The sequence below is a fragment of the Mycobacteriales bacterium genome (assembly GCA_035504215.1).
GTDB lineage: Bacteria > Actinomycetota > Actinomycetes > JAFAQI01 > JAFAQI01 > DATAUK01.
This window is the reverse complement of the sequence record DATJSI010000112.1, coordinates 1-55,854: the sequence shown is the minus strand read 5'-3', so window position 1 is coordinate 55,854 and position 55,854 is coordinate 1. Positions and strand designations below refer to the sequence as shown.

58 protein-coding genes and 2 pseudogenes (1 of these 60 only partly in view) are annotated in these 55,854 nt (G+C 70.0%); 24 read left to right on the top strand and 36 right to left on the bottom strand.

Annotated elements, in window-relative coordinates; all coding sequences use genetic code 11:
- Positions 1–734, top strand: the end of a protein-coding gene (locus tag VME70_13785) for an FAD-binding oxidoreductase (protein ID HTW21270.1). It extends 853 nt beyond the left edge of the window; 734 of the gene's 1,587 nt are visible here — the last part of the coding sequence; the start codon falls outside the window, past its left edge; it ends in the stop codon at positions 732–734.
- Positions 735–748: 14 nt separating this feature from the next.
- Here the strand turns inward: VME70_13785 and rlmB are convergent, their stop codons facing one another.
- The 6 genes from rlmB to VME70_13755 form a co-directional block, all read right to left on the bottom strand.
- The gene (gene rlmB, locus VME70_13780; protein HTW21269.1) at positions 749–1,684 is read right to left on the bottom strand and encodes a 23S rRNA (guanosine(2251)-2'-O)-methyltransferase RlmB; all 936 of its coding nucleotides are present in this window, start codon (positions 1,682–1,684) and stop codon (positions 749–751) included.
- Complete coding sequence (cysS, locus tag VME70_13775; protein HTW21268.1) at positions 1,684–3,060, bottom strand: cysteine--tRNA ligase; 1,377 nt, start codon at positions 3,058–3,060, stop codon at positions 1,684–1,686. The genes rlmB and cysS overlap by 1 nt, the downstream gene beginning before the upstream one ends.
- A gap of 34 nt (positions 3,061–3,094) precedes the next feature.
- Positions 3,095–4,291, bottom strand: a complete 1,197-nt coding sequence (locus VME70_13770) for a thiolase family protein (protein HTW21267.1) — start codon at positions 4,289–4,291, stop codon at positions 3,095–3,097.
- A gap of 14 nt (positions 4,292–4,305) precedes the next feature.
- Entirely contained in the window at positions 4,306–4,782 is a 477-nt protein-coding gene (gene ispF / locus VME70_13765; GenBank protein ID HTW21266.1) for a 2-C-methyl-D-erythritol 2,4-cyclodiphosphate synthase, read from the bottom strand.
- A 35-nt stretch (positions 4,783–4,817) separates the two neighbouring features.
- The gene (locus VME70_13760) at positions 4,818–5,903 is read right to left on the bottom strand and encodes a hypothetical protein (protein ID HTW21265.1); all 1,086 of its coding nucleotides are present in this window, start codon (positions 5,901–5,903) and stop codon (positions 4,818–4,820) included.
- 128 nt (positions 5,904–6,031) lie between these two features.
- Positions 6,032–6,514: a CarD family transcriptional regulator gene (locus tag VME70_13755; protein HTW21264.1), complete on the bottom strand. Its 483-nt coding sequence runs from the start codon at positions 6,512–6,514 to the stop codon at positions 6,032–6,034.
- 197 nt (positions 6,515–6,711) lie between these two features.
- On the opposite strand from VME70_13755, the gene VME70_13750 reads away from it, so the two are divergent.
- From VME70_13750 to VME70_13740, 3 genes are all read left to right on the top strand, one after another.
- Entirely contained in the window at positions 6,712–7,488 is a 777-nt protein-coding gene (locus VME70_13750; GenBank protein HTW21263.1) for a hypothetical protein, read from the top strand.
- A gap of 71 nt (positions 7,489–7,559) precedes the next feature.
- Complete coding sequence (locus tag VME70_13745; GenBank protein ID HTW21262.1) at positions 7,560–8,330, top strand: UbiA family prenyltransferase; 771 nt, start codon at positions 7,560–7,562, stop codon at positions 8,328–8,330.
- Between the two features lie 116 nt (positions 8,331–8,446).
- The gene (locus VME70_13740) at positions 8,447–9,025 is read left to right on the top strand and encodes a hypothetical protein (protein ID HTW21261.1); all 579 of its coding nucleotides are present in this window, start codon (positions 8,447–8,449) and stop codon (positions 9,023–9,025) included.
- Between the two features lie 22 nt (positions 9,026–9,047).
- On the opposite strand, the gene VME70_13735 is transcribed toward VME70_13740, so the two are convergent.
- From VME70_13735 to mshA, 3 genes and pseudogenes are all read right to left on the bottom strand, one after another.
- Complete coding sequence (locus VME70_13735) at positions 9,048–9,794, bottom strand: phosphoglyceromutase (protein ID HTW21260.1); 747 nt, start codon at positions 9,792–9,794, stop codon at positions 9,048–9,050.
- The gene (locus tag VME70_13730; GenBank protein HTW21259.1) at positions 9,791–10,348 is read right to left on the bottom strand and encodes a YbjN domain-containing protein; all 558 of its coding nucleotides are present in this window, start codon (positions 10,346–10,348) and stop codon (positions 9,791–9,793) included. The genes VME70_13735 and VME70_13730 overlap by 4 nt, the downstream gene beginning before the upstream one ends.
- Positions 10,349–10,365: 17 nt before the next feature.
- Positions 10,366–11,577 (bottom strand): annotated as a pseudogene (gene mshA / locus VME70_13725) (D-inositol-3-phosphate glycosyltransferase).
- Positions 11,578–11,658: 81 nt separating this feature from the next.
- On the opposite strand from mshA, the gene VME70_13720 reads away from it, so the two are divergent.
- Genes VME70_13720 through VME70_13710 form a run of 3 tightly spaced genes read left to right on the top strand, consistent with a single transcriptional unit; the run spans position 11,659 to position 13,561 of the window.
- On the top strand, positions 11,659–12,405 hold the full coding sequence (locus VME70_13720) for an SDR family NAD(P)-dependent oxidoreductase (GenBank protein ID HTW21258.1): 747 nt from the start codon (positions 11,659–11,661) through the stop codon (positions 12,403–12,405).
- Entirely contained in the window at positions 12,402–12,836 is a 435-nt protein-coding gene (locus tag VME70_13715) for a hypothetical protein (GenBank protein ID HTW21257.1), read from the top strand. Before VME70_13720 ends, VME70_13715 begins: the two co-directional genes overlap by 4 nt.
- Positions 12,833–13,561: a maleylpyruvate isomerase family mycothiol-dependent enzyme gene (locus VME70_13710; GenBank protein ID HTW21256.1), complete on the top strand. Its 729-nt coding sequence runs from the start codon at positions 12,833–12,835 to the stop codon at positions 13,559–13,561. Before VME70_13715 ends, VME70_13710 begins: the two co-directional genes overlap by 4 nt.
- A gap of 21 nt (positions 13,562–13,582) precedes the next feature.
- Here VME70_13710 and VME70_13705 read toward each other — a convergent pair whose 3' ends face one another.
- From VME70_13705 to VME70_13695, 3 genes are read right to left on the bottom strand one after another with little or no spacing between them, the layout of a single operon-like run.
- Positions 13,583–14,728 (bottom strand): alkaline phosphatase family protein, encoded by a 1,146-nt coding sequence (locus tag VME70_13705; GenBank protein ID HTW21255.1) that lies wholly within the window; start codon positions 14,726–14,728, stop codon positions 13,583–13,585.
- Positions 14,725–15,444, bottom strand: coding sequence for an alanyl-tRNA editing protein (locus VME70_13700; GenBank protein HTW21254.1), 720 nt, complete (start codon positions 15,442–15,444; stop codon positions 14,725–14,727). Before VME70_13700 ends, VME70_13705 begins: the two co-directional genes overlap by 4 nt.
- A gap of 46 nt (positions 15,445–15,490) precedes the next feature.
- The gene (locus VME70_13695; protein ID HTW21253.1) at positions 15,491–15,799 is read right to left on the bottom strand and encodes a DUF2516 family protein; all 309 of its coding nucleotides are present in this window, start codon (positions 15,797–15,799) and stop codon (positions 15,491–15,493) included.
- Between the two features lie 75 nt (positions 15,800–15,874).
- On the opposite strand from VME70_13695, the gene VME70_13690 reads away from it, so the two are divergent.
- Positions 15,875–16,810 carry a hypothetical protein gene (locus VME70_13690; protein ID HTW21252.1) on the top strand — a complete coding sequence of 312 codons (936 nt, stop codon included), beginning with the start codon at positions 15,875–15,877 and terminating at the stop codon, positions 16,808–16,810.
- Between the two features lie 15 nt (positions 16,811–16,825).
- On the top strand, positions 16,826–18,058 hold the full coding sequence (locus VME70_13685) for a hypothetical protein (protein HTW21251.1): 1,233 nt from the start codon (positions 16,826–16,828) through the stop codon (positions 18,056–18,058).
- A 145-nt stretch (positions 18,059–18,203) separates the two neighbouring features.
- On the opposite strand, the gene VME70_13680 is transcribed toward VME70_13685, so the two are convergent.
- Complete coding sequence (locus VME70_13680; protein ID HTW21250.1) at positions 18,204–19,403, bottom strand: DUF222 domain-containing protein; 1,200 nt, start codon at positions 19,401–19,403, stop codon at positions 18,204–18,206.
- 630 nt (positions 19,404–20,033) lie between these two features.
- Between VME70_13680 and VME70_13675 the strand changes: the two genes are divergently transcribed.
- On the top strand, positions 20,034–20,444 hold the full coding sequence (locus VME70_13675; GenBank protein ID HTW21249.1) for a hypothetical protein: 411 nt from the start codon (positions 20,034–20,036) through the stop codon (positions 20,442–20,444).
- Between the two features lies 1 nt (position 20,445).
- Here the strand turns inward: VME70_13675 and VME70_13670 are convergent, their stop codons facing one another.
- Entirely contained in the window at positions 20,446–21,237 is a 792-nt protein-coding gene (locus tag VME70_13670) for an ATP-binding cassette domain-containing protein (GenBank protein ID HTW21248.1), read from the bottom strand.
- Here VME70_13670 and VME70_13665 point away from each other — a divergent pair.
- Positions 21,236–21,757, top strand: a complete 522-nt coding sequence (locus tag VME70_13665) for a VOC family protein (GenBank protein HTW21247.1) — start codon at positions 21,236–21,238, stop codon at positions 21,755–21,757. The genes VME70_13670 and VME70_13665 overlap by 2 nt on opposite strands.
- Before the next feature lie 10 nt (positions 21,758–21,767).
- Here VME70_13665 and VME70_13660 read toward each other — a convergent pair whose 3' ends face one another.
- The 5 genes from VME70_13660 to VME70_13640 form a co-directional block, all read right to left on the bottom strand.
- Positions 21,768–22,643 (bottom strand): site-2 protease family protein, encoded by an 876-nt coding sequence (locus tag VME70_13660; protein ID HTW21246.1) that lies wholly within the window; start codon positions 22,641–22,643, stop codon positions 21,768–21,770.
- A 151-nt stretch (positions 22,644–22,794) separates the two neighbouring features.
- A complete protein-coding gene (locus VME70_13655; GenBank protein ID HTW21245.1) occupies positions 22,795–23,697 on the bottom strand; it encodes a hypothetical protein in 903 nt (300 codons plus the stop codon).
- 99 nt (positions 23,698–23,796) lie between these two features.
- On the bottom strand, positions 23,797–24,324 hold the full coding sequence (locus VME70_13650; GenBank protein HTW21244.1) for a helix-turn-helix transcriptional regulator: 528 nt from the start codon (positions 24,322–24,324) through the stop codon (positions 23,797–23,799).
- Positions 24,325–24,380: 56 nt separating this feature from the next.
- Positions 24,381–25,316, bottom strand: a complete 936-nt coding sequence (locus tag VME70_13645) for an asparaginase (protein HTW21243.1) — start codon at positions 25,314–25,316, stop codon at positions 24,381–24,383.
- 24 nt (positions 25,317–25,340) lie between these two features.
- Positions 25,341–25,892, bottom strand: a complete 552-nt coding sequence (locus tag VME70_13640) for an aerial mycelium formation protein (GenBank protein HTW21242.1) — start codon at positions 25,890–25,892, stop codon at positions 25,341–25,343.
- A gap of 197 nt (positions 25,893–26,089) precedes the next feature.
- Here VME70_13640 and VME70_13635 point away from each other — a divergent pair, with 197 nt between their 5' ends.
- Positions 26,090–28,915 carry a DUF4388 domain-containing protein gene (locus VME70_13635; GenBank protein ID HTW21241.1) on the top strand — a complete coding sequence of 942 codons (2,826 nt, stop codon included), beginning with the start codon at positions 26,090–26,092 and terminating at the stop codon, positions 28,913–28,915.
- Positions 28,916–28,942: 27 nt separating this feature from the next.
- Here VME70_13635 and VME70_13630 read toward each other — a convergent pair whose 3' ends face one another.
- Positions 28,943–29,854, bottom strand: a complete 912-nt coding sequence (locus VME70_13630) for a folate-binding protein (GenBank protein HTW21240.1) — start codon at positions 29,852–29,854, stop codon at positions 28,943–28,945.
- Between the two features lie 48 nt (positions 29,855–29,902).
- Positions 29,903–30,562 (bottom strand): hypothetical protein, encoded by a 660-nt coding sequence (locus VME70_13625; GenBank protein ID HTW21239.1) that lies wholly within the window; start codon positions 30,560–30,562, stop codon positions 29,903–29,905.
- A gap of 278 nt (positions 30,563–30,840) precedes the next feature.
- On the opposite strand from VME70_13625, the gene VME70_13620 reads away from it, so the two are divergent.
- Together VME70_13620 and VME70_13615 are read left to right on the top strand one after the other, a co-directional pair.
- Entirely contained in the window at positions 30,841–31,449 is a 609-nt protein-coding gene (locus tag VME70_13620; GenBank protein HTW21238.1) for a tetratricopeptide repeat protein, read from the top strand.
- Between the two features lie 11 nt (positions 31,450–31,460).
- Positions 31,461–32,711, top strand: coding sequence for a glycosyltransferase (locus VME70_13615; GenBank protein HTW21237.1), 1,251 nt, complete (start codon positions 31,461–31,463; stop codon positions 32,709–32,711).
- Positions 32,712–32,733: 22 nt separating this feature from the next.
- On the opposite strand, the gene VME70_13610 is transcribed toward VME70_13615, so the two are convergent.
- From VME70_13610 to rfbA, 3 genes are all read right to left on the bottom strand, one after another.
- The gene (locus tag VME70_13610) at positions 32,734–32,901 is read right to left on the bottom strand and encodes a hypothetical protein (GenBank protein ID HTW21236.1); all 168 of its coding nucleotides are present in this window, start codon (positions 32,899–32,901) and stop codon (positions 32,734–32,736) included.
- Positions 32,902–32,991: 90 nt separating this feature from the next.
- Positions 32,992–33,591 carry a dTDP-4-dehydrorhamnose 3,5-epimerase gene (gene rfbC, locus VME70_13605; GenBank protein ID HTW21235.1) on the bottom strand — a complete coding sequence of 200 codons (600 nt, stop codon included), beginning with the start codon at positions 33,589–33,591 and terminating at the stop codon, positions 32,992–32,994.
- Positions 33,588–34,469 (bottom strand): glucose-1-phosphate thymidylyltransferase RfbA, encoded by an 882-nt coding sequence (gene rfbA / locus VME70_13600; GenBank protein HTW21234.1) that lies wholly within the window; start codon positions 34,467–34,469, stop codon positions 33,588–33,590. Before rfbA ends, rfbC begins: the two co-directional genes overlap by 4 nt.
- Before the next feature lie 46 nt (positions 34,470–34,515).
- Between rfbA and rfbB the strand changes: the two genes are divergently transcribed.
- Positions 34,516–35,496, top strand: a complete 981-nt coding sequence (gene rfbB / locus VME70_13595; protein ID HTW21233.1) for a dTDP-glucose 4,6-dehydratase — start codon at positions 34,516–34,518, stop codon at positions 35,494–35,496.
- Positions 35,493–36,362 (top strand): dTDP-4-dehydrorhamnose reductase, encoded by an 870-nt coding sequence (rfbD, locus tag VME70_13590; protein HTW21232.1) that lies wholly within the window; start codon positions 35,493–35,495, stop codon positions 36,360–36,362. Before rfbB ends, rfbD begins: the two co-directional genes overlap by 4 nt.
- A 28-nt stretch (positions 36,363–36,390) precedes the next feature.
- On the opposite strand, the gene VME70_13585 is transcribed toward rfbD, so the two are convergent.
- Complete coding sequence (locus tag VME70_13585) at positions 36,391–37,890, bottom strand: sugar transferase (GenBank protein HTW21231.1); 1,500 nt, start codon at positions 37,888–37,890, stop codon at positions 36,391–36,393.
- Between the two features lie 399 nt (positions 37,891–38,289).
- Positions 38,290–39,552 carry a peptidoglycan-binding protein gene (locus VME70_13580; GenBank protein HTW21230.1) on the bottom strand — a complete coding sequence of 421 codons (1,263 nt, stop codon included), beginning with the start codon at positions 39,550–39,552 and terminating at the stop codon, positions 38,290–38,292.
- A 133-nt stretch (positions 39,553–39,685) separates the two neighbouring features.
- Here VME70_13580 and galE point away from each other — a divergent pair, with 133 nt between their 5' ends.
- Positions 39,686–40,681 carry a UDP-glucose 4-epimerase GalE gene (gene galE / locus VME70_13575; protein HTW21229.1) on the top strand — a complete coding sequence of 332 codons (996 nt, stop codon included), beginning with the start codon at positions 39,686–39,688 and terminating at the stop codon, positions 40,679–40,681.
- A 27-nt stretch (positions 40,682–40,708) separates the two neighbouring features.
- On the opposite strand, the gene VME70_13570 is transcribed toward galE, so the two are convergent.
- Both VME70_13570 and VME70_13565 read right to left on the bottom strand, forming a co-directional pair.
- Complete coding sequence (locus VME70_13570) at positions 40,709–41,215, bottom strand: FABP family protein (protein HTW21228.1); 507 nt, start codon at positions 41,213–41,215, stop codon at positions 40,709–40,711.
- Positions 41,212–42,387 (bottom strand): acyl-CoA dehydrogenase family protein, encoded by a 1,176-nt coding sequence (locus tag VME70_13565; protein ID HTW21227.1) that lies wholly within the window; start codon positions 42,385–42,387, stop codon positions 41,212–41,214. The genes VME70_13570 and VME70_13565 overlap by 4 nt, the downstream gene beginning before the upstream one ends.
- Positions 42,388–42,437: 50 nt before the next feature.
- Between VME70_13565 and cysC the strand changes: the two genes are divergently transcribed.
- A complete protein-coding gene (cysC, locus tag VME70_13560) occupies positions 42,438–43,430 on the top strand; it encodes an adenylyl-sulfate kinase (protein HTW21226.1) in 993 nt (330 codons plus the stop codon).
- On the opposite strand, the gene VME70_13555 is transcribed toward cysC, so the two are convergent.
- From VME70_13555 to cysD, 3 genes and pseudogenes are all read right to left on the bottom strand, one after another.
- A complete protein-coding gene (locus VME70_13555; GenBank protein ID HTW21225.1) occupies positions 43,427–44,191 on the bottom strand; it encodes a 3'(2'),5'-bisphosphate nucleotidase CysQ in 765 nt (254 codons plus the stop codon). The genes cysC and VME70_13555 overlap by 4 nt on opposite strands.
- Before the next feature lie 56 nt (positions 44,192–44,247).
- Positions 44,248–45,486, bottom strand: a pseudogene (locus VME70_13550) (GTP-binding protein).
- Between the two features lie 13 nt (positions 45,487–45,499).
- Positions 45,500–46,411, bottom strand: coding sequence for a sulfate adenylyltransferase subunit CysD (gene cysD / locus VME70_13545; GenBank protein HTW21224.1), 912 nt, complete (start codon positions 46,409–46,411; stop codon positions 45,500–45,502).
- 169 nt (positions 46,412–46,580) lie between these two features.
- Between cysD and VME70_13540 the strand changes: the two genes are divergently transcribed.
- Positions 46,581–47,357: an SDR family NAD(P)-dependent oxidoreductase gene (locus VME70_13540; GenBank protein HTW21223.1), complete on the top strand. Its 777-nt coding sequence runs from the start codon at positions 46,581–46,583 to the stop codon at positions 47,355–47,357.
- Between the two features lie 132 nt (positions 47,358–47,489).
- On the opposite strand, the gene VME70_13535 is transcribed toward VME70_13540, so the two are convergent.
- Both VME70_13535 and VME70_13530 read right to left on the bottom strand, forming a co-directional pair.
- The gene (locus VME70_13535) at positions 47,490–47,789 is read right to left on the bottom strand and encodes a DUF1416 domain-containing protein (GenBank protein ID HTW21222.1); all 300 of its coding nucleotides are present in this window, start codon (positions 47,787–47,789) and stop codon (positions 47,490–47,492) included.
- 2 nt (positions 47,790–47,791) lie between these two features.
- The gene (locus VME70_13530; GenBank protein HTW21221.1) at positions 47,792–48,625 is read right to left on the bottom strand and encodes a sulfurtransferase; all 834 of its coding nucleotides are present in this window, start codon (positions 48,623–48,625) and stop codon (positions 47,792–47,794) included.
- Between the two features lie 388 nt (positions 48,626–49,013).
- On the opposite strand from VME70_13530, the gene VME70_13525 reads away from it, so the two are divergent.
- The 3 genes from VME70_13525 (at position 49,014) to VME70_13515 (ending at position 52,051) form a co-directional block, all read left to right on the top strand.
- A complete protein-coding gene (locus tag VME70_13525) occupies positions 49,014–50,819 on the top strand; it encodes an MFS transporter (protein ID HTW21220.1) in 1,806 nt (601 codons plus the stop codon).
- A 144-nt stretch (positions 50,820–50,963) separates the two neighbouring features.
- The gene (locus VME70_13520; GenBank protein HTW21219.1) at positions 50,964–51,461 is read left to right on the top strand and encodes a SigE family RNA polymerase sigma factor; all 498 of its coding nucleotides are present in this window, start codon (positions 50,964–50,966) and stop codon (positions 51,459–51,461) included.
- The gene (locus tag VME70_13515) at positions 51,458–52,051 is read left to right on the top strand and encodes a hypothetical protein (GenBank protein ID HTW21218.1); all 594 of its coding nucleotides are present in this window, start codon (positions 51,458–51,460) and stop codon (positions 52,049–52,051) included. Before VME70_13520 ends, VME70_13515 begins: the two co-directional genes overlap by 4 nt.
- A 14-nt stretch (positions 52,052–52,065) precedes the next feature.
- Here VME70_13515 and VME70_13510 read toward each other — a convergent pair whose 3' ends face one another.
- The 3 genes from VME70_13510 to VME70_13500 are packed head-to-tail and all read right to left on the bottom strand — an operon-like array spanning position 52,066 to position 53,845.
- A complete protein-coding gene (locus tag VME70_13510) occupies positions 52,066–52,794 on the bottom strand; it encodes a DUF2993 domain-containing protein (GenBank protein ID HTW21217.1) in 729 nt (242 codons plus the stop codon).
- Between the two features lie 2 nt (positions 52,795–52,796).
- A complete protein-coding gene (locus VME70_13505; GenBank protein ID HTW21216.1) occupies positions 52,797–53,051 on the bottom strand; it encodes a MoaD/ThiS family protein in 255 nt (84 codons plus the stop codon).
- Entirely contained in the window at positions 53,042–53,845 is an 804-nt protein-coding gene (locus VME70_13500; GenBank protein ID HTW21215.1) for an alpha/beta fold hydrolase, read from the bottom strand. The genes VME70_13505 and VME70_13500 overlap by 10 nt, the downstream gene beginning before the upstream one ends.
- Before the next feature lie 142 nt (positions 53,846–53,987).
- Between VME70_13500 and VME70_13495 the strand changes: the two genes are divergently transcribed.
- Both VME70_13495 and mshD read left to right on the top strand, forming a co-directional pair.
- Positions 53,988–54,758: a response regulator transcription factor gene (locus VME70_13495; GenBank protein ID HTW21214.1), complete on the top strand. Its 771-nt coding sequence runs from the start codon at positions 53,988–53,990 to the stop codon at positions 54,756–54,758.
- 28 nt (positions 54,759–54,786) lie between these two features.
- Positions 54,787–55,665: a mycothiol synthase gene (mshD, locus tag VME70_13490; protein ID HTW21213.1), complete on the top strand. Its 879-nt coding sequence runs from the start codon at positions 54,787–54,789 to the stop codon at positions 55,663–55,665.
- Positions 55,666–55,854: the final 189 nt, after the last annotated feature.

Sequence of the window (55,854 nt, the reverse complement as noted above, 5' to 3'; positions counted from 1 at the left end):
TGGCCGCGCCGCGCTCGTTGTGGTCGACCGCCCACGTCCTCGCCACCGGAGCGGCTGGTGGCCCGACGGTTGCCGTCGCCGCCGTCATGGTCGGCAGCCAGCCGGCACTCCAACAACACATCGGCGCGCTGACCCAGTCCGTGCCGGTCGCTCCGCAGGCGAACGTGGTCGCGAGCGAGAGCTACGCGGCGACGATGATGCTCGAGGCAGGGTGCAGCAGCCTGACCGTCGAGGCCTGCCACATCGCCGCGGAGACTCCCGGCGGAACGCTCCCGCGCGATGCCTTCGTCGCCGGCTCGGACTTCTTCACGAGCCCGATCCCGGGAAGCGGCATCGCGGCGCTGGTCGCGGCGGTCGCAGCCCGGCAACGCGACCCTCGGCTCGGCGCGGGCGGGGCGTCGTTCGACGTCCTCGGCGGCGCGGTTTCGGCCGTCGCGCCGGACGCGACCGCGTGGGTGCATCGTGAGGCGCTGTTCAGCGCTCAATACACCGCCTCGTGGCAGGACCTGCCGGGCAACGGTCCGCTCGCCCGCAACCAGCACTCGCTCGCGACGATTCACAACGCGGTACGCCGTTACGCCTCCGGCCAGGCCTACCAGAACTACGCCGACGACTCGCTGCCGGATCCGCAGCAGGCCTACTACGGCGCGAACCTCGCGCGCCTGATCGACGTACGCCGGCGCTACGACCCGGACGGGGTGTTCAACCAGCCGCAGGGCGTGCCGCTGCGCTGATCGCTCGAGCCGGATCAGTCGGCGCGACGGCGGCGAGCGATCTCCGCGAGCGCGATGCCGGTCGCGACCGAGGCGTTCAGGGACTCGACGGCGCGGCGCAGCGGGATCCGCACCGTCAGGTCGCAGGTCTGCCCGACGAGGCGCGACAACCCGCGGCCCTCGGCACCGACGACCAGAACCAGCGGGCTGGTCGCGAGCTCGAGGTCGTCGAAGTCGATCTCCCCACGCCCGTCCAGCCCGGCGAGCATCAGCCCCGCGTCGGCGTACGACTTGAGCGTCCGCACCAGGTTGGTCACGCGAGCGACCGGCACGTGGGCGAGCGTCCCGGCGCTGGCGCGCCACGCGGCCGGCGTGACACCCACCGCGCGACGCTCGGGCAGCAGGATCCCCTGCGCGCCGAACGCCGCCGCGGAGCGGGCGATCGCGCCCAGGTTGTGCGGGTCGGTCACGCCGTCGAGCGCGACCACGAGCGGCGGCTCGGGTTCCTCGAGCACGCGCCGCAGCAGGTCGTCGGGATCGGCGTAGTCATACGGGCGCACGGCCAGGGCGACACCCTGATGCGGCGCCCCGGCGGTCAGCCGATCGAGGTCGGTGCGGGTGACTTCGAGCAACGCGACGCCGCGATCTGCCGCGAGCTTCTTCGACTCCGTGACGCGGTCGTCGCGCGCCAGGCCGGTGGCGACGTAGAGCGTGGTCGCGGGAACGGACGCTCGAAGGGCCTCGACCACAGCGTTCCGGCCGGCGACGAGGTCCTCGGCGCCCGGCCGGCGCCGCGCCTTCGGACCGGCGCTTGTCGCGCGCGCGGCGTCGGCACGCTTGGCGGCCGCCCGCGCCCTGCGTGCGGCCGGATGGCCGGTCCGCTCACGGGCCGGTGGAGTCGGGCCGCGGCCCTCGAGCCGCCGCCGGCCGTGCCCGCCGGTGCCCTTGCTCGGACCCTTCTTCGAGGCCATCAGCCGACGCGCCAGCGAGGACCCTGCGGCGTGTCCTCCACCGCGACCCCGGCCGCCGTGAGGGCGTCACGGATCCGGTCGCTCTCCGCGAAGTCCTTGCGGTCGCGCGCGGCCTGGCGCGCATCGAGCAGCGCGGGCACGATGCCCTCGACCGCCCGCCGCAGGGCCGCGTCGCTCGAGGAGTCGATGAAGTCACCCGGCCACAGCCCGAGCACCCGGGTCATCGCGGCGACGTCGGCGAGTGCCGCACGGGCGGCTTGCTCCTCGCCCTCCGCCAACGCGGTGTTGCCGTCCCGCACGCGCTCGTGCAGCACGCCCAGCGCCGCGGGCACCCCGAGGTCGTCGTCCATCGCAGCCGCGAACGCGGCCGGAACGGTGGCGCCCGCGGGCGGCTCGCCGAAGCGCTCGGCCGCGCGCTCCAGGAAGCCTTGGATCCGGGAGTACGCAGCATCCGCCTCGGCCAGAACTGCGTCGCTCCACTCGGTGTCCGAGCGGTAGTGCGGAGCGGCCAACGCGTAGCGCAGCGCGGCCGGCCGGGACATCGCCAGCAGGTCCGGCACGAACAGCGAGTTTCCGAGCGACTTGCTCATCTTCGCGCCGGCGGTGTTGAGCATGCCGTTGTGCAGCCAGAACCGCGCGAAGCCGTCACCGGCGGCATTCGACTGCGCGAGCTCGTTCTCGTGGTGCGGGAAGACCAGGTCGAGGCCGCCGCCGTGGATGTCGAAGACCGGGCCGAGGTACTTCGTCGCCATCGCCGAGCACTCGATGTGCCAGCCGGGTCGGCCCGGGCCCCACGGTGTCTCCCAGAACGGCTCGCCGGGCTTCATGCCCTTCCACAACGCGAAGTCGCGCGGATCGCGTTTCGCACCGGGGTCCTCCGACGGAAGCATCGCGTCCGGCTTCTGCCCGGACAGCTCGCCGTACCTCGGGTCCGACGCGACGTCGAAGTACACGTCGCCGCCGGACGGGTAGGCGTGCCCTGCTTCGATCAGCCGCTCGATCAAGGCGACGATCTCCGGCACGTGCCCGGTCGCTCGTGGCTCACCGGTCGGCTCGAGGCAGTTCATCGCGCGGTACGCCGCTTGGAACTGCCTGGTCATCTCGGTGCCGAGCGCCCACCACGGCACGCCGAGCGCCTCGGCGTTGACGAGCACCTTGTCGTCGATGTCGGTGATGTTGCGCAGGTGGATGACGTCGTACCCGCTCGCCAGCAGCCAGCGGCGGGCGATGTCGGAGGCGACCGCGGAACGCATGTGGCCGATGTGCGGCGGCGACTGAACGGTCGGGCCGCAGACGTACATCGTGACGACGCCGGGCAGCAGCGGTTCGAAATCGGCGGTCGCCCGCCGTCTCGTGTCATAAAGCCGCAGCGTCACGCCGAGCAGCCTAATGACGGCAGGAAGAACAGACCTACGGTCGTTCGACGAGCATCGCCAGGCCCTGCCCGACGCCGACGCACAAGGTGGCAAGACCGCGAGCGGCCTGCTCACGCTCCATCCGGCCGAGCAGCGTCACCGTGACCCGGGCGCCCGAGCAGCCGAGCGGGTGGCCGAGCGCGATCGCACCGCCGTCGAGGTTCACGGTGCCGGGATCGAGGCTCAGCCGCCGGACGCAGGCAAGCACCTGTACGGCGAATGCCTCGTTGAGCTCGACCGCACCGAGATCCGATGCCGACCACCCCGCCCGGTCCAACGCCTTCGTCGTCGCCACCACCGGACCGAGGCCCATGGTCGACGGCGGCACCGCGCCCGAAGCGGTAGCGACCACTCGCGCCCGAGGCGTGAGGTTGTGCCGGCGGACGGCGGCTTCGCTCGCAACGACGACCGCGGCAGCGCCGTCGGACAGCGGCGAGGACGAGCCGGCCGTGACGATCCCGCCCTCGCGGAACGCGGGCTTGAGCTTGGCGAGCTGCTCCAGGCTGGTGTCGGCGCGCGGCCCCTCGTCGACGGCGATCGTCCCCGCCTTGGTCTCGACCGCGCAGAGCTCGGCGTCGAACCGGCCGTCCTTGGCGGCAGCCACTGCACGTTCGTGCGATTGCAGCGCAAACGCATCGGAGTCCTCGCGGGTGATGCCGTCCAGCGCGGCAACCTCCTCCGCGGTCTCGCCCATCGAGATCGTTGCCTTGCCGCCGTCGAGCTCGCGCATCCGCGGATTGACGAACCGCCACCCGAGCGAGCTGTCGAACACCTCGCCCGGTCGCGCCCACGGGGTGCCGGGCTTCGCCATGACCCACGGTGCGCGGGTCATCGACTCCACACCGCCGGCGACAACGACATCCGCCTCGCCGGACCGGATTGCCTGCGCCGCCGCGACGATGGCCTGCAGCCCGCTCGCGCACAGCCGGTTGACGGTGTATCCGGGCGTCGAGTCCGGCAGGCCGGCGAGCAGCACAGCCATCCTCGCCACGTTGCGGTTGTCCTCGCCGGCCTGGTTCGCCGCGCCCAGCACGACCTCGTCGACGGCGTCATCCGGGACGCCGGCCCGGGTCAGTGCGGCCCTCACGACCAGCGCCGCGAGGTCGTCGGGGCGGACGCTCGCAAGCACTCCGCCGTACCGCCCGATCGGCGTCCGCACCCCGCCGACGAGATAGGCCGCAGTCTCGTTCATCGCTCCAGTGTTGCTCAGCGGGTCATGACGAGCGCGGTCGCGACGGCGGCCAGCCCTTCACCGCGGCCGGTCAGGCCCAGCCCGTCGGTTGTGGTGGCAGCGAGCGAGACCGAAGCACCGACCGCACGCGAGAGCGCGGTCTCCGCCTCGACCCGGCGTTCGCCGACCCGGGGTCGCTCGCCGATCAGCTGTACGGCGACGTTCCCGATCGCCCAGCCCTCGGCACCGAGGCGACGTGCGGTCTCGGCCAACAGGTCGGCGCCGGAGGCGTTCGCCCAACGTGGATCGCCGGTCCCGAACTGCGCGCCGAGATCTCCGAGCCCGGCCGCGGAGAACAGGCTGTCGCAGACCGCGTGCGCCACGACATCGCCGTCCGAGTGCCCGGTCAGGCCGTGCTCGCCGGGCCAGAGCAGGCAGGCCAGCATCAGGGTGCGGCCGGGCGAGAAGGGATGCACGTCGACACCCACCCCGATCCGCGGGATCGCGGGCAGCGCACTGCTCAGCGGTACGACGCCGTCGGCGGCCGTCATGCGGTGGCGGGGGCAGACGCAGCGCGCGAACTGCTGACGTGCGCGAAGACCAAGCGGCCGTTGGCCGTGATCACCACGCTGGTCACTCGCACGGTGACATCTTTACCTACCAGCGCCTTGGCGCGTTCGACCACGACCATCGTGCCGTCGTCGAGGTATCCCACTGCCTGCCCCGGCTCGCGGCCCGGCTTGATCAGCTGCACCACGACGTCCTCGCCGACGATGACCGGCGGGCGTAGCGCCAGCGAGAGCGCGTGCAGGTTGAGCACCTGCACACCGGTGAGCGTGGCCACCTTCGCGAGGTTGCTGTCGAGGGTCAGCAACGCCTGGTCGTTGTCGAGGCAGGTGCGCACGAGCTTCGCATCCACCTCGTCGACGTCCGGCTGGCTGTCATCCGCGACCACGAGATCGACGTGCGACTCGCGGCGTAGCGACTCGAGCACGTCGAGGCCGCGGCGACCGCGGGCGCGACGCAGCGGATCGGCCGAGTCGGCCAGCCGCTGGAGCTCGTCGAGCACGGGCTGGATCACGATCATGCGGCCGTGCAGGAAGCCGGCCCGGACCACGTCGAGGATCCGCGCGTCGATCGCCACCGAGGTGTCGATCACCTTGTCGGAGGCGCTCGCGGCCTGCCGTCGCGGCGCGACGCCGGTACGCGGCCCGATCACCGCGAGGACCTCGTCGCGCTTGCCGGCACCGATGCGGAAGCCGGTGTAGCTGACCAGGACGATGACGATGCCGAACAGCGCGATCGCGACCAGCGTCTGCGGGATGAAGAACAGCGGCCAGCCGAACGCGGCGCCGAGCGCTGCGCCGCCGAGCGCGCCGAAGCCGCCGGCGATGAGGGTGTCGGCCGAGACGTCGCGCAGGGCGGCCTCGGTCCGGTGCGCGGTCTGCGCGGCGCTTCGCCCGAAGACACCACCCACGACGTAGCCGACCCCGGAGCCGACGATGAGCCCGACACCGACCTCGCCGAAGGGCCCGAGGACGGCGCCGTGACCGTGGCTGGTCAGCAGGTGCCCGGCCTCATAGCCCAGGCCGGCGAAGAACACGACGGTGAGCAACCGAAGGATCTCGATCAAGCCCGACGGTGCCCGTCCTCGGGCACGCGGGGACCAACCTGGCTTCACACCTGTTTGTCTCGACCGGACCACCGGGAGACTTCACCCATTCGGCGGACCGGTATCAGGAGGGTCCGAACCCGGACGAATCAGCCGCTGAGGACCTCGTCGAGCAGGGCTTCTGCCTTGTCCTCGTTGGTGTGCTCCGCGAGCGCCAGCTCGCTCACCAGGATCTGGCGGGCCTTGGCCAGCATCCGCTTCTCACCGGCCGACAGCCCGCGCTCGCGATCGCGCCGCCACAGGTCGCGCACCACCTCGGCCACCTTGTTGACGTCGCCGGAGGCGATCTTCTCGACGTTCGCCTTGTACCGCCGGGACCAGTTGGTCGGCTCCTCGGTGTGCGGCGCCTTGAGGATCTCGAACACGCGCTCGAGGCCGTCGGCGCCGACGACGTCGCGCACGCCGACGTACTCGGCGTTCTCCGCGGGGACCCGAACGGTCAGATCGCCCTGGGCGACCTTCAGGACCAGGTAGATCTTGTCCTCACCTTTGATGGTCCGGGTCTCGATCGCTTCAATGAGGGCGGCCCCGTGATGGGGGTAGACAACCGTCTCACCGACCGTGAACGTCATACGCGCTGTTCCCCTTCCGCTGGGTCGAGGATAGCATGCGCGACCCCTCCCACGACCGGCCGGAAACCGGTGAAACCGCAGGTCAGAGCCATGATCGCGGTTGTCTCAGGGCTTGACAGAAGGCCCCTTGACGTGCTTGTTCGGAATATCTCGCAGTCCTCTTTCGCACGCGCGCACAACGGCGGATACTGAGCCACATGGGGGACGACGACGACCGTCCGCTCGACTTCTCGAGCGCCTCCGACCACGGCTGGCCGGACCCGGACGACCGCGACCCGGCGCTCGACGTCGAGGAGTGGGCGAACCTCATCGCCCCCGATGACATCAGCTCGCTGACCAAGGACATCAGCGCCTATCACCGGGAACTCTGGCTGGCCCGGCGGCGGGCGCAGCTGCGCCGGCTCGCCGCCCGCCCGGCCTTCGCCTCGATCCCGCTGGTGCTCGCCGCGGTCGCGGTCGCCGTCCTGGTCGCAACGCTGATCAACGCGATGGAGCCGCACCGCGACAGCCGGCCGCCCGCCGCGCTCCCGCTCGCGCACCCCACGATCGCCACCGGCCAGGCGGGCGGGCTGCTCCCGGACGTCGCGCTCCAGGACAGCACCGGGCCGTCGGTGTCCGCACGGTCGCTTCGCCCGGCGCTGCTCGCTTTGGTCCCCCTCAACTGCCATTGCGTGCCGCTGCTGGACGACCTCGCCGGGCAGGCCGGGAGCAAGAACCTCCCGCTCGTCGTGATCGCCCCGTCGGACGCCGAGGCCGGAGCGCTGGCCGGCCAGATCGATCAGGGCATGCCCACGGTCCTCTACGACAGCTCCGGCCGGCTCGCCACGGCGGTCGGGGCGCAGGGAATCTCCGTGGTCACCCTGGCCCGGGACGGCACGATCTACACGATTCTCCGCAAGATTCCGCCAGCTCGCCCGCCGCAGGTGAGCGGTGAGCTCACGAGCATGCTGGCCGACCAGCGAGCCTCCGGCTGAGCACCGCGCCTTCGGCGCTTTCCCGCCCGCTCGCGCTGATCCGCGCGACCCACCCGCTCCCGTGCGTCGCCGTGACCGTGCTGGCGACGGCGATGGCGATCGCTGCCGGCATCCATGCCCGCAGTGCGCTGCTCGCCGTCGCGGTGCTCTGCGGCCAGGTGTCGGTGGGCTGGTCCAACGACGCCATCGATGCCCCGCTCGACCGGCAAGCCGCCCGGCCGGACAAGCCGATCGCGGCCGGTGAGCTGTCCCGCCGCCTGGTGGCGGCCTGCGCGGTGAGCGCCCTTGCGGTCGACGTACCACTGTCGTTGGCGCTAGGGCGCCGCGCCGGGATCGCTCATCTCGGCGCCGTCGCGCTGGCCTGGAGCTACAACCTCGGGCTGAAGCGCACCGTGCTCAGCGTCCTGCCCTACGCGGTCGCGTTCGGGCTGGTCCCGGTCGTGGTCGCCTCGATGCTTCCCGGTACGCCGTTCCCGCACGTCGCGCTCGTGGTCGCGGGGGCCGGCTGCGGTGCGGCCGCGCATTTCGCGAACACGATCGGAGACGCGTCCGACGACGCCCTCACGGGCGTGCGCGGGCTGCCGCAACGGATCGGACCGGTCGCCTCGACGGTGGTCTCCGGCGGTTTCGTCGCCGTGGCAGTCGTCGCGATTCTGGTCGCCGCGGGACCTGGACCGCTCACGATCACCGCGGCCGCCATCGACATCGCCGTCGCGGCCGCCCTGCCGCTCGCGATCCGCTTCCCGCGCTCGCGCCGGCTCGCCTTCCACTCGGTAATCGCAGCGGTCGCCGTACTCGTGCTCGCCTTCGTCGTGAGCGGCGGCTCCCACCTGGCCCGCTGACCGGGCAGGTCCGCCGGGGGTGCCTCGGCTCGATGGCCCGGAAGGTCAGTACGCTGACCGAGCCGTCGACGCCGCACCACGTGGTGCCAGGCGGGCTTGCGCTCAAGGAGAGAGAGTTGATTGTGCGCCGCGCGGTGGTTGCCACCGTGTTCGTCGTGAGCGCCGCGACGCTTTCCGCGTGCGGGTTCGAGGCACCCGCCATCGAGACCACGGAGAAGCCGTCGATCCAGGCGGTCGACGTGAAGGTGGCCGCGGTCGACGTCGATGACACGGCGATCACCACGACCACGGTCAACGGCGTTCCGCACTACTGGCTGCAGGCCACCTTCGTGAACAACGGACGTACGTCGGACACGCTCACTCGGGTCACGACCACCAGCGGCACGATGACGATCAACCCGGCGGCGACCGCGGGAAGCACGGGAGCGAGCCAACCACCGGCCGCCGGCGTGGTCCTGCCGCCGGGGATTCCGGTCGAGATCGGCAGCCCGGTGCCCGGCGCCACCGGACCATCGGTCAGCGCGGCGCTCTCGCCCCCGCCGCAGGTCGGGGACTACGTCACGGTCGTCCTGACCTTCGCGCAGGCCGGCACCTCCGCCCGGATCCAGGTGCCGCTCATCCCGGCCGGCGAGACCACGAACCCCACCCAGCCGCTGCCCACCGGCACTGCGTCGGTGCCGCCCGCGATCAGCTAGCGCGCAGCGTCAGCGAGCTGCTTCAGCGGCCCTGGTTGGCCACGGCGGCCATGCCGGACTGCGCGGCCTCCGGGTCGAGGTAGGTCCCGCCGCCGTGCAGCGGGCGCAGCTGTTCGTCGAGGTCGTAGCGAAGCGGCACGCCGGTGGGGATGTTGAGCGCAGGGATCTCCTCGTCACTGATCCCGTCGAGGTGCTTCACCAGCGCCCGCAACGAGTTTCCGTGCGCCGCCACCAGCACGGTCGCGCCAGAGTGCAGATCCGGCACGATCGCGTCGTCCCAGTACGGAAGCAACCGCGCCACGACGTCCTTGAGGCACTCGCTGCGCGGTACGACCTCGGGCGGCAGATCGGCGTAGCGCGGGTCGCCGCTCTGCGAGTACTCGGCACCGGCCTCGATCGGCGGCGGGGGCGTGTCGTAGGAGCGCCGCCAGATCATGAACTGCTCGTCGCCGTACTGGTCGCGGATCTCCGCCTTGTTCTTGCCCTGCAGGTCGCCGTAGTGGCGCTCGTTCAGCCGCCAGCTGCGCCGGACGGGAATCCACCCACGATCACAGCCGTCCAGCGCGTCCTGGGCGGTGATGATCGCGCGGCGCAGCAACGAGGTGTGCAGCAGGTCGGGCAGCAGGTTGTGCTCGCGCAGCAGCTCGCCGGCGCGCAGCGACTCCGCACGCCCTCGGTCGGACAGCGCGACATCGACCCAGCCGGTGAAGCGGTTCTCCGCGTTCCACACACTCTCGCCGTGCCGCAGCAGCACGAGGGTTCCCGTCATGGCTGCACATCCTCGCGCACCTCGTCCGCAGCCGGGTCGGTGAGTCGTCGGCCACGTGACGGATCGGCGAACCGGGCGAAGGCGGCAAGGTTCGCGAGCGACTCGCCGCGCTTGACCCGCCAGTCCCACTCCCGCTCGATCGACGATCGGAAGCCGATCTCGAGAGCGGCGTCGAACCACTCGTCGGAGTACGTCATCACCGAGCCGAGCACGCGGTCGAGCTCGTCCGGGTCGATCGCCGACAACGGCAACCGTCCGACGATGTAGACGTCGCCGTGGTGGTCGACCGAGAAGGCGACGGCGTACATCTTCGCGTTGCGCTCCAGCAGCCAGCGGTAGAAGCGCTCCTGCGCCTCGTCCGGCCGCCGGCAGAAGAACGCCTCGACGTGCAGCGAGTGGTCGCCGACGACGAGCCAGGTGACGGTCGCAAGCTTGTGAGTGCCGGGAAGCCGTACGACGAACGCGCCCGGCTCCGGCTCTTCGAACTGCAGGTCACGTTCCCGCAAGGTGGCCCGGATGACGTCGGCCCGCGCCGACGCGTCGGGTGCGGTCATAAGGCGGAGTAGACCCCGAGCACCTGGTCGACGGTCGCCGACCAGCCGAACCGCGCGGCATGCTCGACCGCGCCTTCGGACAGCACCGACCGGTAGCCGTGCTCCCGGACCAGCCGGCCGACCGCTCGCGCGTAGTCCGCCGGATTGTGGCCGTCGATCAGCTCGCCGGACAGGCCGTCGGCGACGGCGGTCCGCAGCCCACCGACTTTCGCAGCGACGACCGGGGTGCCGCAGGCCTGCGACTCAACCGCCACCAAGCCGAAGGACTCGGTGTAGGACGGCACGACGGTCACGTCCGCCGCGCGGTAGTAGTCGGCGAGCACGGTCTGTGGCACCGGTCGCTCGAACCGGACCAGGTCCGCGATGCCGAGCGCTCCGGCGAGCTTGCTCAAGTGCTCCGGCGCGGTGAGCCCGCTGCCGGACGGGCCGCCGACGACGGCAACGACCAGCCGATCCCGCAGGTCCGGGTCGACCGCGAGCAGCTCGGCGGCGGCGCGCAGCACCACGTCCGGCGCTTTCAAAGGCTGGATCCGGCCGACGAACAACAGGACGACCGCGCCGAGCGGCAGGCCCAGCCGGGCCCGCGCGTCGTAGCGATCCCCCGGCGTGAAGACCCGAAGGTCGACGCCCGGAGCGACCGTGACCACGCGGGCCGGGTCGGCGTTGTAGAGCTCGACCAGCTGATCGGCCTCCTCGGCGGTCGATGCGAGCAACCGATCGGCCGCCGCGACGACCTGCAGCTCGCCGATCGCACGCAGTGCCGGCTCCGGATCATCACCCTCGGCGAGCGAGGCGTTCTTGACCTTCGCCATCGTGTGCATCGAGTGCACGAGCGGGACCCCCCAGCGCTCCTTGGCCAGCCAGCCGACCTGCCCGGACAGCCAGTAGTGCGAGTGGATGACGTCGTACCAACCGGGTTCGTGCAGCGCCTCTTCACGCATCACGCCGCTGGTGAACGCGCAGAGCTGAGCGGGAAGGTCGTTCTTGTCCAGGCCCTCGTACGGACCGGCGGTGATGTGCCGCACGGTGACGCCCGGCACCATCTCGACGACCGGCGGCAGGTCGCTGCTCGTCGAGCGCGTGAAGATGTCCATCGAGATGTCGCGATCCGCAAGCCGGCGAGCCACTTCGGTGACATAGACGTTCAGGCCGCCGGCGTCACCGCATCCGGGCTGGTCGAGCGGCGACGTGTGCACCGACAGCATCGCGACCCGCCGCGGCAGCGCCATGCTTCCATCCTGCCCGATCCGGCGACGACACCGAAATCCCCGCCGTACGGTCACTGATCGTTCACTCCGTAGTCTCGTCCCGTGAGCCGTAGAACCGCCGTCGTCACCGGTGCAAGCAGCGGGATCGGTGCGGCCACCTCGCGCCGGCTCGCCGCGGAGGGGTACGACGTCGTTGCCGCCGCCCGTCGGGTCGACCGGCTCGAGGCGCTGGCGCGCGAGTCAGGTGTCCGCCCGGTTGCGCTCGACGTCACCGATGAGAGCTCGGTGCAGGCCCTCGCCGCGACCATCGACACCTGCCACCTGCTGGTCAACAACGCGGGCGGCGCATTCGGTCTCGCACCGGTCGCCGCCGCCACCGACGACGATTGGCAGCAAATGTGGCAGGTCAACGTCATGGGGACGATGCGGATGACTCGCGCATTGCTGCCGAAGCTCGAAGCAAGCGGGGACGGCGTGATCGTCACGGTGACGTCGACGGCCGGACACGGCGCTTATGAGAACGGCGGCGGCTACATCGCGGCGAAGTTCGCCGAACGCGGGGTCAGCGAGACCCTGCGGCTCGAGCTCTGCGGCAAGCCGGTTCGCGTCGTCGAGGTCGCGCCGGGCATGGTGCGAACCGAGGAGTTCTCACTCAACCGCCTGGGCGGCGACCGGGCGGCGGCCGACGCCGTGTACTCGGGCGTCCCCGGACCACTCAGCGCCGACGACGTCGCCGACTGCATCGTCTGGGCGGCCACCCGTCCCTGGAACGTCAATATCGATCTGCTCGTCGTCCGGCCCAGAGCCCAGGCGGCAGCACACAAAGTCCACCGGGAGAACGTTCATTGAACGAGCACACTCACACCGTCAACAACGGCAAGCGCGATCTGACCATCGAAGAGCTCGCCATGATGCAGCCGGGCATGGACCGGTTGATGGCGGAGATCGGCCAGCGCGTGCACCGGCTGTTCTACGCCGCACAGGCCGGCAACTGGAAGCTGGCGGAGTACTTCTACAACTCGACGGTGAAGCAGCTCAAGCTCTGCGCCACGAGCCGGCCCAAGTACGCGACCGACATGGCCGCGTTCATCGACGAGGACTGCATTCCCGTGCGTGAGGCTCTGCGCAACCGGGACCACGCGGAGTTCGAGCGGGCATACGACGCCTTCATCGACCGGGCGAACCACTACCACGACGTCTGGAAGAAGCAGTGGCTGCACTGGGTCACGCCCGCGACCCCGCCGGAGGACCTCGACCTCAAGGCGGGAATCGAGGAATGACCGAGCCGTCGTACACCGAGCTCGTGGCAGCGGTACGCCGGGAGGGCGAGGGCCTCGTCGCCGCGGCGGGGATGGGGCTCGACGCCGCGGTGCCGGCCTGCGAGGGCTGGGCCGTGCGTGACCTGGTCGGGCATGTTGCCGGCATCTACAACCGGATTGCCAACCTGGTATCGAGCCGCGCGACCGAGTCGCCGGAGCGGATCCCGTTGCCGGACGGCGAACCGGTCGCCGTACTGAACGTTCTGCTCGACGACCTCGTCGCCGAGCTCGCCGACTGCGATCCGGACACGCCGATGTGGAACTGGTCCGAGGGTTCGCCGAAGGTCGCGAGGTTCTGGGCCCGCCGCATGGCCCACGAGTCGGCCGTTCACCGCTTCGATGCGCAGTCCGCGCACGGCGTGCTGCAGCCGGTCGACGCAGACCTGGCCGGTGACGGGATCGACGAGCTCATCGACGTGATCGCCAACCGCGTCTATGCGCGGGACGACGTCGACGGACCGACCGGCACGGTGCGCCTGGTCGCGACCGACAACGATCCGTGGTCGGTCGATCTGCTGCCCGACGGGATCCGCCGCAGCGATGGATCGCGGGCGGCAGATGTCACCGCGTCCGGGACGTCGAGCGCCTTGTTGCTCGCGGCTTATGCACGAGTGCCCTGGCAGTCCCTCGAGGTCGCCGGCGACGCCACGTTGCTCGCGGCCTGGACCGCTGCGCTCAACTTCTAACCGCTCGACCCAAAGCCGCCGTCACGGGATCCGGACCGAGAGCAGCGGAACGAGCAGCTCCCGGTCGGTGAGCGCGCCGTGATGACCGATCAGGGACGACGCCAGGGACTCGCGACGCCGCTGCACGACGCCGAGCCCATCGCGGGCGATGGCGAGCACGTCGCCGATCCGCGCAAGGGCGAGCGGGGTGACGACCGGTCCGAACAGCCCGGCGGCTACCGCCTCGTCGCGGCTGAGCACCCAGGCCCGCTCGCCGAGCACCGAACGCCAGGTCTCGCGCACGTCCCGCGCGGCGCCCGGCAGGGCATGAACGTGGCGCATGCGCGGCTCGCCGGCGAGCGCGAGGACACCGTCGCGCAGCGGCGACCCCTCCGCGTCGGCGTCGACGACTTCCTCCGGCGACAACGCGGTCATGCCATGGTCGGCCGTGACCAGCAGCATCGTGCCGCTCGGCAGCCGCGCGGACAGCAGCTCGACCTGCCGGTCCACGATCGACAGCTGCGCCGTCCACGCGTCGCTGTCCGGCCCGCGGACGTGCCCGATGAAGTCGAGCTCCGGGGTGTAGGCGTAGACCAACGAGCGGTGGCCGTGGTCGGCGGCGTCTGCGGCAGACGCGACCGCGTCGCCGACGGTCGTCACGCCGCGGTACGCACCGCCGCGGAAGACGGCGCGGGTGAGCCCGGAGCCCTCGAAGTCGCGCGAGCTGACGATCGTGACCGACACGCCGGCCGCGTCGGCACGTTGCCACATCGTCGGCTCGGGTTGCACGACCTCCGGCACCAACCGGTCACGAAGGTCGTCGCGCGAGCCGATCGGCCGCCAGGTGAGCCAGTTGACCGGCTCTGCGACTTCTTCGACGTACGTCGAGTACCCGGTCAGTGCGTGCTGGCCGGCCGGCACGCCCGTCGACAACGACGCGAGCGACGTGACCGTGGTGGACGGGAAGCCGGCAGTGAGCTCACGGCAGCTCATCGACGACAGGTACGGCGCAGCGTCGGCGTGGGTGCGCAGGCCCAGCAGACCCATGCCGTCCACGAGCATCACGACGACCCGCTGCGCGGGCGCGAAGCCGAGCCGGTTGTCGGTGCCGACCTCGAGCGCAGCGAGCACCGATGGCATCACGTCGGCGAGGGACGCCTCGCCGTACCGCGGGACCGCGAACGTCATTGCGGCAGTCGCACGCGCAGCCGACGGAAGCCCTTGCCCTTGTTCTCGATCTTGACGATCTCCATCCCGCCGATCTGCTTGGTCGAAGCGACATGGGTGCCGCCGTCGGCCTGAGTGTCGAGACCAACGATGTCGACGATCCGGACCTCGGTGAGGTCGGGCGGCAACAGGTTGGTTGCGGTCCGGATGATGTCGGGGATCGCGAACGCCTCGTCCCGCGGCAGGACCTTGACGTCGATCCGCCGGTCCGCGGCGATCTCCGCGGCGCACGCCGCCGCGACCGCGTCCCTGAAGCCTTCCGGGACCTCGGGCAGGTTGAAATCCATCCGCGCCTCGAGCGGCTCCATGTTGCCGCCGGTCACCAGCGCACCGAAGTCGCGGTAGACGACGCCGGACAACAGGTGCAGCCCGGAGTGCGTACGCATCAGCGCCGAGCGCCGTTCATCGTCGAGCGCGCCTCGGACCGCGGTGCCTGCCGTCGGCACCGGGTCGCCCTCCGCCGGGATCAGGTAGACGTCGTCGTGTCCCTTGCGGGCGCCCACGATCCGGGTCTGCACGCCACCCCACAGCAGAACTCCGGTGTCGGGAGGCTGCCCGCCGCCGCCGGGGTAGAAGGCCGACCGGTCGAGCACGATCCCGTCGTCCCCGACCGAGAGCACGGTCGCCTCCCAGTCGCGCAGGGTCGAGTCGGCGAGCTCGAGGCGATGGGTTGTCATCGCTGCAGATTAGTGGCCGGACCCGCCGCAGCAGGCCCGGCGTCGATCAGCGCCGGTAGGGGCCGTACGGGCCGTCCGAGGACGACCCCGAGGGCGGTCGACTGCCGCCCATGCCGCGGATCGCCGGCCGAACGTCGATGAAGTAGATCAGCGCGGCGATGATGCCGACGATCGAGATGAAGAAGCCGACCAGCAGGATCAGCACCCAGAAGATCTTGGTCTGCTTCCCCGCGGCGACATAGGCGGCGTCGCGGCGGATCACGGCGTCGATCAGCGCGACCAGCACGACGACGTGCACGACCAGATAGATGAGAAAGAACGCGCCGTGCAGCGGAAAGAGCAGCACCGAGGACATGATCACCAGGGTACGCGGGAACCGGCCTCGCAACCGGCCCGTCCAAGCAGTGTGACCGGTACGCCGAAACGCCTGGTGGTGTTGGCCGTTGCGCTGGCGGCGGCCGGCTGCGCGGCATCACCAGGGACGTCAGTAAGCGGCAACCGCTCCGGCGGGTCCGGGTCCGCGTCGGCGTCCCCCCGTGGGCTCGCCGACTCCCTACTCGCCCTGGCCGTGGTTCCCGACGGAGCGGTCCCGTCCGCACACGCGCCCAGCCATCTGCTGTCGAGCCCACCGGACGGCGTCTCATCAACCGACCGGATCATCAGGATGCGCTGGTGGCGCATCGACCGTTCCTGGCGTTCGACCTACGCCTGGCTCGACCACCATCAGTCGCGCACGCTCACGGCGACCGGCAGCGGCTCGTCCGGCGGCCCGGGCCCCAATGACTTCGAGCAGGCCGCCGACTTCAGGCCACGCACGATGCCGAAGACGGTCAACTCGGCCGAGCTTTCGGTTGCGGTGGCGCCGCTCGGGCCGGACGCGACCGCGATCGGCGCGTTCGTGACCGTCGTACCGCAGCCGTCGCGGCAGGCGGTCGAGGACGTTCCGCTCTCGGTCGACACCGTGACGGTCATCACCCGCCGCAACACCGGAGGCGACGGGGATGGTTCGGTGCTGGGCCGCAAAACACTCACCGGGGCTGCCGCTGCGCGTCTGGTCCGCGACTTCGACTCGCTGACCGTCCAGCCACCCGGCCAAGTCACTCCTTGCCCGCTCGCGCTCGTCACCCAGACCGCGATCTTCCGCTCAGGGAACCGGATCTGGGTCGCGACGGCCGGTGTCTGCATCGGCGTGCAGGTGACGCTGAACGGTCATCACCTGCCCACTCTCGACCAGAGCGCTGCGTTCGGCCGCGACCTGCGCGCCGCCTATGGCCACCGGTTCCCGGAACCGAACCTGCCTCAACCCATGACGAATCGCACGGCTTCGCCTACGGCGGTGCGCTCATCGACCACCACGTCCCGCTAGCGAAGGAGCCACTCGATGATCCGCCCGCTCGCCCTCGGTGCCGCCGCCCTCATGGCGGTCGGCTCCGGCGTCACCGCATCCGCAGCATCCGCGCACGCAGCGAACCCGACCGCGCTCGCGGAGGTGCGCGCGCTGCTCGCCGAAGCACCGGTGCTCACCGGCTCGGCACAGTCCTCGACTGCGCCCGTACGGATTCTCCGGCACGCGCCCGAGCAACCGCTCTACACCCAGATCGTTCAACGCGAGCGGTACTGGACGATCGACGAGTCATGGAAGACGGCGTACAAGCAGCTCGCCGCCACCGTGCCCGCCGGCCTGACCAACGCCGGCAGCGGTGCGGTCCACGGACCCAAGCTGCGCGATGACCTGAAGTTCACGGACGACGAGCCGAACACCTTGCCGAGCGGTCTGGCCGATGCCGAGCTCGTGATCGCTGTCGCACCCGACGGACACGGCAAGGCTGCGATCGGCGTGTTCGCACAGGCCGCACCACAGCCGAAGCGACCCGCATCCGAAATCGTGCCGACTTCGCAAGGCCACGCGCGCGTCTGGGTGCGGACTCCATCCGGACGCAGAATCCGCGTCAACACCGTGCACGGTGCAGCCGCCCGCCTGCTCGCCCAGGACTTTGATGCGTTGCAGGTGGCCCCGTCCGAGATCATGGCTTGCCCGTTGGACAGCGGCCGGCGCGAAGTGGTCCGCTTCACCGTCGGCAAGGCTCGGATCACCGCGACGCTCGGCTTCTGCGGACTGGTCGAGGTCACGCGCAACGGCCACCAGCTGCCCGCACTGTGGTCGAGTGGCGCCTTTGCCAACGATGTCGCTGCCGACCTCGGACCCCGACCGGGAAGTGACAATCACAAGCGACCGGCGACCGAGTTCGTCCCGGCAGCCGCGCAGCACGCCACGATCGTCCGCAGTGACCCCACTGATGGCGCCAAGCCGGTCACCGTTCGGCTCGGTGCGAAGCAGGCAAGCCGGCTCGCGAAGATCTTCGACCGCTTGCGGACCCAACCGCTCGACACCGTCCACTGCAATGTCGCCGGCGGCCCGCAGACCGCGGTGACCTTCCGTACGACGCAACACAAGTGGGTGGCGCGCGAAGGCGCATGCACGAACGTCGTCGTACACCGAGACGGCAAGCGGCTTCCCACCCTGCTGCCGAGCGCGACCTGGGAACGGGTCGTGAAGCACCTCCTCGGCCGCGCGCCCATGCGCGCTGAAGCAGCTGTCCGCAGCACGGGCTGACGGCTGCGAATCGCCGGTCGCAGCTTGCGCTCGTCGACCGAGTTCCGGCTGCGCTGCCACACCTGACCGGCTGCCACACCCGACTGGCCCGTGCCTGGCCGACCCGGTCATCGACATCGGCCGCGTCCCTCGTATCAGCGCGCCGTCACTCGCGCCAGATGTGGACCTTGTTGTGGTGGTCTTTGCGGATTCGCCATCGCGTGTGGTGGACGACCCAGTGGTGCAGCTCGCAAAGGTGGATGCCGTCGCGCTTGTCTGTGGATCCGCCGCGGGACCAGAAGATCTGGTGGTGGATCCGGCAGCGGAACAGCGCGGCTTGGCAGCGCGGCCATCGACAGCCTTGGTCCTCCAATCGGAGCGCGCGGCGTTGGGCGGGGCTCCAGGTCGGAGTTTTGCGGCCGAGGTCGAGCACTTCTCTGTTCCCGCCGAGCACGGCCGGAATGATCTGCGCGTCACAGGCGATCATCCGGGCGGTCGCCGGGGTGATCGGGGTGCCGTTGATCGTGACCGGGCCGGTCAGGTCGGCGGTGAGCCGATCGGCGTACGCATCCAGCTCGGCCTTGAGCTGGTCGTAGCTGATCGTGACGATGACCTGGGGTTTCTCCCCGCCGGTCTCGGGCAGCCCGCCGGCGGCGAGCGCGTGCTGCGCGATCGTGACCAGCGCGTCGGCGGTGCGTTGGGCGCCGGTCCGTTCGTCGTCCGGGCCGCTGCGGGACAGCAACGGCGTGAGGGCGGCCTGCAGCGTGGCGGCGCTGGCCGGGTCGAGCATCCCGTCGATCGCGTGCATCCCGTCGAAGGTCTGGCTGATCCGGACCCACCGGGACTCGTACTTGCGCTGGGCGGCGGCTTCCGCATCCTCGTCGGTCAGCCGGGCGATGAGCTCGCGGGTGAACGAGCCGAGCCGGGCCGGGTCGCAGACCTCGGATGCGGTGACGAGCTCCTTTTCGATCACGTCGCGAAGCTCGGCGGGTGCTTTCTGCACCGCTGTGGTGATCACCCGGGCGTGCTCGAGGGTCAACCGGCCCTGCGCGAGCCCGTCCGCAACCGCCGTATGGGTCGGCAGGCCTCGGGCGACACTGACGTACCGGTTCGCCTCGGCTGGGGCGAGCAGGAGCTCCTCGACCAGCCAGCCGCGGGTGGCTCGCCCGCAGTCCTCGATGGTCGCGTCTCGAACGTCGATCACCTGCAGCTGCCGGGTGAGGACCGCGTCGAGCTGGTGACGTAACTGCATGAGCAGCTCGGTGGAGTTGACCAGCTCAACGTCCGGCAGGACATGCGGGTCGCGGTCGAGCAACGCGGTCACCGCGACGCGCAGCTGCTCGACTTCCGGGCCCGGCGTGTACATGCCAGTAACGGTAGAGGTCAGGTGTGACACTCTCCGGCCCAAGAACCGTTGGTACACAATGGAAACTCAAGTTTTTCTTATCCACAGCTGTGGACCAGTTCACCGCTGTCCACAGCATGCCGGCGGCCCGTTGACAGCCCCCGCGAGACGCGCGCGACCGGCGGAGCCTGCTGTCATTGCAAGCCCTGACGCCAGCCTGCGTCGTAGCAGCGTCGCCTGGACCGGTGAGCAAAGGAAGGCCCTAACAGCTCGGTCAGTACCACGCCCTCAACGGCACCACGCCGCCGCGGTGGTCTTCGAGGCGCGCACCGACCTCAACCGCAGAGCGAGACCGATCGGAGTCGACGCCGCTCAGGACGATTCGCGGATGGCCGAGATGCCCAACGCGCACCACCGCGCGACCGGAAAGAACGGCCTGGACGATCTCCTGCAGGGCACTCATCTGTCGCTCGACACTCTGACGAGTGACAGCGTGACTACCTGGCTTGCCCTAGGCGTTGCCTCGGCGCTGCTCTGTGTCGGCGGGGTCGTGTTGGCGGTGCGCGCCCAGTATTTAGGCCTTCGCTGGTTCTACATCGCAATGAGTGCCGTGCGACATCGCCGGAGAGGATCGCCCTGGAAGACTGACGCATGCTCACGTTCACTCTCGAGGACTTCCGCCTGTTCCTGCACGTCCTCGCGGCGACCGTTTGGGTCGGGGGGCAGATCACCGTCGCCGGCCTTGTGCCAGTCGCCCGCAAGGCCGGAGCCGACGTACCGAAGGCGGTTGCGCGACAGTTCAACCGGATCGCCTGGCCGGCCTTCGCCGTGCTCATCCTCACCGGCATCTGGAACGTGGCTGCCGACCACGCGCAGGTCGATCACGACGCCCACTTTCGCAACACATTGATCGTCAAGCTCATCGTCGTCACGCTGTCCGGGCTCGCGGCGTACCTGCATATCCACGCCAAGACACGCGCCGGGCTCGCCATCTGGGGAGCAGCGACGGCGATCTTCGCACTCGCTGCGATGTTTCTCGGGCTCGTCCTTTCCAATGGCTGACTCAGCCGGCGACGGCGAACCACCGTCCGTCGATCGCCACCGTGCGCACCCGCCGGCCGAAGCACCGGCTGAGCGCTTCTTCGTCACCCAGCAGTCCGGTGTCGCCGACCGCCACCAGCCGTCCCCCGCGCAGCAAGGCGACGTGTGTCGTGGTGCTCGGTAGCTCCTCGAGGTGATGCGCGACGGTGATCGACGCGTGGTCGTTGCGGACCGTCGCGCGCGCCATCGCGTCGAGCAGATCCGCCCGGCCCGGGAGATCGAGCCCGGCGGCCGGCTCGTCCAGCAGCAGCAGTCGCGGCTCGGCGACAAGTGCCCGAGCGAGTCGCGCACGGGCCTGCTCACCCTGTGAGCACAGCGCGATCGAACGCCGAGCAACCCCACCCAGGTCCATCTGGTCGACCAGCTCCCCGACCCGAGCCTCCTGATCAGGAGTCGCCGTCCGTATCGACTGCACTGTCTGCGTGAAGCCGGTCGCGACGTAGTCGGCGACCGACAGCTCGCGTGGCAGCCGCAGCCGCTGGTCGACGACGCCCAGCTGCGCCCGAAGCTCGCGGACGTCAACCGACCCGAGCCTCCGGCCGAGCAGATCCACGGTTCCGCGCGAGGGGAACCGCTGAGCTCCCGCAACCGACAACAGGCTGGACTTGCCGGCGCCGTTCGGGCCCAACAGCGCCCAGTGCTCGCCGGCGCCGACCCGCAGGGAGACGTCATGGAGCACCTGCGGACCGTTCGCGAACCACAGATCGACACCGCGCAGATCGACGACGCACATGCTGAGGGAAACTAGCGGCATGACCCCTCCCGATGCGGAAGAGCTGGCCCGGCTGGAGCAGAAGCGGGCAGACCTGCGAGCCGCCCACGTGCGACCACCGGCCGATCGGCAGACCAACGGGCGCGGCATCCACCACGCCGCCCTGATCTGCAGCGACGTCGAGCAGACCATCGAGTTCTACCAAGGGCTGCTCGGGTTCCCGCTTGTCGAGCTGGTCGAGAACCGTGACTATCCGGGCTCGACCCATTTCTTCTTCGATCTCGGAAACGACACGCTGCTCGGCTTCTTCGACTTCCCCGGTCTCGGGCTCGAACCGTCGCCGGAAGGCTTCGGCGGAGTGCAGCACATCGCGATCTCCGTCCCACCCGACGCGCACGCGAAGCTGCGGGCGAAGCTCGATGAGCAGGGCATCCCGTACGACGGGCCGCAGCGCGGCATCCCGGAGTCGCTCTACCTGCGTGACCCGGACGGGATCGGGATCGAGCTGCTCTCCGACGAGCTGATGTGGTTCGGCGGCCAGTGGCTCGACGGCAGGGAGTGACGCGGGCGAGCTAGAAGTGCCGCGCCGAGTAGGTCAGGTGCATGCCGATCAGGATCACCACGACCAGCGATAGGTACGCCGTACCGATCTTTGCGCGCTGACCGGGTCGGAGCGACAGGTAGTCCTTCGACGCCATCGATCCTCGGCCGCGCCAGCGGTTGTAGAGCTCGAAGCCACCGAGGACGAGCAGGATGGGGATCACCGGGCTGGGCCGGTAGATCTCCACTCCGAGCAGCCCGAGCAGGCCGACCAGCCAGATCGCGGGGTGCAGCGCGCCCGCCACCCGGCCACCGTCGAGCGGCAGCGCGGGAAGCAGGTTGAACAGGTTCAGGAACAGCCCCACGAAGGCCAGGCTGCGCAACAGGCTCGAGCCGTCGACGTGCGCCAGGTATCCGACCGCGAGTGAGGCCGCGGTGCCGGCGAGCGGGCCGGCAAGCGCCGACTCCGCCTCCTGGTAGACCGACTGTGGCGCCGACTGCATCGAGACAAAGGCACCGAGGAACGGCAGGAAGACCGGCCACCCGGACCTGATCCCCCGAGCCCGCAGGACCACCATGTGCCCGAGCTCGTGCACGAGGATCAGTGCGACGAAGCCGACCGCGAACTTCCAGCCCCACAACCAGGCGTACGCCGCGATCGACACGGCCATCGAGCCGATGACCACCAGCACCTTGAGCTTGATGAGCACGGCGCCGAACTTCGCCAGCGCCGCTCCCACTGCCGCCAAGGGCGCGAGCGCGCGCTTGACGCGGCCGCGCCAGCTGTTCGGATCGGGCGGTGTGGTGCGTCGAGGCGGCGCGGTCGCCGCCCACGCCTCCGACGGCTCCGTGAAGTGTGCGGTCCACGGGTCGATCGGTGGCTGCGGCTGAAGCGGCTCGTCACTCATCGGCGTACCGCTTCCGGGCCGCGCGCGGCGCTGTCACCGAACGTGCTCACCCGTCCATGGTGCACGGGATTGCTGAAATAACGGGCCGGACAAGACGACGCCCCGACCGCGCGGGGCTGGTCGAGGCGTCGTCGGCAGTCGGCCGGACGAGTCAGCTCGTCGGGTGCTGGCCGTTCGTGCTCGAGGGGTGAGCGGTGTGCGGCTCGGTCACCGGCGCCGCCGCGGTCACGGTCGGGAGGTCGGCGACGACCGTCGGCGTCGCAGGCTCAGGAGTGACGGCCGAGGTGGTCGTCGGCACCGGACCGGTGTGCTCCGCCGCCGTAGCTGTCGCCTTCGCCGCACTCGCCTTCGTCGTGTGCTTCGCGGACGAGGTCTTCGCGGACGAGGTCTTCGCGGCGGACTTCTTCGCAGTCGACTTCTTCACGGTCGTCTTGCTGGGTGTCGACTTCTTCGCGGCGGCGCGCTTCTCGGCCGGCTTGCGGGTCACGGGCTTCGGTGCGGACTTCGCGGAGTGCTTGCTCGCGGGCTCGGCGGCGGCAGCGTCACCACGAAGCTCGGCGACGACCTTCTCGCCACGTGCGGCGAACTCGGAGTACGCCGCGATCGCCTTGGCGGTCAGGTCTTCGGTGTGCTTGCGCACCGCTGCGCCGAACTCCTCGGCCTGCTTGCGCAGGTCGCTCGGAAGGGCGTCAACCTGGCGGCGCCACTCGGTCGGCAGCTCGTCGAGCTGCTTGCGCCAGTCGGTCGGCAGCGAGCCGGCCTGCTTGCGAAGGTCGGCCGGCAGGGTGGCGACGTGCTTGCGCAGGGTGTGGGTCAGCTCCTCGGCCTGCTTGCGCACGTCGGCCGGAAGGGTCTCGGCCTGCTTGCGCAGCATCGCGGCCTGGCTCTTTGCCTGCTTGCGCAGCTCGGCCCGGCGGGCGGTGCTGAGTGCCGAGATGTCCTTGATTTGCAGCGGGTTCGTCGTGAGTCGGCTGCGCAGCCGCTCGACCGCGAGGTCACCGACCCCGGCAATCGCGTAGAGAGGCTTCGGATCGACTGTGGTCTTGGTAGGCATCTGATCCTCCTGGATCGGTAGCGTGCCGGTCGGCACGCAGTCGCGGATGAAGTTGTTGTCACGCGGGCGGGAGCAGCGGCGGCCGCACGCGTCGGGACTCTAGGGACGGGCGTCGGGTTTTGGGGTACGCGCCTTCTTCGTCGACGTCGCAGCATCCGACGTCTTGGTTGAGTGGCCGACTCGCCGCGCAGTCCGGGTCCGGGTGCCGGCGCCGGACGACGGCAGTTCGCCGTCGCCGGCGCGAGGCGGCGGGGTCCGGGCCGACTGGGTGTTGGCTGCGTCGCTTTCCCGGCGGTACGCCTCGTACAGCTCGAGCAGGACCTGCTTCTGCCGCTCGGCGAGATGACGGTCGGACAGGATCGCCGCCGGTACATCGCTGTCGTCGTACCGCTCCTCGAGAATCCCGGCCTGCACGTACAGCGCTTCCGCGGAGATCCGCAGCGCCTTGGCGATCTGCTGGAGGATCTCGGCACTCGGCTTGCGAAGGCCACGCTCGATCTGGCTGAGATACGGGTTCGACACACCGGCGAGGGTGGCCAGCTGGCGCAACGAGATCTGCGCCGACGAACGCTGCTCCCGGATGTAGTCACCCAGGTTGCGGACGTCGATTCTTGCCACGAACCCGATCGTACGCGGTTGCGCTAACTATTGCAAGCACCCAGCAAGCACCCGCGCGTCGCCACCTAGAAGGTCGCGCGCACCTCGCCGACCGGTTGGCCGTGACCGAGAACCGGATGGGTCGCGAGCTCGGCGAGCACGGGCGCGTCGACATCGACCTGGCGGAGCGCGGCGACGAGCACCGGCACCCGGGCGCGCTCGCCGCCGTCATCGATCTTCACCGCGACCGCGCAGCCGTCCGAGCGCCCTACGGCGTAGACCGCCTCCGCGCCGTCCTTGGCGAACAGCCCGGGAACGCCGGCAATCAGCCGCGAAACGTCGCGTCCGGTGCCACCGACCAACTCCGGGTGAGCACGCATCGCCGCGAAGCAGCGCTGCTCCGGCGTTGCCTCGGGGGCGGTGGCGATCCGAGCGAACGCACGGGCGAGCCCGGTCAGGGTGATGGCGAACAGCGCGGCACCGCAACCGTCGACGACGGTCGCGGTCACCGCGTCGCCGGCTAGCTCCTCGATCGCCGCCCGCAACGCGATCTGCAACGGATGGTCGGGATCGCGGTAACCCGACGTCGGCCAGCCCGCGGCGACGCAGGTCGCCAGCATGCCTGCGTGCTTGCCCGAGCAGTTCTGGGTGATCCGAGCCGGGCCTTCGCCCGCGCGGATCCGGTCCCGGCGAGCCGAGGCGTCGAGCGGCATGCCGGGAGTGTTGTCCAGGTCGGACTCGTCGAGCCCGACCGACGCGAGCAGGCCGCGAACCACCTCTAGGTGTCGTGGTTCGCCGGAGTGGCTGGCGCACACGACCGCCAGCTGCTCCTCACTGGCCACGAGGCCGGCCCGAAGCATGCCGACCGCCTGCAGCGGCTTGAGGCTGCTGCGCGGGAGCATCGGGGCGTCCGGCCGCCCGAGAGAGACCGCAACCGTGCCGTCCGCCGCGAGCGCAACGACGCTTCCGGTGTGCCTGGACTCGGCGAACCCACCCCGGACGACCTCAGCGACGACCGGCAGCTCAGTCGGGTGGCTCAGCGCAGCTCAGCTCGACTCGCTGGGCAGCAGGTCCGCGACATCGGCGTCGCCTTCGCGGTAGCGGCGAGCGATCTCCGCGGTGCACTGGTCCATGACGTGCTGGACGGCCCGGCGGTTGGCCGAGACCGTGGCCTCCTCGTGCTCGAACAGCTCGATCGCGCGCGACAGAGACTCGTCGGTGAGCCCGCCGGGGTCGGACATCGAGACGTCGGCGGCGAGCGCCTCGACGTAGCGCCGGTGCTGGTCGGCACGCGAGGGCTCGGCCGCGGTGTAGTGCCCGAGGCCGTGCGCCTCGTGCGGCCCGTCGTCGGCGAGGATGCCCGGCAGCAGGTCCACCCACGACGCCGATTCCTCACCGCCCGCGCGCCGCGCGGCCTCCGCCCGCAGGATGTCGAGCCGGCCCTGCAGCAGCCGGCGCAGGTAGGACAGGTCGGTCTCCTCCTGCTCGGCGTCCGCCCGCATGGTGCGCAGGTCTTCGAGCGAGGCGCTGGACAGCCCGTCCAGAAATCCCGGGGCCAGGAGCCGGTCGATGCGGCGGTTTCCACCCGGATGTGTCATGCCTGCGCCTTCGTCTGAATGTGGAGGGACCTTAGTCACCAATTCTGGCCCGTGGCGTCGCCACCGCGCCATGGTGCCACGACCGAGCGCAGTCGTGCGGGGTCGATTGCGCCAATTGGCTCAACACACCCGCCTGAACTGCCGAAGGAGTGAAGGTAGCCCGAAGCGTCACTGCCCGGCCGTAGAGGAGGTCGTCCATGCTCAAAGGCGACCTGACGTCTACGCCGCTGGCCCCCCTGCTGCGCGATCTGGCCGCCGACTCGGTCACCGGTTGCCTGCACGTGACGAATCCGGACAACGATGAAGCGCAGATCTACTTCAAGAGCGGGCTGATCTACTCCGTCTTCGTCCCGGGCACCCGGCCGCAGCTCGGCGCCAAGCTGGTCTCCTCCGGCGCGCTCGCGCCCGAGGCGCTGGCCGAGGCACTGGAGGCCCAGCGCAGCGAGCTGCAGGGCTGGCGGCTCGGCGAGCTGCTGGTCCACCTCGGGTACGTCGACCAGCCGGTGGTCGAGGCTTTCGTCGCCGAGCAGGTCACCGAGGCGCTCTGGGACCTCCTGCGCTGGACCGAAGGAACCTGGAAGTTCCGCAAGAACATCCGTGCCCGCGAAGACGTCGGCCCGCCGATGGTCGTGGTCGAGCTGCTCGAGACGCTGCGGAACCGTGGCTACGAGTGGGAGAACATCTCCGCCGTCGTCCACGGGCCGGCAGCGGTCCCGAAGCTGTCGACCCGGGGCGCCGGCAGCTCCGAGACGACACTGGACAACGACGCGTGGTCGATGCTGTGCAAGATCGACGGTGAGCGGTCGGTGGCCGATCTCGCCCGCGACTGCGGCTACACGCTGTTCGAAGCCGGTCTGGTCATCGTCCAGCTCGTGCAGGCCGGCCTGGTCGACATCGACGAGGACCTGGACCTGTCCGGCGACGCGTTGTACGGCGCAACCACGCTGAGCTCGGCCCTGTCCGGCGAGCTCGACGAGGAGTCCGACAACGACGCGTCCGGCGGGTCGGATGAAGACGTGCTCAGCCGGCTGGCGCGGCTGGTGAACGAAGTCGCCGGCGACCACAGCGGCAATGGCGACGGGAACGGCGACCTGCCCAGGATCGGGCTGGCGCCGCCGGAGACCGCGGGACCCTCGACGTTCGACAACCCGATGATCGTGCCGCTGCACCGCAGCACGAGCGAGTCGTTCGCGGCGTCGATCGCGCGGGTGTCGAATGCGCTTTCCGACGTTCTCGGCGAGACCCCCGACGCCTCGGAGCTCGACAGCGCCGCCAACCGTGCGGTTGCGCTGAAGCGCTCCAAGAGCTCGACCAGCGACCCCGAGTGGCAGCGTCGCAAGCGGCTGCGTTCGGCGGCCGCCGCAGAGCTCGCCAGTGCGCAGGCAATGGTGGAGACCCTGCGTGCCGAGCAGGCCGCCGCGGCCGAGGTCATCGAGTCCGACGCGGACCTGGACGTCGACGACCGGGTGGCGGACGGGCTGCCGCCGGCCGAGTTGATCGCCGAGCACTTCGCTGCCGACCAGGCCGAAGCCGAGGCAGCCCAGGCGGCCGCCGACGAGGCGGCAGAGATCGAGCGCCAGGCCGCCGAGCAGGCGGAAGCCGAGCGGATCGCCGCCGAGGAAGCGGCCGAAGCCGAGCGGCTCGCCGCCGAACAAGCCGAAGCCGAGCGGCTCGCCGCCGAGGAAGCCGCCGAAGCCGAGCGACTCGCCGCCGAACAAGCCGAAGCCGAGCGACTCGCCGCCGAACAAGCCGAAGCCGAGCGGATCGCGGCCGAACAAGCCGAAGCCGAGCGGATCGCGGCCGAACAAGCCGAAGCCGAGCGGATCGCCGCCGAGGAAGCCGCTGAGGCCGAGCGGATCGCGGCCGAACAAGCCGAGGCCGAGCGACTCGCGGCCGAACAAGCCGAGGCCGAGCGGATCGCCGCCGAACTCGCCGAACGCGCCGCCCTCGAAGAGCAAGCCTGGGCCGAATACTGGGAGCGCGAGGAAGCCGCCCGCCTCGCCGCCGAGCAAGCCGAGGCCGAGCGGGTCGCCGCCGAGCTCGCCGAGCGCGCTGCGCTCGAAGAGCAAGCCTGGGCCGAATACTGGGAACGCGAGGAAGCCGCCCGGCTCGCCGCCGAACAGGCCGAAGCCGAGCGGGTCGCCGCCGAACTCGCCGAACGCGCCGCCCTCGAAGAACTGGCCTGGGCCGAATACTGGGAACGCGAGGAAGCCGCCCGGCTCGCCGCCGAGCAGGCCGAAGCTGACCGGCTGGCCGCCGAGCTGGCCGAGGCCGAGCGGATCGCCCAGGAGGCGGCCGAGGCCGCCGAAGCGGCCCGGCTCGCCGCCGAGGAAGCCGAGCGGCTGGCGGAGGCGGAGGCCGAGGCCGAGCGGCTGTCCGAGCAGGTACGCGCCGAGCGCGTGGCATTCGAGGAGGCTGCGGCTCGGGCCGAAGCCGATCGGCTCGCCGCCGAGCAGGCAGAGGCCGTGCGCAGCGAAGCCGAAGCCGCCGAAGAGCTCACGGCCGAACACCTCGCCGAGCTTGCTGCCGCGAGCGGCGAGGACCTCGAATCGAGCGAAGACGCCGAGCCGGAGGCGCCGGCATCGGAGACGCGCGCCGAGCGCAACGCGCGCCGCAAGGCCGAGAAGCAGGCCGCCGAAGAAGCCGCGCGCCAAGCGGACGAGGCTGCGGCGGCGACCGCGCTGCTGGTCGAGCTGTCCTCTGCGCTGACCCCCGACGCAGAGGCTGAGCCCGAGGCAGTAGAGGAACCGGCTGACGCCGACCCCGAGACCGACACGGACAGTGCCGCTGCCACTGCGGAGGATGAGCCCGCACCGGGCGAGGACGACACCGACGACGACGTCGAGGAGTGGAACGAAGCAGCGCAGGCCGACACCGCGGCGTTGCTGCGTGAGCTGTCCTCGCTCGGCCTCGATGACGGTCCCGCGCCGGTTCCGGCGGCAACGGCGCCGGCGCACAAGCCACGCCCGGCGCCTGCACCCGAGAAGAAGCAGAAGAAGAAGATCGGGCTGTTCGGCCTCTAAGAACCGGCCGCCATCTGCGACCGTCGCCTAAGCGTCGACCACTCGTTCGGCCTTCATCGCCATTCCCGCGACCGAGAGCATCGCGTCGTCCGCCGTCTGCCGCTTGATCACGGCCAACGCGACCGGGCCGAGCTCGGCGTGCTGGACCGCCGTACCGAGAAAGCCGACCACCCGCCCGTCGAGCTCGATCGGCGTATGCGGTGGCGGAAGCTCGTCCTTCGTCCCGTCGAGATGACCGAACACCAGCCGCCGCGGCGGGCGGCCGAGGTTGTGGACCCTCGCCACCGTCTCCTGACCGCGGTAGCAGCCTTTGTCGAGATGTACGGCGTCGCCGATCCACCCGAGCTCGTGCGGGATCGTGCGATGGTCGGTCTCGAACCCGAGCCTGGGCACCCGTGCCTCGACCCGCAGCGCCTCGTAGGCGCCGAGCCCGACCAGCGGCAGGCCGAGCGCGTCCACCCGGGCAGCGAGCTCCGGCCGCGGCACGAGCAGGTCCTTCCACTGCTCATCGGCGCGGACCGACACCACAGCATGCTCCACGGTGACGTCGTGGACCTCGACCCGAAGCATGAACCGCATCGACTCGAGGTACGCCGTGAGCGCCGCCACGGTCTCCGGCTCGACCGTGATCCATGTCGAGGCGCCGTCGTCGGTGAGAGTGAGGTGATGCTCGACATGACCGTGCGGCGACAGGATCAGCGCCTGGCGTGGCTCGCCGGCGGGCAACGACTCGAGGTGCTGCGTCGTGAGCGAATGCAGCCAGGACAAGCGGTCCGCGCCGTCGATGCGCAGCACCCCGCGATGCGACCGGTCCACGACTGCGCCGGCCTCGATCAGCCGGCGTTGCTCGCCGAACGAGTCGCCGTAGTGCGCGGCGACCGATGCGTCGACCCCGCGGCCCGCCACCGCGCCAGGACGATCGAGCAGAGGGCTACCCACCCGTCCATGCTAGGAGCGCCGGAGCAGCAACCGCGTTTTCAGCCTTGTCTAGCCGGATGGGACCCCCGGTGCGCAGATCACAAACGCAACCACACTGCCGGAGACGGCGATTGCCTCCCATCCCGTCGGTGGCGATGACGTAGTTCCGTTGACGGGGAACGACGCTGTCACGGCACCATTGTTAAATCCGCCGCCGGTGGCAACGTCTCCCGTCGGACAGTTGGCCGTCGAGGTCCCCGCGCTTGCGCCGTTCTCAACGATCGTCGCAATACCACTCCCCGAAGCACCCTGGGGACCTTGGGCTCCTTGCGGACCTTGCGGGCCCTGCGCGCCTTGCGGGCCCTGCGCGCCCTGCGCGCCCTGTGGGCCCTGCGCACCTTGCGCGCCGCGGGCACCCTTCGCGCCGCGCTTCCCGGTCGCGCCGCGTTTCCCGGGTGCACCCCGCTTGCCGGTCGCGCCTTTGGCTCCCTTGACCTTCCAGCTCACCGACTTGTACCCGGCCGGGCAGTGCGCCGCCCGGTGCCCCTTCGCGTACACGCGCAGGTTGCCGTGCTTGGGGTTGTAGCAGGCGTAGATCTTCCCGTTCGCCGATGGGATCGCCGCGTTCGCCGTACCGGCCCAGCCGGTCGTGAGCGCAGGGGCGGCGATCGCGACTGCGCCGGCAGCGCACGCAAGCGCGCGACGAGGAGACCGCGCAGGCATGGACACGAAGAACACCCGGTGTAGGAGGGAACAGCCGAAGGCACCGACCCGCGGGACCAGGCGCGTCGCGCGCTCATGTAAGCACAGCGCGTGCGCGAGAGAAATCCGCCGATCGAGCAGTCGGCCAGCAGGCGCACAGGGGGTGCGGTGGGGCGATCGACCGACCGTTGCGAGCTACGCCGAGCCGAGCAGTCGCAGCGATAAAGTCTTGCCGGATCAACCCGACCCTGACGGCAGCTGTCCGGTCGCCGCAGCGGCCGTCGTGAAGCGACGGGAGATCGACGGTGCCAGGCCATCCGCTCTACGCCGCTCTGATCGTGGCGCTCGGTCTCACCGTGGCGAGTTGCAGCGGCTCAAGCCCCGCCGGACGCACCAACACGACGGCGGCGACCCTCGCTGCGGCGCTCCAGCTCCAACAACAGGGCAACCTCGACCAAGCCCGCCAGCTCTACCTCCAGGTGATCAAGGCGCAGCCCAACAACGTCTATGCGCACTACGACCTCGGTGTGATGGCGCAGAGCGCGGGCGATGACACCGGTGCACTGGCGGACTACCGGGCCGCGCTGACCGCCAACCCGGCGTACGTCCCCGCGCTCTACAACGAGGCGACGATCTACGCGAAGTCGGACTCGAGACTCGCCATGCGCACCTATCAGCGGGTCATTGCGCTCCAACCGGTTGCCCCGACGGCGGAGCTGAACCTCGGCCTGCTCGAGATCAGGCAGGGTGCACCGCACGCAGGGATCCAACACCTCGCGGTTGCCGTCAACGAGGAACCCGCGCTCCTCACGCGGGTGCCCGGCCACCTGCGGTCGCTCGTCCGGTCGGTCGCGCGGTCGGTGCGCTCCAAGGCCGGCCCGTCAGCGAGCGCGGATCCGTCCGCCGCACCCTGAGGAGCCCGGTGATGCCGCACGTCTCCGTGTTCACGCCGACCCACGATCCGCGCTTTCTCGACGACGCCTTCGACAGCCTGCTCGCGCAGACCTTCACCGACTGGGAGTGGATCGTCCTGCTCAACGGCAAGGCAACCAACTGGCGACCTCCGTCCACCGATCCCAGGGTCCGGACCCACCGCGCGAGCTCGCGGATCCGCGGCGTCGGTTCCGCGAAGCGAGCCGCGTGCGAGCTCGCGACCGGCGCGATCCTGGTCGAGCTCGACCACGACGACCGCCTGCACAACACCGCTCTCGACGAGATCGCCCGGGCGTTCGCGAGCAACCCGACAGCATCCCTCGCATATTCGGACTTCACCCAGATCAACGATGACGGCTCGCCCAACCTCGAACGTTGGGACGCCACGAACGGCTGGGTCTACAACGACGAGGTCATCGACGGCACGACATACCTGCGTTGCACGTCGCTCGCGGCAACGCCGCACAACGTCGGCTACATCTGGTACGCGCCCAACCACGTCCGCGCGTTCCGTCGAACCGCGTACGACGACGCGGGTGGGTACGACGCGAGCCTGGTGGTTCTCGACGACCAGGACCTCATGATCCGGCTGTTCCAGCTCGGCGAGTTCGTCCATATCCCGCGCTGCCTCTACTTCCAGCGCGTTCATCGCCGCAACACTCAGGCGGATCCGGCCCTCAATGCCGCGATCCAGGACGGCACGATCGCTCTCTACCGCGAGCACATCGAGTCGATGACGCTTGCCTGGGCGAGCCGCAACGGGCTCGGCTGCGTCGCTCTCGACGCGCCTGCCAATGTCAACGACGCCGACATCGACGAGCGCTTCACGCGTCTCATGATCGATCCGGATCAGGTGCGGCTCGGCGTGCCCGACGGCGCGCTCGGCGTCGTGAATGCAGTCGACATATTGTCGCGGGTGCGCGACCGCGCGTCGTTCCTCAACGAGGCGCACCGGGCGCTCGATCCCGCCGGACTCCTGCTGACCGATACGCCGAGCACGGATGGCCGGGGCGCATTCCAGGACCCGAGCCTGGTCGCGTTCTACAACGAGAACAGCTTCATGTATCTCACGCAGGAGCGACTGCGTAGGACCATTCCGGCGCTCACCTCGCGCTGGCAGATCAGCCACCTGATGACGTACTACCCATCGCCGATCCACGAGGCTGCCGACATCGCCTACGTCAAAGCCAACCTGCTGCCCGTCAACGACGAGGTACGCCAAGGCGGCCCGCTCACCTGCTGAGACCACGGCACCGAGCCGTCGTTCAGCCGGCGCACCAACGAATCGGGTCCGGCTGTTCGGTCGCGTGAATGAAGCGGCTGTCCGGACCGTCGGGCGAGGTGAGGTCGATCAACAAGGACAACGGGACGCCGGCGGCGAGCAGCCGCATCGCGACGTTGGAACCGGCTTGCGGCACTCCCGACTCACTCACGATGTAGGTATCGAAGGGCATTCGGAGGAACGAGACGGCCGGACGGCGCAACGGCGGTGTAGCGAGCGAGTGACGTTGATCAGCCGGCAATCAGGCGAGTTCGCCGTAACGGGCTAAACAGTTTTCGTAGGTCGGCAGAATGCCTGAATTGATGGCCTGTTCGAGGGTCGGCGCGGCGGCGTCCTTCTCCGAAAGCACCAGGTCACCGAGGTCCTCGGGCAGTGGCAAGCCCAGTGCGGGATCGAGCGGTGAGATCGTCCGCTCCACCGCCGGGTTGTACGGCGTCGACACCAGATAGTTCGCCGAGCTGCCGTCCGCCAAGGCACACAGCACGTGGCCGATGCCCTCGGCGATGAAGACCGCCCGCTGGTCCGCGTCGTCGAGGCGTACCGAGTCGACCGCGCCGAAGGTCGGAGACCCGACCCGAAGGTCGACCACGATGTCGACGAAGGCGCCGACGGGGCAGTACACGTACTTCGCCTGTCCCGGAGGAACGTCGGCGAAGTGCACTCCCCGCACCACCCCACGACGCGACACCGAGTGGTTGGCCTGCACGACCTCGAACCGCCGTCCGGTGGCGGCGCGCAACAGGTCGTCGCGGTACCACTCCGCGAACGAGCCGCGGTCGTCGCCGTACACCTGCGGCGAGCAGACCCAGGCGCCCGGGACCGCGAGCGGCTCGATCTTCATGCCCGCCGCGGGGCCCGGTTGGCAAGCAGCGACAGCAAGTACTCGCCGTACCCGCTCTTCGCCAGAGCGTGACCGGCCGCAGCGAGCTCGTCGTCGGAGAGCCAGCCGCTGCGCCAGGCGATCTCTTCCGGGCAGCCGATCTTGAGACCCTGCCGCTCCTCGACCACGCGCACGAACTCCGAAGCCTGGACCAGGCTGCCGAAGGTTCCGGTGTCGAGCCAGGCCGTGCCGCGCGGGAGAACGCTGACCGTCAGCCGGCCCTCACGCAGGTACGCGTCGTTCACGGCCGTGATCTCGAGCTCACCGCGCGCGCTCGGCGTGAGGCCGCGCGCGATCCCGACCACGTCGGAGGAGTAGAAGTACAGGCCGGGTACGGCGTAAGCGCTGCGTGGGCGGTCCGGCTTCTCCTCGATCGAGACGACCTGACCGCTCGCATCGAACTCCACGACGCCGTAGTCGGACGGGTTGGCGACCTGGTAGGCGAAGATGTGGCCGCCGTCGACGTCGGCGAGCCTGGCCAGCTGGGTGCCGAGCCCCGAGCCGTAGAAGATGTTGTCGCCGAGCACCAGGGCGACCGAGTCGGAGCCGATGAAGTCCGCGCCGATCGTGAACGCCTGGGCCAGCCCTCTCGGTTCGGGCTGCACCGCATAGTCGACGTCGATGCCGAACCCCGAGCCGTCGCCCAGCAGCCGGCGAAAGGCCTCGGCATCCTCGGCGGTCGTGATGACCAGGACTTCCCGGATCCCCGCCATCATCAGCGTCGTGAGCGGGTAGAAGATCATCGGCTTGTCGTAGACGGGCAGCAGCTGCTTGGACAGCGCGCGCGTGATCGGCCAGAGCCGAGATCCCGTGCCGCCGGCGAGCACAATCCCCTTCATCGGAACATGACGCTACCCAAACCGAGGGTCACGTAGCCTCGTCGACGTGCGACTTCTGGTCACCGGCGGCGCTGGTTTCATCGGCTCGCACTTCGTCCGGACACTCCTCGCCGACGGTTATCCGTCGTACGCCGGCGCCGAGGTGACCGTCTACGACAAGCTGACCTACGCAGGCAACCTGGAGAACCTCGCCGCGGTGGCGGACGATCCGCGCTACACGTTCGTCAAGGGCGACATCCTCGACTCGGATCTGCTCGACACCGTGCTGCCCGGGCACGACGCCGTTCTCAACTTCGCGGCCGAGTCCCACGTGGACCGCTCCATCGCGGGGGCGGCCGACTTCGTGACGACCAACGTGGTTGGCGTCCAGACCCTGCTCGACGCCTGCCTGCGCACCGGCATTCCGCGCGTGCTCCAGGTGTCGACCGACGAGGTCTACGGGTCGATCGCCGACGGCGCCTTCCAGGAGGTCGACCGGCTGGACCCCAACTCCCCGTACTCCGCGGCCAAGGCGGGTGGCGACCTGATCGCGCGTTCGTATGTCGTAACGCACGGCCTCGACGTCGTCATCACGAGGTGCACGAACAACTACGGGCCCTACCAGTTCCCCGAGAAGGTCATCCCGCTGTTCGTCACCAACCTGATCGACGGCCTCCCGGTGCCGTTGTACGGCGACGGGCTGAACATCCGTGACTGGCTGCACGTGGATGACCACTGCCGCGCCATCGCGCTCGTCCTCGAGGGCGGTCGCACCGGGGAGACCTACAACATCGCCGGCGGCACCGAGCTGACCAACCGCGAGCTCACCGAGCGGCTGGTCGACGCGTGCGGTCGTGACTGGTCGTTCGTCGAGCCGGTCGAGGACCGCAAGGGCCATGACCGGAGGTACTCCCTCGATGACGCCAAGCTCCGCGCCGAGCTCGGCTACCAGCCGGCCGTCGAGTTCGAAGCGGGCCTGCAGGACACGATCCGCTGGTACCGCGACAACGAGCAGTGGTGGCGCCCGCTGAAGCACGTCGCATCGTGACCCGCTGGCTGGTCACCGGCGCAACCGGTCAGGTCGGCACGGATCTCATGGCGGTCCTTCAAGCCGGCGACGACGAAGTCGTCGGGCTCGGTCGCGACGACCTCGACATCACCGATCCCGATGCAGTCACCAGGGCGCTCGACGACGCCCGGCCCGCGGTGGTCGTCAACTGCGCCGCCTACACCACGGTCGACGCGGCAGAGACCGACGAGGCAACCGCGACCGCCGTCAACGGCGACGCGCCCGGCCACCTGGCCCGCTGGTGCGCCGCGCACGGGGCCCGGCTACTGCACCTGTCCACGGACTACGTCTTCGCCGGCGACGCGTCCACCCCGTACGACGTCGACGCCCCGCTCGCTCCGCAGTCGGCCTACGGCCGCTCGAAGGCAGCCGGCGAGCGGGCCGTCCTTAGTGCGGGCGGCGACGTCCACATCGTGCGGACCGCATGGGTGTACGGCGCGACCGGGCCCAACTTCGTGAAGTCGATCGCGCGGCTGGCTCGCGACCGCGACGCGCTCGACGTCGTCGACGACCAGCACGGCTCACCGACCTGGTCGCACGACCTGGCGGTCGCGCTGTCCGCGCTCGGCGCGGCATCGGTTCGTCCCGGCATCTGGCACTACACCGGTCAGGGCGAGACGACATGGTGTGGCTTCGCCGCCGCAATCGTCGGGGAGATCGGGCTCGATCCGGCGATGGTCCACCCCACCACCACCGCGGCCTACCCGCGGCCCGCGCCGCGGCCGGCGTACTCCGTGCTCTCGACCGCGAAATGGGAAGCCGCTGGGCTGCCCCCGCCGCGGCCGTGGCAGGAGGCGCTGCACGCCGCGGTCGACCGGCATCCCGAACTTGCGGGTGGGGAGTAGCGCGACGACGACGCGCGCTGCGGCGAGGCTAGTAGGCGCCGTCGCGGCGAAGCACCGCGAAGATCGTCTTCCAGACGATCATGGCGTCGAGCGCGAACGACCAGTTCTCGACGTAGTAAAGGTCGAGGCGGACGCTGTCCTCCCAGCTCAGGTTCGCCCGGCCGGACACCTGCCAGAGCCCGGTGATACCGGGCTTCACGAGCAGCCGGCGCGCGACCTCGGTGCCGTAGTTGGCCACCTCACGCGGCAGCGGCGGGCGCGGACCCACGAGCGCCATGTCGCCCCGGACGACGTTCCACAGCTGCGGCAGCTCGTCCAGCGACCACTTGCGCAACCATGAACCGACCCGCGTCACGCGCGGGTCCTGGCGGATCTTGAACAGCAAGCCGTCGGAGGACTCGTTCTGCTCGCGCAGCGAGTCGAGCAGCGACTCGGCGTCGGCCCGCATCGTGCGGATCTTGTAGACGGTGAACTCGCGCCCGTTCTTGCCGATCCGGGTTTGGCGGAACAGCGGCCAACCCTGGCTGTCCAGCCGAACCACGAGCGCCAGTACGACGAGCAGCGGGAGCACGAGCAGGAAGGCGGCCGTCGCGCAGAGCCACTCGACGCTCGCCTTGAGCAGCTGGCGCACGCCCGACAGCTCCGGCTCCTCGACGTGCAGCAGGTGCAGGCCCTCGACCGGTCGCACGCTGATCCGCGGCCCGGCCACGTCGAGCAGCTCGGGCGCCACGACGAGGGACACCCCCGTGCCCTCGAGGTCCCAGGACAGCCGGCGCAGCACGGCAGGTGACATGCCCGGCCCCGACGCGACCGCGACCGTGTCCGCTCCGACCTCGGCCACGGCACTGAGCACCTGGGTGAGCGAGCCGAGCACCGGGAGGTCCGGCAGCACGTGCGCCTCGCTCGACGTCGGCGTGCACGCACCGACCAGTGAGTACCCGACGTACGGCTCGCGCTTGAACTGGTCGGCGATGTCTCGGATGCCGTCGACACCGCCGATCACGAGCACCCGGCGCATGTACGCCCCTTGCCGCCGCCGGTGATGCAGCCAGCGGCGCTGGGCGTAGCGACCGAGCAGCAGCATGACCGTGCCGACCGGCAGTGCGACCGCGACGTATCCGCGCGCGAGGTCGATCTTGAAGGTGTAGGCGATCACGGCGAGCACGGCCATCAGCCGCAGGGAAGCGGTGCTGACCCGCTTGAACTCCTCCGCACCGGTGCCGAGGAAGGGCACCTCGTAGGCCCGGGCGACCACGAGCGAGCACACCCACACCGGGACCAGTACGACGCTCAGGGTCGAGTACGACAGTCCGCTCACGTGCTGGTCGGTGTTGCCGAAGCGGACATAGAGCGCCAGCAAGCTACTGATGAGGATGATCAGAAAGTCGAGTGCCACAACCATGCCGAGGTAGCGGCGCCCCCAGACGTCGACCGGCCGCTGGCGCTCACGCCGCTCGCGCTCGAGCAGGTTGCGCACCGCCGGAGCCAGGTCGGGCGCCGCTGACCGACCCTCGGCCGCCAGCGTCACTCGTTCTCCCCAGGTTCGCAAGAAAGCCGCTCCAGATTAGGGCGCACGTCGTCGCCTTGTCAGCCCATCTCCAACACCGACGGTGCAGGTCAGCGCGGGGTTGACCCGGCGCAGCGCCGACAGAAAAAACATCGGCAGCAGGGCCCGCAAGGCTTAGGCTGGCAGGACACGAGAAAGGAGGTGGTCCGCGGTTGAGTACCTACAGGACACGTGAGGTGACCGTCAGCTAGGCGCCGTCTTCGGACTCGGTGTGAGACCAGCCGAGACGCATAGCGTCCGGCGAATCCCCGACCGTCACCGTGCCCCCGGGCAGCCGGCCCGTCCAGCCGGCAACCGCGCTCGCGCCGCGAGCGACCGGTTACTGCCCGGGGGCCTTTCCTGTCCCGGCCGAGGCCGTGGCTACTTCAGCGACAGCCAGGTGGTGACGCCGACGATCCCGGAAACCGACAGCTTGTGCGCCTGCTGCCACGACTTCACCGCCGCCTCGGTCTCCGGACCGAAACCGCCATCGACGGCAAGCCCGGCGCCGTGCCGGTTGAGGTCGAGCTGAAGCTGGCTCACCGTCCAGCCGGAGTCGCCGACCTTCGCCGGGAGCGCCAGCTCAGCCACCGGGCGGACCACGACGGGTAGCAGGTCGGTCGACCAGATCGGCGTGATCTTGACCTTCTCGCCGGTCTGCGGGGCGTCGAGAAGGTCCCCGTCGCCGACGTACATCGCGACGTGGTAGACCGTCGACGGCTGCGACACGTCGCTCGCGTAGAACAACAGGTCGCCCTGCTTCGCCTCGTTCAGCGGGATCCGGCGGCCGGCGCCGGCGTACTGCTCAGCCGCGGTGCGCGGGATGGTCAGCCCGGCATGGCGGTACGACGTCATCTGCAGCCCGGAGCAGTCGTAGCCCTTCGGTCCGGTGCCACCCCAGACGTACGGCTGGCCGATCTGGCTCTTGGCGAACGCCATCGCCTGCAGCGCGACCGGGTTCGTGGAGGTGCCTGCTCGCTTGTCCAACTCGGCCAGCCGCGCGGCCGCGAGCTTGCGGATTCGCGCCTGTGCCTTGGCATCGGACTCGCTCGGCGGCAGCACCGACGTCGCGGTCGAGCACTCCGGCGTGCCGAACAGCGTCAGCGCGCGCCAGGTCGCCTGGTTCGTCGTACCGGTCACCTTCAGGTCCGCGGCGGCCTGCACCATCTCGACGGCATCGACCGTCGGGCCGCCGTACCGCCCGTTGACCGCCGTACCGACCATCTGCTGCAGGATCGTGACCGCGAGTCCGGACGACCCGCTCGAAAGAAGCGCACAGCTCAGCGCCACTCCGGAGCCGAGCACCCGGTCACCGCAGGCGGCCTGGCCGGACGGCGGGAGGTGCGCCCAGGTGCCGGCGTCGATCCGGCCGGTCGCCGGAAGCTCGTGCGCGCGCTGCCACGCCTTGACCTTCTCGATCGTGCCGGCGCCGAACTTCCCGGTGACCCGCTTGCCGATGGCCTGCTGGATCGCGCGCACCGCCGGGCCGGTTGAGCCCTTCGACAGCACCGCGCAGGTCGTCACCTTGGCCGAGCTGCCGGCAGCCTGCGCCGCCGCGACACCCGGGCCACCGAGGGCGGCAACCGAGCAGAGTGCGGCGACGGCGACGGCAAACCGCCACTTCCCGCGCGCGCTGGATCGCACCGCTGCTCCTTCGGCCTGACCGGTTGTCAACGCTTGTTACCAGGTGTGTCGGCAGGGATCCAGCCCGGCCTTACGTCCCGACCGCCGCCAATCCGGGCAATCCGGGCGCCGCGCACGCACTAGAGTCCGGGCGATGAAGGTCTTGATCACGGGGGGCGCGGGCTACATCGGCAGCACGATCGGCTCGGCCTGTGTGGATGCGGGCATCGAGCCGGTGATCGTGGACAGCCTGGTCACCGGACGGCGGGAGTTCGCCCTCGACCGCCCGTTCTACGAAGGCGACATCGCCGACGACGCGCTGATCGACCGGGTGTTCGCGGAACACCCCGACATCGCCGCGGTCGTCCACTGCGCCGCGCTGATCGTGGTCCCCGACTCCGTCGCCGACCCGATTGGGTACTACCAGGCGAACGTCTGCAAGAGCCTGCGGCTGTTCGCGTCCCTGCTCCGCAACGGCTGCGGCCGGGTGATCTTCAGCTCGTCGGCGTCGATCTACGCCGTCAACGACGACTTCACCGTCGACGAGGATGCCGCGCTGGGCCCGACCAGCCCGTACGCCCGGACCAAGGCGGTGTGCGAAGGCATGTTCGCGGACATCGCCGCCACGCAGCCGATCCGCGTGTTGTCGCTGCGCTACTTCAACCCGATCGGCGCCGATCCGCAGCTTCGAACCGGGCTCGCTCTGCCCAAACCCACCCATGCGCTCGGCAAGATGATCGAGGCGATGCAGAGCGGTCAGGAGTTCCCGATCACGGGGACCGACTACCCGACCCGGGACGGCACGGGCATCCGCGACTACATCCACGTCTGGGATCTCGCTGCCGCACACGTCGCGGCACTGAACCACTTCGACGACATCCTTCCGGGCCGGCACGGGTCGTTGGCGATCAATCTCGGAACCGGGCAAGGGACGACGGTCCGCGAGCTCCTCGATGCGTTCAACACCGTGTCGCCGACCCCTGTTGCGGGCGCAGAGACCGGGCCACGTCCGGGTGACGGCGCGGGTGCGTACACCCGGAGCGGTCGGGCCAACGAGCTGCTGCAGTGGCGGGCCGATCGATCGATCGAGGATGGCATCCGCGACACCCTCGAGTGGTTCGCCGTACGCAAGGACGTCCTCGGAAGCTGACCGGATCCGAGGCCGGCCGGCGCCGAGTCAGTCGGAGTGGCGGTCGAGAGCGGCCGCGAGGTGCGGGGCGAGTCCCGACTCGCCGGCCGCCAGGTCGATTGCGTAGAGCAGCTTGCCGCCGCGCACCGCATACATCCGCTTGTCCGCGGTGATCGCGGGCGCGGTGGGTGTCCGTGCGACCACGTCGCTCGCCAGCTCGACATGGGACCCGGCCGGACCGTCCACGATGTGGCCGATCAGGACCTCCGTCACCCCGGTCGGGCGTGCGATCACCAGCTCGACGGTCACCGGCCCGCCGTCCTCGGGCTCCTGCGCCCGCAGCCAGCCCGCCTCCGCGTGCAGCCAGCTGCCGTCCTCGACCGAGGCGAGCTGCGAGTGGTAGGCGAGCACCGAGGAGCCGTCCGGCTCGATCCGCAGCACCTCGGCGTACGGGTAGTCGGCGCCACCGCCGCCCGGCACCGCGCCCACTCCCTCGCCCATCCAGGTTCCGATCAGGAAGCTGAGCGGACCGATCGGGTCGCCGGCGTACGTCATCGCTCACCGAGCAGCAACCGGCTGATGATGAGCTTCTGGATCTCGGCCGTCCCGCCGCCGATCGAGCCGAGCTTCGCGTCGCGCAGCGCGCGCTCGACGCCGAAGTCACGCAGGTAGCCGTAGCCGCCGTGGATCTGGATCGCGTCCAGGGCGTTCTGCACGCTCAGCTCCCCGACCAGGTACTTGGCGATCGACGCCTCCATCTGATGCTCTGCGCCCGCTTGTTTGAGGTACGTCGCCCGGTAGACCGCCGTTCGGCAGGTCTCGAGCCGCACCTTCATCTCGGCGAGCTTGTGCGCGACCGCCTGGAACGACGCGATCGGCCGGCCGAACTGGTTGCGCTCCTTGGCATAGGCGACCGACGCGTCGAGCGTCGCCTGCATCCCGCCGAGAGCGCCGCCCATCATCACGGTGCGTTCCCAGTCGAAGCACTCGAACGCGATCTGCCAGAGCGCCGTGCCTTCGGTCCCGAGCAACGCATCCGCCGGCACCCGGCAGTCGACCAGCGCGATCTCAGCGGTCGGCGAGGATCGGCAGCCCATCTTGTCCAGCTCGCGTCCCACGCGAAAGCCCGGCGTACCGGTATCGACGATGAACGCACTTGCCGCGTTGTCGCCGGTCTTCGCCAGCACGGTGCACACGTCCGCGATCGGGCCGTTGGTGATGAACATCTTGTTGCCGTTGAGCACCCAGTTGTCGCCATCCGGTACGGCGGTCGTCAGCAACCCCGCCGAGTCGGAACCCGCCTCGGGCTCGGTCGACGCCCAGGCCCCGATCAGCGAGCCGTCGCAGAGGCCGGGCAGCCAGCGGCGCTTCTGCTCCTCGGTGCCGTGCAGCCAGATCGGCACCGACCCGATCACCCAGTGCGCACCGAGCGACAGGTTGAACCCGCCGTCGCGGCCGCCCTCGCCGATCGCCTCGTTGGCGATCAGGCAGTCCACGATCGACGCGCCGGCGCCGCCGTACTCCTCGGGGATCGGCAGCCCGGCGAGGCCCTGCGCGGCGAAGGACTTCCAGACGCCCGGATCCCAGCGGCCTTCGCGGTCGCGTTCGGCCGCACCCGGTGCGACCGTCGCCACGGCCCATTCACGGACACTCGCGCGAAACGCCCGCTGTTCGTCGGTGATGGAGAAGTCCACGACGGCAGTCTGCCAGGAGCGCGTCCGGGTCACCGGGATGCGGTCGCCGCTCGTCGACCGGTCCGGCCGACTACTGTGCGGCGATGGCTCAGATCACCCTCGGCGTCGCCGAGCGGGCGCGGCTCGACCAGATCCTGATCGGGCTGGCGCCGCGCGCGATGCTGCCCGGCGACGTCGGGGACGTCTACCTGGACGAGGAGGGCACCCCGGTCGCCCGGCGCGAGGACAACGGAATCGCCGCGCTGGCCGCCTCCGCCTGGCGGCACCCGATGGACGTGGCGAGCGAGCAACCGGTGGTTGTCGCCGTCGATGGCCGGCTCCCGGCCGGCTCCGTCCCCGCGGAGTGCCTGCTGCTCCTGCCCGCCGCCGGCGTCCGCCCCGACGATGCCCGGCACATCGCCTGGTCGACCGCGTGGTCCGAGCACGCGGGCGAGGTCGTCCCCATCCCCGTCGAGCCGGCCGAAGCGGCGGCTCGCGCCGCCGAGCTGGCCGCGGCGTACTCCAGCGGCCCGCAGATCGAGATCGAGACGGTGCCCCAGCCCACGGGCGATGGCCGCACCATCCTGCTGACCGGTTTCTCCGGCTCCGGAAAGTCGACGATTGCCCGTGCACTGGTCGAACGCATCGGGACGGCGCGCACCGTCACGCTGCTCGACGGAGATGTCGTGCGGACGCACCTGTCCCGGGGGCTGGGCTTCTCGCGCGAGGACCGCGACATCAACATCCGGCGGATCGGCTGGGTCGCTGCCGAGGTGACCAAGCACGGCGGCCTCGCCGTGTGCGCGCCCATTGCGCCGTACGACGAAACCCGGCAATGGGTACGACGGGCGGTCGATGCCGCCGGCGGCCCCGGCTCGTTCGTCCTGGTGTGGATCTCGACGCCGATCGAGGAGTGCGAACGTCGGGACGTGAAGGGCCTGTACGCCAAGGCTCGAGCCGGCGAGATCACGGCCTTCACGGGGGTCAACGATCCCTACGAGCCGCCTGAGGACGCGGATCTCGTCATCGACACGACCGAGGTGGCCGTAGCCGACGCGGTCGAGCGGATCCTCGGGGTGTTGGAGCGACGCGCCTAGATCTCGACCTCGCCGACCGCGTCGAGCAGGCGGCCCCTCAGCGCGGGTTGGCAGATCAGCAACCGGTCGGTCAGCCGGGACGGCTTGTTGAACTCCAGCGGGGTTCCGGCGAGATCGCTCACGTCGAGTCCGGCCCGCGTGGCCACGACGACCGGCGCCGCGGAGTCCCACTCCTTCATCGGCCCGCTGTGCAGGTACGCATCGGCCTCGCCGAGCAGGATCGACATCGCCTTCATGCCCGCACTGCCGATCGGCGTGAGCTCGCCACCGACGAGATCGGCGACCTCGACCACCCAGGCCGGGCGCCGCGTCCGGCTGACCGCGAGCCGCGGTGGGTCGTGAGGGACGGGAAGCGCAGGCAGTGGGTCGGCGGTCGACAGCGTCATCCCGCGGGCGGGCAGCGCCACCGCTCCGTCGACCAGCCCGGCCCCGCGCTGCCAGAGCGCGACGTGCACCGCCCAGTCGGTGCGGCCCGGCTCGCCGAACTCGGTGGTGCCGTCCAGCGGATCCACGATCCAGACCCGATCCGCCTCGAGCCGCCGGGGGTCATCCGCGGACTCCTCCGACAGGACGATGTCATCGGGGCGGGCCTTGGCGAGGGCCTCGGTCAGCAACACGTTGGACCGTTGGTCGCCCGCGTCGCGAAGCCGCCAGGGATCGTCGAAGCCGAGCTCGTCCCGCAGGCCGAGCAGGAGCTGGCCCGATGCGATAGCGAGGTCTCGAGCGAGCTCGGCGTCCGATCGCTGGTCCGGGCTGCTCATGCTGACCGCCGATCGGCGCCGTCTACCGGGCGTGGGTGTTTGGGCAAGGCTCAGAGCACCATCGCTGCACCGACCGTGGCACCCGATCCTTCGTCGATGACGAGGAACGAGCCGGTGGTGCGGTTGCGGCGGTACTCATCGACGAACAGCGGCTGCGTGGTCCGCAGCCGGATCCGGCCGATCTCGTTGAGCGACAAGGAGTCCGCCGACTCGTCGCGATGCAGCGTGTTGACGTCGATGCGGTAGTCGACCTCGCGGATCTGAGCCCGGGCGGTGCGCGTCGTGTGCTTGACGGTGTACATGCCGCGCAGTCGCAGCGGCTCGTCGGTGAGCCAGCACACCATGGCATCGACGTCCTGGGTCGATCGAGGCTGGTTGTGCGGCCGGCAGATCATGTCGCCACGAGAGACGTCGATGTTGTCGGTGAGGCGGACCGTCACCGACATCGGCGGGAACGCCTCGTCGACCGGTCCGTCGGCCGTGTCGATGGCCTCGATGGTCGAGCGCAGGCCGCTCGGCAGAACGATGACGTCATCACCGGGCTTGAGCACACCACCGGCGACCTGGCCGGCATAGCCGCGGTAGTCCGGGTACGCCGAGGACTGCGGGCGGATCACGTACTGGACCGGGAACCGTACGTCGATCAGGTTGCGGTCGCTCGCGATGTAGACGTCCTCGAGGTGATGCAGCAGCGAGGAGCCGGAGTACCACGGCATGTTCTCGGAGCGGTGGACGACGTTGTCGCCGTGCAGCGCGCTGATCGGGATGAACGAGAGATCGCTGACATCGAGCTTGGTGGCGAACGAGCGGAACTCGTCCTTGAGCCGGTTGAAGACGCTCTCGTCGTAGTCGACGAGGTCCATCTTGTTGATGCAGAGCACCAGGTGCGGCACGCGAAGCAGCGAAGCGAGAAAGGCGTGCCGGCGCGACTGCTCGACGATGCCGTTGCGAGCGTCGACGAGCACCAGGGCCAGGCTTGCGGTCGATGCGCCGGTCACCATGTTGCGGGTGTACTGCACGTGTCCCGGGGTGTCCGCGATGATGAACGAACGCTTGGGTGTTGCAAAGTAGCGGTAGGCGACGTCGATCGTGATGCCCTGCTCGCGCTCGGCCCGCAGGCCGTCGGTGAGCAACGCAAGGTTGACGTGCTCGTCGCCACGGTCGCGCGATGTGCGCTCGACCGCCTCGAGCTGGTCCTCGAAGATCGACTTGGTGTCGTAGAGCAACCGGCCGATCAGCGTCGACTTCCCGTCATCGACACTTCCGGCAGTCGCGAACCTCAGCAGTTCCATCAGAACAGCAGCCCCATCAGAAATAGCCCTCGCGCTTGCGATCCTCCATGGCGGCTTCGCTCAGCCGGTCGTCGGCGCGCGTCGCGCCGCGCTCGGTGATGCGGGTTGCCGCCACCTCCGCGATGACGTCGTCGTAGTTCGCCGCAGTCGACTCGACCGCACCCGTCACCGGGATGTCGCCGACGGTGCGGTAGCGCACCGTCAACCTCACGATCTCTTCGCTCTCTCGCGGCATCGTGTACTCGCTCACAGGGAGCCACATTCCGTTGCGCATGAAGACCTCGCGCTCGTGCGCGAAGTAGATGCTCGGCAGCTCGACGTTCTCCGCCGACAGGTAGCTCCAGATGTCGAGCTCGGTCCAGTTCGACAACGGGAAGATCCGGATGTGCTCGCCCTTGTGATGGCGGCCGTTGTAGAGCGACCACAGCTCGGGACGCTGGTTCTTCGGGTCCCACTGGCCGAACTCGTCGCGGAAGCTGTACACCCGCTCCTTCGCCCGCGCCTTCTCCTCGTCGCGGCGCGCACCGCCGAACACCGCGTCGAACTCGTTGTCGTTGATCGCGTCGAGCAATGTCACGGTCTGCAGCGGGTTGCGAATGCCGTCCGGACGCTCCTTGACCCGCCCGGCGGCAATCGAGTCCTCGACCTTGGCGACGACGAGCCGCAGGCCGAGCCGCTCCACCGTGCTGTCCCGGAACTCGAGCACCTCGGGGAAGTTGTGGCCGGTGTCGACGTGCATGACCGGGAACGGGATCGGCGCCGGCCAGAACGCCTTCGACGCGATGTGCAGCATGACGACCGAGTCCTTGCCGCCGCTGAACAGAAGAACGGGACGCTCGAACTCCGCCGCGACCTCACGAAAGATGTGGATCGACTCGGATTCGAGCGCCTGCAGCGAGCTGAGCTCGTACGTCTGTGGCGCTGTCATAGGCCCTACAGACTAGATCGACTCAGCGGCCACGTGCCGCCGAACCGCGGCCGGATCGGTGCTCACGACGCCGGTTGCGCCATTCGGTCGCGCACTGCTCGCCCCAACGGACGAACCGGCCGGCTCGCCCGGCACCGCGCGGACTCGGCGCAGACGCTAGGTTCGCCGCATGGACCTGCAGGGAACCTCAGCCGTCGTGACCGGTGCGGCCTCCGGTCTCGGTGCCGCGACCGCGCGGTTGCTCGCGTCCCACGGCGCCGGCGTCCTCGTCGCCGACGTACAGGACGACAAGGGCGAAGCGCTTGCCGCCGAGGTCGGTGGTGTCTTCGTCCACACCGACGTCACCGACACCGACACGATCATCCGCGCGGTGGACACCGCCGCCGGCATGGCGCCGCTGCGCTCGCTGGTGTGCTGCGCGGGCATCGGCTGGCCGGAGCGCACGATCGGCAAGGACGGCGAGTACGCCACGGCGCACAACCTCGACACCTACAAGAAGGTCATCGCGATCAACCTGGTCGGCACCTTCGACTGCGTCCGGATCGCCGCGACGGCGATCGGGCGGACGGATGCCGACGAAAACGGTCAGCGAGGGGCGATCGTCCTGACCGCGTCGGTTGCGGCCGAGGACGGCCAGATCGGGCAGGCGGCGTACTCCTCCTCCAAGGGCGGAGTGGTCGGCATGACCCTGCCGGTGGCCCGCGACCTGTCGGTGGTCGGCATCCGGGTCAACACCATCCTGCCCGGGCTGATCGATACGCCGATCTACGGCGAAGGGCCGGCAGCCGAGGAGTTCAAGGCACGGCTCGGGGCCGGCGTGCTGTTCCCGAAGCGACTCGGGTACGCCGAGGAGTACGCGTCACTCGCGCTCGAGATGCTGCGCAACGACTACTTCAACGCCGAGTGTGTGCGCCTCGACGCGGGCATCCGGATGCAACCGAAGTAAGCGAACCGCGCGCGGGTTGAACAGGGCAACCCAAACCCTCCGTGCCATCGGTGGGAAACCGATGCCGGCGCCGGGGTCCAAGGCGCTCAGCACGAGGCACGAAGGGTCTGGGCGTTCCGATTGCACCCTGACTTACACCGCGAGGCGAAGCTCGTTGATCTCCCCGTCGGCGACCTGGACCGTCTCATCCGCGGCCGCATGCCCGCCGCCGGGGACGACCCGCACCGTCCACTCGCCGGGGCGTGCGAAGAACCGGAACTGACCGGTCGCCGAGGTCACGACCTCGGCGGTGAACTCACCGGTCGAGTCGAGCAGCCGGACGTAGCCCCCGGCGACCGGAGCCTCGCCGGCATAGACCAGGCCCTGGATCACGGTCGCACCGGTAGGGATGCCCTCACGGTCGATGGTCGCCTGGTCCGGTGAACCGCACACGCTCAGACGTCCTTTTCGATCGGGACGCCGACCAGCGAGCCGTACTCCGTCCAGGAACCGTCGTAGTTCTTGACGTTCGGCTGGCCGAGCAGCTCGTGCAGGACGAACCACGTGTGCGCGCTGCGCTCACCGATCCGGCAGTACGCGATCGTGTCCTTGGACAGGTCGACGCCGGCTTCGGTGTAGAGCTGGTTCAGCTCGTCGTCGTCGCGGAACGTCCCGTCCTCGTTCGCCGCCTTACTCCACGGGATGTTGCTCGCAGTGGGGATGTGACCGGCCCGCTGGGACTGCTCCTGTGGCAGGTGCGCGGGGGCCAGCAGCTTGCCGGAGAACTCATCCGGCGAGCGCACGTCGACGAGGTTCTTCACACCGATCGCCGCGATGACCTCGTCGCGGAACGCGCGAATGTCGTTGTTCGGCGCCTTCGCGGTGTACGACGTCGCCTTGCGGTGCGGCACCTCGTCGACGAGCTCGCGGCTGTCGAGCTCCCACTTCTTGCGTCCGCCGTCGAGCAGCTTCACGGCGTCGTGCCCGTAGAGCTTGAAGTACCAGTACGCGTACGCGGCGAACCAGTTGTTGTTGCCGCCATAGAGGATCACCGTGTCGTCGTTGCCGATCCCGCGCTCGGACAGCAGCGCCTCGAACTGCTCCTTGCTCACGAAGTCCCGGCGGACCGGGTCCTGCAGGTCAGCCTTCCAGTCGAGGCGGACCGCGCCTTTGATGTGGTTCTTGTCGTACGCCGAGGTGTCCTCGTCGACCTCGACGAGCACGATGCCCGGATCGTCGAGGTGCGCCTCGACCCAGTCGGCATCGACGAGAACGTCGCTTCGAGCCATCGTCGTCATCTCCTAGCGGTTGGGAAGGGTTCGTCGCCCGGCGAGCGCTGGGCCGACGAAGTCGGGATCGGGTGGGGAACGGTCTTCTGGTCGGTGCCACCGCGGTGGCGCAGGTGGGGCAGTGGCGGTAACGCCCCGGACGGCTCAGGCCCGACAGAGACAGGTCGCCACGCGGCACAGGTCGACCGCGCGCCGGCTCCACAGAGCGGGGTCGTCCCGCGTCGCGACTGCGGAGATGATCACGTCGTTCAGCCTACGCAACCGCGGATCGGCGCGCCAACCGCGCGGATCGACGGTCACCGGTGCGGGAATTCGGGCGTGCGACAATTAGTTGCGTAGGCTAAGGAATGCACCCGCGCACTGCCAGCTGCCGCCAGAAAGGCTTCGCATGACCTCCCCCTCACCAGCACCGCAGGAGCACGCGCGGAGGGGGATCGCCTACAAGTGGATCGCGTTGTCGAACACGACGCTCGGCGTCCTGATGGTCACCATCAACACCTCGATCCTGTTGATCGCTCTGCCGGACATCTTCCGCGGGATCAAGCTCGACCCGCTCGCGCCGGCCAACACGCCGTACTTCCTCTGGATCCTCGTCGGCTTCATGCTGGTGACCAGCGTCCTGGTCGTGAGCCTCGGCCGGATCGGCGACATCTACGGCCGGGTGCGGATGTTCAACCTCGGGTTCGGCGTCTTCACGGCGTTCTCGGTCCTGCTCGCCGTGACGTGGATGACCGGTGCGCACGGCGCGCTGTGGATCGTGCTCATGCGGATCGGGCAAGGCGTTGGCGGAGCGTTCATCTTCGCGAACTCCAGCGCGATCCTCACGGATGCCTTCCCGGAGAACGAGCGCGGGCTCGCGCTCGGCATCAACGGGGTCGCAGCGGTGAGCGGCGCGTTCCTCGGGCTGATCCTCGGCGGCCTGCTTGCGCCGATCGCCTGGCGGCTGGTCTTCGTGATCTCTGTGCCGCTGGGGTTGTTCGCGACGGTCTGGTCGTACCTCAAGCTTCGGGACAGCGGCATCCGGACCCCCGCGCGGATCGACTGGGCCGGAAACCTGCTGTTCGCGGTCGGCCTGGTCGGCATCCTCACCGGCATCGTCTACGGCCTGCAGCCCTACGGCGGTCACACGATGGGCTGGACCAAGCCGTTCGTGCTCATCTGCATGTTCGGCGGGCTCGCCGTGCTCGGCCTGTTCGTCGTCGTCGAGACCAAGGTCGCGGACCCGATGTTCCGGCTGCACCTGTTCCGGATCCGTGCCTTCACGATGGGCAACCTCAGCGCACTGTGTGCCGCGCTGGCCCGCGGTGGCCTGATGTTCATCCTGATCATCTGGCTGCAGGGCATCTGGCTGCCCCAGCATGGCTATACGTTCCAGCGAACGCCGCTATGGGCGGGCATCTACATGATCCCGCTGACCGTCGGGTTCCTTCTCTCCGGACCGCTCGCTGGCCGGCTCGCGGACCGCTTCGGCGCCCGGCCGTTCGCAACCGCAGGGGTTGCGCTGTCCGGCATCGTCTTCCTGCTCTTCGACGAGCTGCCGATGAACTTCACCTACGTCTGGTTCGCCGTACTCGTGCTCATGGTCGGGCTGGCCCTCGGGCTGTTCCAGGCCCCCAACACGGCCAACGTCATGAACTCGCTACCGGCCGACCAGCGCGGCGCCGGCGCGGGCATGCTCAACACGTTCCAGAACAGCGCCCAGGTGCTCTCGATCGGCGTGTTCTTCACCGTGATCACCCTGGGACTCGCGGCCCGGCTGCCGAGCGCGCTGGACCACGGGCTGGTTGCGCAAGGCGTGCCGGCGGCCCAGGCGCACTCGATCGCCACACTGCCGCCGATCGGCTCGCTGTTCGCCGCGTTCCTGGGCTTCAACCCGATCAAGCAGCTGTTGCCGTCCGCGTCCGCGGCCCACGTCTCGGCCGCGCACTACCGCTACCTCACCGGCCGCGGCTTCTTCCCCCATCTGATCTCCGGCCCGTTCGGGCACGGCCTGCACCTGGCGTTCCTGATGGCCGCCGCGGTGTGCTTCCTCGGCGCGGTGTTCTCGCTCTTGCGTGGCGGGCACACCCCCGGCCGCGGCCCCGGGCTCGGCCGCACCCACGCCGAGGCCGTGGAGCGTGGGCTGGCCGGCGCGGGCGATGTCGCGATGGCCGAAGCGGGTGCCGGTGCCGAGGGCGCGTCGGACCCGCGTTAGCGGACAGCGCCACCGTCAGCACGTATAACGGGCAATACGTACGACGCCACGGATCCCCGGCCGCGGGCCGGTTTCCCTAGGTTGTCCGGTGGGCGTGTCAACGCGGTCGGCTGATCGCACGTTGAACAGGGGACGGTGCGGGTCGTGAGCTTCGACGAGGCCGCAGCCGTCGAGCCCACCGAAGCCACATTCGAGGAGGTCTTCCCCGTGTTGACCCGCGACGCCTACCGCGTCGCGTACCGCCTCCTCGGCGATCGCAACGAAGCCGAGGACATCGCTCAGGAGGCTTGTGCGCGCGCCTACAGCCGCTGGTCCAGCGTGCGCGACCACGCCGAGCCGTGGTGCGTGCGGGTGGCGAGCAACCTCGCGCTGGACAGCCTGCGGGCCCGGACCCGCGCGATCCGGCGCAACGACCGGCTCAAGTCCTCCGAGCAGCTGCGCGACCCGGCGGTGGACGACCGGCTCGATCTGTACGCCGCGCTCGCGAAACTGCCCCGCCGCCAGCGCGAGACCGTCGTACTGCGCTATCTCGGCGACCTGTCGGAGGCGCAGACCGCGGACCTGATCGGCTGCTCCGTGGGCTCGGTGAAGACACATGCGAGCCGCGGGCTCGCCGCGCTGAGGGAGGTGCTCGCCCGATGACCTTCGACGGCTCCGGCGACGAACCCTCGTTCAGCCACCTCGACGACCCGACCCCGCCCGGCTTCGGTCCCGACGCCCTCACCCGGGTCGTGTCCCGCGGCCAGCATCTTCGCCGCCGGCGGCGGATCGCGTACTCGGCAAGCACGTTCGTGGTGATCGTTGCCATCGTCGGCACGGCCGTCGGCGTGATCCGCACGAACGGCTCGTCGAACAACCAGACGATCAATACCGCGAAATCGCCCACCTCGACCTCGTCGCTTCTGTCGCCAACGCCACGGCACCAGAAGTCGGGCAAGCCCGGGGGGATCACGCAGACCACCGGGGGCGGAACCCGTCCGCACCACCCGAGCGGCGGCGGCGGACCGACGACCGCCACCTCGCCGGCCTGCGTGACCGAGACGCCGTCGGGGCAGCCGAGCGATCCTCCGGACACCGCGGCCGCCGGCGCAAGCACTTCGCCGGCGCCGGATCCGACGCCCACCCCGACGTGTGTGACCCCCACGCCCACCGAGAGCGGCTCGAGCCCGCCTCCGTCGCCTTCGGTCTCGCCGAGCGTGACCGACTCTGGGTCAGGCGCAGCGACGCCCTGATCGGGTCCCGCTGGTCATGCGCCGCGGCTGCCGAGTACGACGTTCGTCGCACTGCCCGCAACGGTGACCCCACCGGAGGACAGCGACACGGATGACAACCGCATCCGGAACGGCAGGCCACGGACGGGTATCGCGATCGACAACGAGGCGAGCACTCGCCGGATGAGCCCAGCGGCCACCGTCGACCCGGGCAACCCGGCCAACGTCGTGACTCCGACGTCGACGGTGTTGCCGCTGAGTGTCAGCGTGCCTTCGCCGCGCAGGCTGACCGCCCGGCCGGCCACCTCGACGCGGTCGACGACCTCGGCCTTGCCGCCGTTGCCGCCATGGACCGACACCCGGCTGCCGAGCGGGCCGTGACCGGCGAGATAGCTGTTGACCGCGGAGTACGACACGAACGCAGTGCCCACCACTCGCTCGACGGGCACCCGGGAGACGCTGCGGTGGATGGCGTCCGACAGTGAGATGTGGACGCCGTACAGGTGTGCAGTGAGGCGGGTCACCGAGAGGTCCCCGACCGGGAAGTCCGTGGCCTTGACGGTGACGTCCTTATATCTCCCGTGCGCCGCCTGGGTCAGGAACGGAAAGCCACCGATCGTGACGTCGGGACGGTTGGGCAAGTGCTCGTCGGTCTGCACCTTGCCGGCGAGGACGTGCTCGGCGACGAGCGCACCGACCCGGTCCGCGGCCACGACCACCACGACCACGAAGACCAGGACCGCGATCACGAACCGCCTAATCACGGCTAGCCGCCCGCGAACGGCGGCAGGACCTCGACCGTGCCGCCGGCCGTGAGCTCGACGGTCGAGGGGTCGCGGCCACCGACCGGTGACTCGTCGACGACGTACGAACAGCGCTCGAGGACCCGGGCGAGTTGCTCGCCGTGCACTTGGCGCGCGATCTCCAGGGCTTCGGCGAGCGTCCGCGCGTCGAAGGGCTCCTCGCCGACCCCAGCGGCCTCGCGGGCCGCGGCCCAGTAGCGGATCGTCCCTACCGGCACGGCGCCTCCCACGGGCCGCGGGCGATCAGGGCCGGCAGGTGCGCGCCGATCCGGTCCAGCAGCTCCTGCGAAGCCCCGCTCTCGGCATGACCGAACCCCTCGACCACCCAGAGCTCCTTGGGTTCGGCGGCGGCATCGTAGAGAGCCTCTGCATGGTCGGCCGGGAAGTAGTGGTCCCGGTCGCCGTGAACGATCAGCAGCGGGGTCGGGCTGATCCGCCCGACCACCTCCAACGGCGACTCGGGCAGCGCGCCGGGGTCCCAGCCCTCCGCCGAGATCCGCGTCCGCAACACCCGCCGGGCGACCAGCCGGCCGAGCCGGGTCTCGATCGCCCAGTGCACCCGACGCATCGGCGTCGTCCCGCGGTAGTACCAGCGGGAAACCGCCGACACGCTGATGACCGCGTCGACCCCGCCGTGCAGCGCGGCGTGACGGATCACCACGCTGCCGCCCATCGACCAGCCGCAGGTGACGACCGCGGCGTAGCCGAGCCGGCGCGCTTGTGCAACCGCGGCATCGAGATCGAGCACCTCGCGGTGGCCGACCGTCGAGTGTCCGGTGGATCTCCCGTGACCGCGGAAGTCGAACGCGATGACACCGGCGTGCCTAGCCAGCCCGGCCACCACGGCCTGCATCGCCGCTCGCTCGATCGACTGGGTGAAGCCGTGCGCCACGACCACGGCGATTGCGCGCTCACCCGCCGGACCCTCGACGTGGACCGCGGCCAGCTGCTCGCCGTCGACGGTGCCGAGAACGCAGCGCTCCCCAGCGGGGGTCGCGGCGGTGGACGGCATCCCGCTATCCTGACTTATCGGGCCAGGCAGCGCCGCCCCCCGTAGGTAGGCGCGCGACGGGCCCGTTCGTCATTTGCTACCGGACGTGATCCGTCGCTCGGCACGACCCGGCGAACGCCTCGGGAAGTGAAAGGATCCGCACGTGGCGAGCCTGCTGCTCCTGACCGCCTGCGGCGGTGCCTCACCCGACGTGCTGCCGAGCCTCGGCCTGCTCCCCCATGTCGTCCGCGTGTTGCCCTTGGATGTCGCGCCGCTCGTCGATGGACCACCGGCCGACGCGATTCTCGTCGATGCGCGCCACGAGCTGACCAGTGCCCGCCAGACCACGAGGGTGCTCCGGTCGACCGGCTCGGCGGCGCCGCTCATCGTGATCGTCACCGAAGGCGGCCTCGCCGCGGTGTCGGCGGACTGGGGTCTCGACGACGTCGTCGTCGACACTGCGGGACCGGCGGAGGTGGAGGCGCGGCTGCGCCTCGCACTTAGCCGCGCCGCGAGCGGGACCGGCTCGGCAGACGCCGGAACGGGCGAGATCCGATCCGGTGACCTGGTGATCGACGAGTCGACGTACCAGGCCAAGGTGGGCGCGCACAGCCTCGATCTGACCTTCAAGGAGTTCGAGCTGTTGAAGTTCCTAGCCCAGCATCCGGGGCGCGTCTTCAGCCGGGCCCAGCTGCTGCAGGAGGTCTGGGGTTACGACTACTTCGGCGGCACGCGAACCGTCGACGTCCACGTCCGTCGCCTGCGCGCAAAGCTGGGACCGGACCGCGAGGCGCTGATCGGCACGGTGCGCAATGTCGGCTACAAGTTCGTCGCGCAGCCGCTCCGGCCGCTGCCCGACCTTGCCGTCGATGCAGGGTCGGTAGTGATGCCGGTTCCGGGCGGCGCGCCGGGCCCCCACCCGGTGTCGTCCTGACCGACCGCGTTGCGCTAGACCTGACAGCGTGTCGGTCGCAGGGATCGAGTCGCGCCGCCGGCTGAGCACCGACGAGTACGCCGAGGTTGCCGACCTGATCACGTCCGTGACCAGGGCCGAAGGCCGTCGGCCGCTCTCGGACCGGGCCATGCTCGAGGCGGCCCATCCCCGATCGGAGTCGACGACCCATCTGCTGGCCCGCGCAGGTGGCCGGCTCATCGGGTACGCACAGCTCACCGGCGGCATGGCCGAGATCGCGTCCCAGGACCCCGGGGTCATCCGGGCGCTCGTCGGGGCACTCGGGGTGGGTACTCCGGACCGGTTGTTGGTCTGGGCGCACGGCCAGGCCGCCCGCACCGCCGCCGTACTCCGGGAGCTGGGCTTCCACGAACAGCGCGTGCTGCTTCAGATGCGCCGCTCCCTCACCGATCCGCCGTTGCCGGAGCCAGAATGGCCGGCCGGCGTCACCGTCCGGAACTTTGTCGTCGGCGCCGACGAGGCTGCTTGGCTGGCCGTCAACAACGCGGCGTTCGCCCACCATCCCGAGCAGGCGAACTGGTCGATGGAGGACCTCACCTCGCGCGAGCAGGAGCCCTGGTTCGACCCCGAAGGCTTCTTCCTCGCCGAGCGGGACGGCGCGCTGGTCGGCTTTCACTGGACCAAGATCCACGCGCCCGAGGGCGCTGATGCCGAGCCGGTCGGCGAGGTCTACATCGTCGGTGTTGCGCCAGCGATGCAAAGCCAGCACCTCGGGACGGCCCTCACGCTGGCCGGACTCGCTTACCTGGCCGGTCGCGGCTTGCACACCGTGCTGCTCTACGTGGACGAGAACAACCGTGCGGCGGTCAAGGTGTACCAGCGGCTCGGCTTCGTGCGGTGGGACGTCGACATCCTCTTCCAGCGATGAGCCTGCCGGCGCGGTCGTAGCGCGCTCCTAGTGCGCGGTGGCCACCTCGACGACCTTGTGGCTCGCGCGCGAGGCCTTCCGCGAGGCTCGGTGCGGTACGGACTCCCGGCCGCCGGACTCGACCGCAGCGACCAGGAGGCCGCCGAGCAGGCCGAGGTCCCGCGCGAACAACGCGCGCAGCCCTTGCTT

Excerpts from the sequence above, each read along its gene's own strand:
- rlmB (HTW21269.1), bottom strand. The coding sequence starts at position 1,684 with ATGGCCTCGAAGAAGGGTCCGAGCAAGGGCACCGGCGGGCACGGCCGG.
- VME70_13770 (HTW21267.1), bottom strand. The coding sequence starts at position 4,291 with ATGAACGAGACTGCGGCCTATCTCGTCGGCGGGGTGCGGACGCCGATC.
- VME70_13755 (HTW21264.1), bottom strand. The coding sequence starts at position 6,514 with ATGACGTTCACGGTCGGTGAGACGGTTGTCTACCCCCATCACGGGGCC.
- VME70_13750 (HTW21263.1), top strand. The coding sequence starts at position 6,712 with ATGGGGGACGACGACGACCGTCCGCTCGACTTCTCGAGCGCCTCCGAC.
- VME70_13735 (HTW21260.1), bottom strand. The coding sequence starts at position 9,794 with ATGACGGGAACCCTCGTGCTGCTGCGGCACGGCGAGAGTGTGTGGAAC.
- VME70_13730 (HTW21259.1), bottom strand. The coding sequence starts at position 10,348 with ATGACCGCACCCGACGCGTCGGCGCGGGCCGACGTCATCCGGGCCACC.
- VME70_13710 (HTW21256.1), top strand. The coding sequence starts at position 12,833 with ATGACCGAGCCGTCGTACACCGAGCTCGTGGCAGCGGTACGCCGGGAG.
- VME70_13705 (HTW21255.1), bottom strand. The coding sequence starts at position 14,728 with ATGACGTTCGCGGTCCCGCGGTACGGCGAGGCGTCCCTCGCCGACGTG.
- VME70_13700 (HTW21254.1), bottom strand. The coding sequence starts at position 15,444 with ATGACAACCCATCGCCTCGAGCTCGCCGACTCGACCCTGCGCGACTGG.
- VME70_13695 (HTW21253.1), bottom strand. The coding sequence starts at position 15,799 with ATGTCCTCGGTGCTGCTCTTTCCGCTGCACGGCGCGTTCTTTCTCATC.
- VME70_13685 (HTW21251.1), top strand. The coding sequence starts at position 16,826 with ATGATCCGCCCGCTCGCCCTCGGTGCCGCCGCCCTCATGGCGGTCGGC.
- VME70_13680 (HTW21250.1), bottom strand. The coding sequence starts at position 19,403 with ATGTACACGCCGGGCCCGGAAGTCGAGCAGCTGCGCGTCGCGGTGACC.
- VME70_13675 (HTW21249.1), top strand. The coding sequence starts at position 20,034 with ATGCTCACGTTCACTCTCGAGGACTTCCGCCTGTTCCTGCACGTCCTC.
- VME70_13665 (HTW21247.1), top strand. The coding sequence starts at position 21,236 with ATGACCCCTCCCGATGCGGAAGAGCTGGCCCGGCTGGAGCAGAAGCGG.
- VME70_13670 (HTW21248.1), bottom strand. The coding sequence starts at position 21,237 with ATGCCGCTAGTTTCCCTCAGCATGTGCGTCGTCGATCTGCGCGGTGTC.
- VME70_13660 (HTW21246.1), bottom strand. The coding sequence starts at position 22,643 with ATGAGTGACGAGCCGCTTCAGCCGCAGCCACCGATCGACCCGTGGACC.
- VME70_13655 (HTW21245.1), bottom strand. The coding sequence starts at position 23,697 with ATGCCTACCAAGACCACAGTCGATCCGAAGCCTCTCTACGCGATTGCC.
- VME70_13640 (HTW21242.1), bottom strand. The coding sequence starts at position 25,892 with ATGACACATCCGGGTGGAAACCGCCGCATCGACCGGCTCCTGGCCCCG.
- VME70_13635 (HTW21241.1), top strand. The coding sequence starts at position 26,090 with ATGCTCAAAGGCGACCTGACGTCTACGCCGCTGGCCCCCCTGCTGCGC.
- VME70_13615 (HTW21237.1), top strand. The coding sequence starts at position 31,461 with ATGCCGCACGTCTCCGTGTTCACGCCGACCCACGATCCGCGCTTTCTC.
- rfbC (HTW21235.1), bottom strand. The coding sequence starts at position 33,591 with ATGAAGATCGAGCCGCTCGCGGTCCCGGGCGCCTGGGTCTGCTCGCCG.
- rfbA (HTW21234.1), bottom strand. The coding sequence starts at position 34,469 with ATGAAGGGGATTGTGCTCGCCGGCGGCACGGGATCTCGGCTCTGGCCG.
- galE (HTW21229.1), top strand. The coding sequence starts at position 39,686 with ATGAAGGTCTTGATCACGGGGGGCGCGGGCTACATCGGCAGCACGATC.
- VME70_13570 (HTW21228.1), bottom strand. The coding sequence starts at position 41,215 with ATGACGTACGCCGGCGACCCGATCGGTCCGCTCAGCTTCCTGATCGGA.
- cysC (HTW21226.1), top strand. The coding sequence starts at position 42,438 with ATGGCTCAGATCACCCTCGGCGTCGCCGAGCGGGCGCGGCTCGACCAG.
- VME70_13555 (HTW21225.1), bottom strand. The coding sequence starts at position 44,191 with ATGAGCAGCCCGGACCAGCGATCGGACGCCGAGCTCGCTCGAGACCTC.
- cysD (HTW21224.1), bottom strand. The coding sequence starts at position 46,411 with ATGACAGCGCCACAGACGTACGAGCTCAGCTCGCTGCAGGCGCTCGAA.
- VME70_13540 (HTW21223.1), top strand. The coding sequence starts at position 46,581 with ATGGACCTGCAGGGAACCTCAGCCGTCGTGACCGGTGCGGCCTCCGGT.
- VME70_13530 (HTW21221.1), bottom strand. The coding sequence starts at position 48,625 with ATGGCTCGAAGCGACGTTCTCGTCGATGCCGACTGGGTCGAGGCGCAC.
- VME70_13525 (HTW21220.1), top strand. The coding sequence starts at position 49,014 with ATGACCTCCCCCTCACCAGCACCGCAGGAGCACGCGCGGAGGGGGATC.
- VME70_13515 (HTW21218.1), top strand. The coding sequence starts at position 51,458 with ATGACCTTCGACGGCTCCGGCGACGAACCCTCGTTCAGCCACCTCGAC.
- VME70_13500 (HTW21215.1), bottom strand. The coding sequence starts at position 53,845 with ATGCCGTCCACCGCCGCGACCCCCGCTGGGGAGCGCTGCGTTCTCGGC.